Annotated in this window: 55 protein-coding genes and 3 tRNA genes (1 of these 58 cut by a window edge); 31 read left to right on the top strand and 27 right to left on the bottom strand. The window is 67.8% G+C overall.

Annotated features, from left to right (window positions below):
* Positions 1–195: 195 nt before the first annotated feature.
* From AC1DDU_RS07310 to AC1DDU_RS07300, 3 genes are read left to right on the top strand one after another with little or no spacing between them, the layout of a single operon-like run.
* A complete protein-coding gene (locus tag AC1DDU_RS07310; RefSeq protein ID WP_477432546.1) occupies positions 196–1,185 on the top strand; it encodes a peptidoglycan-binding domain-containing protein in 990 nt (329 codons plus the stop codon).
* 1 nt (position 1,186) lies between these two features.
* On the top strand, positions 1,187–1,822 hold the full coding sequence (locus tag AC1DDU_RS07305; RefSeq protein ID WP_477432544.1) for an ABC transporter ATP-binding protein: 636 nt from the start codon (positions 1,187–1,189) through the stop codon (positions 1,820–1,822).
* Positions 1,819–2,922, top strand: coding sequence for an ABC transporter permease (locus tag AC1DDU_RS07300; protein ID WP_477432542.1), 1,104 nt, complete (start codon positions 1,819–1,821; stop codon positions 2,920–2,922). Before AC1DDU_RS07305 ends, AC1DDU_RS07300 begins: the two co-directional genes overlap by 4 nt.
* A gap of 54 nt (positions 2,923–2,976) precedes the next feature.
* Here AC1DDU_RS07300 and AC1DDU_RS07295 read toward each other — a convergent pair whose 3' ends face one another.
* Entirely contained in the window at positions 2,977–3,471 is a 495-nt protein-coding gene (locus AC1DDU_RS07295) for a hypothetical protein (RefSeq protein ID WP_477432540.1), read from the bottom strand.
* A gap of 68 nt (positions 3,472–3,539) precedes the next feature.
* On the bottom strand, positions 3,540–3,842 hold the full coding sequence (locus AC1DDU_RS07290) for a hypothetical protein (RefSeq protein ID WP_477432538.1): 303 nt from the start codon (positions 3,840–3,842) through the stop codon (positions 3,540–3,542).
* Positions 3,843–4,305: 463 nt separating this feature from the next.
* Between AC1DDU_RS07290 and AC1DDU_RS07285 the strand changes: the two genes are divergently transcribed.
* From AC1DDU_RS07285 to AC1DDU_RS07270, 4 genes are all read left to right on the top strand, one after another.
* The gene (locus AC1DDU_RS07285) at positions 4,306–5,601 is read left to right on the top strand and encodes a sensor histidine kinase (protein WP_477432536.1); all 1,296 of its coding nucleotides are present in this window, start codon (positions 4,306–4,308) and stop codon (positions 5,599–5,601) included.
* Between the two features lie 9 nt (positions 5,602–5,610).
* Entirely contained in the window at positions 5,611–6,294 is a 684-nt protein-coding gene (locus tag AC1DDU_RS07280) for a response regulator transcription factor (RefSeq protein WP_477432534.1), read from the top strand.
* A 188-nt stretch (positions 6,295–6,482) separates the two neighbouring features.
* Positions 6,483–9,125, top strand: a complete 2,643-nt coding sequence (gene lanKC, locus AC1DDU_RS07275; protein ID WP_477432532.1) for a class III lanthionine synthetase LanKC — start codon at positions 6,483–6,485, stop codon at positions 9,123–9,125.
* A 173-nt stretch (positions 9,126–9,298) separates the two neighbouring features.
* Complete coding sequence (locus AC1DDU_RS07270; protein WP_477432531.1) at positions 9,299–9,580, top strand: DUF3892 domain-containing protein; 282 nt, start codon at positions 9,299–9,301, stop codon at positions 9,578–9,580.
* Positions 9,581–9,719: 139 nt separating this feature from the next.
* On the opposite strand, the gene AC1DDU_RS07265 is transcribed toward AC1DDU_RS07270, so the two are convergent.
* The gene (locus AC1DDU_RS07265; protein WP_477432529.1) at positions 9,720–10,784 is read right to left on the bottom strand and encodes a DUF2510 domain-containing protein; all 1,065 of its coding nucleotides are present in this window, start codon (positions 10,782–10,784) and stop codon (positions 9,720–9,722) included.
* 145 nt (positions 10,785–10,929) lie between these two features.
* Positions 10,930–11,439 (bottom strand): sce7725 family protein, encoded by a 510-nt coding sequence (locus AC1DDU_RS07260; protein WP_477432527.1) that lies wholly within the window; start codon positions 11,437–11,439, stop codon positions 10,930–10,932.
* Between the two features lie 48 nt (positions 11,440–11,487).
* Between AC1DDU_RS07260 and AC1DDU_RS07255 the strand changes: the two genes are divergently transcribed.
* Complete coding sequence (locus tag AC1DDU_RS07255; RefSeq protein WP_477432525.1) at positions 11,488–13,125, top strand: hypothetical protein; 1,638 nt, start codon at positions 11,488–11,490, stop codon at positions 13,123–13,125.
* Positions 13,126–13,338: 213 nt separating this feature from the next.
* On the opposite strand, the gene AC1DDU_RS07250 is transcribed toward AC1DDU_RS07255, so the two are convergent.
* A tRNA-Leu gene (locus AC1DDU_RS07250) sits at positions 13,339–13,422 on the bottom strand.
* 157 nt (positions 13,423–13,579) lie between these two features.
* Between AC1DDU_RS07250 and AC1DDU_RS07245 the strand changes: the two genes are divergently transcribed.
* The 7 genes from AC1DDU_RS07245 to pknB all read left to right on the top strand — a co-directional run bounded on the left by AC1DDU_RS07245 (position 13,580) and on the right by pknB (position 22,476).
* Entirely contained in the window at positions 13,580–14,341 is a 762-nt protein-coding gene (locus tag AC1DDU_RS07245) for an FhaA domain-containing protein (protein WP_477432523.1), read from the top strand.
* On the top strand, positions 14,338–14,874 hold the full coding sequence (locus tag AC1DDU_RS07240; protein ID WP_477432521.1) for an FHA domain-containing protein FhaB/FipA: 537 nt from the start codon (positions 14,338–14,340) through the stop codon (positions 14,872–14,874). The genes AC1DDU_RS07245 and AC1DDU_RS07240 overlap by 4 nt, the downstream gene beginning before the upstream one ends.
* Before the next feature lie 18 nt (positions 14,875–14,892).
* Positions 14,893–16,131 (top strand): PP2C family protein-serine/threonine phosphatase, encoded by a 1,239-nt coding sequence (locus AC1DDU_RS07235; RefSeq protein WP_477432519.1) that lies wholly within the window; start codon positions 14,893–14,895, stop codon positions 16,129–16,131.
* Positions 16,128–17,522 (top strand): FtsW/RodA/SpoVE family cell cycle protein, encoded by a 1,395-nt coding sequence (locus AC1DDU_RS07230; RefSeq protein WP_477432517.1) that lies wholly within the window; start codon positions 16,128–16,130, stop codon positions 17,520–17,522. The genes AC1DDU_RS07235 and AC1DDU_RS07230 overlap by 4 nt, the downstream gene beginning before the upstream one ends.
* Position 17,523: 1 nt before the next feature.
* Complete coding sequence (locus AC1DDU_RS07225) at positions 17,524–18,984, top strand: peptidoglycan D,D-transpeptidase FtsI family protein (RefSeq protein WP_477432515.1); 1,461 nt, start codon at positions 17,524–17,526, stop codon at positions 18,982–18,984.
* Positions 18,981–20,687 (top strand): serine/threonine protein kinase, encoded by a 1,707-nt coding sequence (locus tag AC1DDU_RS07220; RefSeq protein ID WP_477432513.1) that lies wholly within the window; start codon positions 18,981–18,983, stop codon positions 20,685–20,687. The genes AC1DDU_RS07225 and AC1DDU_RS07220 overlap by 4 nt, the downstream gene beginning before the upstream one ends.
* Before the next feature lie 94 nt (positions 20,688–20,781).
* Positions 20,782–22,476, top strand: coding sequence for a Stk1 family PASTA domain-containing Ser/Thr kinase (gene pknB / locus AC1DDU_RS07215; protein WP_477432512.1), 1,695 nt, complete (start codon positions 20,782–20,784; stop codon positions 22,474–22,476).
* Here the strand turns inward: pknB and AC1DDU_RS07210 are convergent.
* The 3 genes from AC1DDU_RS07210 to AC1DDU_RS07200 are packed head-to-tail and all read right to left on the bottom strand — an operon-like array spanning position 22,473 to position 24,090.
* Positions 22,473–23,117 carry an anthranilate synthase component II gene (locus tag AC1DDU_RS07210; RefSeq protein ID WP_477432510.1) on the bottom strand — a complete coding sequence of 215 codons (645 nt, stop codon included), beginning with the start codon at positions 23,115–23,117 and terminating at the stop codon, positions 22,473–22,475. The genes pknB and AC1DDU_RS07210 overlap by 4 nt on opposite strands.
* Entirely contained in the window at positions 23,114–23,302 is a 189-nt protein-coding gene (locus AC1DDU_RS07205) for a hypothetical protein (RefSeq protein WP_477432508.1), read from the bottom strand. The genes AC1DDU_RS07210 and AC1DDU_RS07205 overlap by 4 nt, the downstream gene beginning before the upstream one ends.
* Positions 23,302–24,090, bottom strand: a complete 789-nt coding sequence (locus AC1DDU_RS07200; protein ID WP_477432506.1) for a class E sortase — start codon at positions 24,088–24,090, stop codon at positions 23,302–23,304. Before AC1DDU_RS07200 ends, AC1DDU_RS07205 begins: the two co-directional genes overlap by 1 nt.
* Before the next feature lie 55 nt (positions 24,091–24,145).
* Between AC1DDU_RS07200 and AC1DDU_RS07195 the strand changes: the two genes are divergently transcribed.
* The gene (locus AC1DDU_RS07195; RefSeq protein WP_477432504.1) at positions 24,146–24,385 is read left to right on the top strand and encodes a cell division protein CrgA; all 240 of its coding nucleotides are present in this window, start codon (positions 24,146–24,148) and stop codon (positions 24,383–24,385) included.
* 165 nt (positions 24,386–24,550) lie between these two features.
* On the opposite strand, the gene AC1DDU_RS07190 is transcribed toward AC1DDU_RS07195, so the two are convergent.
* Positions 24,551–25,444: a rhomboid family intramembrane serine protease gene (locus AC1DDU_RS07190; protein WP_477432502.1), complete on the bottom strand. Its 894-nt coding sequence runs from the start codon at positions 25,442–25,444 to the stop codon at positions 24,551–24,553.
* Positions 25,445–25,486: 42 nt separating this feature from the next.
* On the bottom strand, positions 25,487–26,059 hold the full coding sequence (locus tag AC1DDU_RS07185; protein ID WP_477432500.1) for a peptidylprolyl isomerase: 573 nt from the start codon (positions 26,057–26,059) through the stop codon (positions 25,487–25,489).
* Positions 26,060–26,155: 96 nt separating this feature from the next.
* Between AC1DDU_RS07185 and AC1DDU_RS07180 the strand changes: the two genes are divergently transcribed.
* Positions 26,156–26,677, top strand: a complete 522-nt coding sequence (locus AC1DDU_RS07180) for a DNA helicase (protein ID WP_477432498.1) — start codon at positions 26,156–26,158, stop codon at positions 26,675–26,677.
* Positions 26,670–27,155, top strand: a complete 486-nt coding sequence (locus tag AC1DDU_RS07175; protein WP_477432496.1) for an aminoacyl-tRNA deacylase — start codon at positions 26,670–26,672, stop codon at positions 27,153–27,155. Before AC1DDU_RS07180 ends, AC1DDU_RS07175 begins: the two co-directional genes overlap by 8 nt.
* A gap of 32 nt (positions 27,156–27,187) precedes the next feature.
* On the opposite strand, the gene AC1DDU_RS07170 is transcribed toward AC1DDU_RS07175, so the two are convergent.
* Positions 27,188–27,628 carry an NUDIX hydrolase gene (locus AC1DDU_RS07170; RefSeq protein WP_477432495.1) on the bottom strand — a complete coding sequence of 147 codons (441 nt, stop codon included), beginning with the start codon at positions 27,626–27,628 and terminating at the stop codon, positions 27,188–27,190.
* Between the two features lie 126 nt (positions 27,629–27,754).
* Here AC1DDU_RS07170 and AC1DDU_RS07165 point away from each other — a divergent pair, with 126 nt between their 5' ends.
* The gene (locus tag AC1DDU_RS07165; protein ID WP_477432493.1) at positions 27,755–29,248 is read left to right on the top strand and encodes a glycosyltransferase family 39 protein; all 1,494 of its coding nucleotides are present in this window, start codon (positions 27,755–27,757) and stop codon (positions 29,246–29,248) included.
* Positions 29,249–29,307: 59 nt separating this feature from the next.
* On the opposite strand, the gene AC1DDU_RS07160 is transcribed toward AC1DDU_RS07165, so the two are convergent.
* Both AC1DDU_RS07160 and AC1DDU_RS07155 read right to left on the bottom strand, forming a co-directional pair.
* A tRNA-Ala gene (locus AC1DDU_RS07160) sits at positions 29,308–29,380 on the bottom strand.
* 11 nt (positions 29,381–29,391) lie between these two features.
* Positions 29,392–29,465 (bottom strand) — tRNA-Ile (locus tag AC1DDU_RS07155).
* A gap of 74 nt (positions 29,466–29,539) precedes the next feature.
* Here AC1DDU_RS07155 and AC1DDU_RS07150 point away from each other — a divergent pair.
* Positions 29,540–30,265, top strand: coding sequence for a VIT1/CCC1 transporter family protein (locus AC1DDU_RS07150; RefSeq protein ID WP_477432491.1), 726 nt, complete (start codon positions 29,540–29,542; stop codon positions 30,263–30,265).
* Positions 30,266–30,327: 62 nt separating this feature from the next.
* Here the strand turns inward: AC1DDU_RS07150 and AC1DDU_RS07145 are convergent, their stop codons facing one another.
* The 7 genes from AC1DDU_RS07145 to dnaA all read right to left on the bottom strand — a co-directional run bounded on the left by AC1DDU_RS07145 (position 30,328) and on the right by dnaA (position 40,421).
* Positions 30,328–30,732, bottom strand: coding sequence for a DUF3566 domain-containing protein (locus AC1DDU_RS07145; RefSeq protein WP_477432489.1), 405 nt, complete (start codon positions 30,730–30,732; stop codon positions 30,328–30,330).
* Entirely contained in the window at positions 30,729–33,359 is a 2,631-nt protein-coding gene (gene gyrA, locus AC1DDU_RS07140) for a DNA gyrase subunit A (protein ID WP_477432487.1), read from the bottom strand. The genes AC1DDU_RS07145 and gyrA overlap by 4 nt, the downstream gene beginning before the upstream one ends.
* 49 nt (positions 33,360–33,408) lie before the next feature.
* On the bottom strand, positions 33,409–35,442 hold the full coding sequence (gene gyrB, locus AC1DDU_RS07135) for a DNA topoisomerase (ATP-hydrolyzing) subunit B (protein ID WP_477432485.1): 2,034 nt from the start codon (positions 35,440–35,442) through the stop codon (positions 33,409–33,411).
* Between the two features lie 122 nt (positions 35,443–35,564).
* A complete protein-coding gene (locus AC1DDU_RS07130; RefSeq protein WP_477432483.1) occupies positions 35,565–36,113 on the bottom strand; it encodes a DciA family protein in 549 nt (182 codons plus the stop codon).
* Entirely contained in the window at positions 36,106–37,308 is a 1,203-nt protein-coding gene (gene recF, locus AC1DDU_RS07125; protein WP_477432481.1) for a DNA replication/repair protein RecF, read from the bottom strand. Before recF ends, AC1DDU_RS07130 begins: the two co-directional genes overlap by 8 nt.
* A gap of 37 nt (positions 37,309–37,345) precedes the next feature.
* Complete coding sequence (gene dnaN, locus AC1DDU_RS07120; protein WP_477432479.1) at positions 37,346–38,503, bottom strand: DNA polymerase III subunit beta; 1,158 nt, start codon at positions 38,501–38,503, stop codon at positions 37,346–37,348.
* Between the two features lie 481 nt (positions 38,504–38,984).
* Positions 38,985–40,421, bottom strand: coding sequence for a chromosomal replication initiator protein DnaA (gene dnaA, locus AC1DDU_RS07115; protein WP_477432477.1), 1,437 nt, complete (start codon positions 40,419–40,421; stop codon positions 38,985–38,987).
* Between the two features lie 310 nt (positions 40,422–40,731).
* Here dnaA and rpmH point away from each other — a divergent pair, with 310 nt between their 5' ends.
* Genes rpmH through rsmG form a run of 6 tightly spaced genes read left to right on the top strand, consistent with a single transcriptional unit; the run spans position 40,732 to position 43,930 of the window.
* Positions 40,732–40,869 carry a 50S ribosomal protein L34 gene (gene rpmH, locus AC1DDU_RS07110; RefSeq protein ID WP_022879826.1) on the top strand — a complete coding sequence of 46 codons (138 nt, stop codon included), beginning with the start codon at positions 40,732–40,734 and terminating at the stop codon, positions 40,867–40,869.
* A gap of 8 nt (positions 40,870–40,877) precedes the next feature.
* On the top strand, positions 40,878–41,213 hold the full coding sequence (gene rnpA / locus AC1DDU_RS07105; RefSeq protein WP_477432474.1) for a ribonuclease P protein component: 336 nt from the start codon (positions 40,878–40,880) through the stop codon (positions 41,211–41,213).
* Positions 41,210–41,566, top strand: coding sequence for a membrane protein insertion efficiency factor YidD (gene yidD, locus AC1DDU_RS07100; protein WP_477432473.1), 357 nt, complete (start codon positions 41,210–41,212; stop codon positions 41,564–41,566). Before rnpA ends, yidD begins: the two co-directional genes overlap by 4 nt.
* 8 nt (positions 41,567–41,574) lie before the next feature.
* Positions 41,575–42,705 carry a membrane protein insertase YidC gene (gene yidC / locus AC1DDU_RS07095; protein ID WP_477432471.1) on the top strand — a complete coding sequence of 377 codons (1,131 nt, stop codon included), beginning with the start codon at positions 41,575–41,577 and terminating at the stop codon, positions 42,703–42,705.
* A 37-nt stretch (positions 42,706–42,742) separates the two neighbouring features.
* Positions 42,743–43,261: a Jag family protein gene (locus AC1DDU_RS07090; protein ID WP_477432470.1), complete on the top strand. Its 519-nt coding sequence runs from the start codon at positions 42,743–42,745 to the stop codon at positions 43,259–43,261.
* A 45-nt stretch (positions 43,262–43,306) separates the two neighbouring features.
* Positions 43,307–43,930: a 16S rRNA (guanine(527)-N(7))-methyltransferase RsmG gene (gene rsmG / locus AC1DDU_RS07085; RefSeq protein WP_477433459.1), complete on the top strand. Its 624-nt coding sequence runs from the start codon at positions 43,307–43,309 to the stop codon at positions 43,928–43,930.
* A 358-nt stretch (positions 43,931–44,288) separates the two neighbouring features.
* Here rsmG and AC1DDU_RS07080 read toward each other — a convergent pair whose 3' ends face one another.
* Entirely contained in the window at positions 44,289–44,699 is a 411-nt protein-coding gene (locus AC1DDU_RS07080) for a hypothetical protein (RefSeq protein WP_477432468.1), read from the bottom strand.
* A 2,414-nt stretch (positions 44,700–47,113) separates the two neighbouring features.
* On the opposite strand from AC1DDU_RS07080, the gene AC1DDU_RS07075 reads away from it, so the two are divergent.
* The 4 genes from AC1DDU_RS07075 (at position 47,114) to AC1DDU_RS07060 (ending at position 50,769) form a co-directional block, all read left to right on the top strand.
* Positions 47,114–47,554 carry an NUDIX hydrolase gene (locus tag AC1DDU_RS07075; RefSeq protein ID WP_477432466.1) on the top strand — a complete coding sequence of 147 codons (441 nt, stop codon included), beginning with the start codon at positions 47,114–47,116 and terminating at the stop codon, positions 47,552–47,554.
* Between the two features lie 267 nt (positions 47,555–47,821).
* Positions 47,822–48,661 carry a hypothetical protein gene (locus AC1DDU_RS07070; RefSeq protein WP_477432465.1) on the top strand — a complete coding sequence of 280 codons (840 nt, stop codon included), beginning with the start codon at positions 47,822–47,824 and terminating at the stop codon, positions 48,659–48,661.
* 231 nt (positions 48,662–48,892) lie between these two features.
* On the top strand, positions 48,893–49,822 hold the full coding sequence (locus AC1DDU_RS07065) for a ParA family protein (RefSeq protein WP_477432463.1): 930 nt from the start codon (positions 48,893–48,895) through the stop codon (positions 49,820–49,822).
* Positions 49,822–50,769: a ParB/RepB/Spo0J family partition protein gene (locus AC1DDU_RS07060; protein WP_477432461.1), complete on the top strand. Its 948-nt coding sequence runs from the start codon at positions 49,822–49,824 to the stop codon at positions 50,767–50,769. The genes AC1DDU_RS07065 and AC1DDU_RS07060 overlap by 1 nt, the downstream gene beginning before the upstream one ends.
* Positions 50,770–50,796: 27 nt before the next feature.
* Here the strand turns inward: AC1DDU_RS07060 and AC1DDU_RS07055 are convergent, their stop codons facing one another.
* On the bottom strand, positions 50,797–52,092 hold the full coding sequence (locus AC1DDU_RS07055) for an RNA polymerase sigma factor (protein ID WP_477432459.1): 1,296 nt from the start codon (positions 52,090–52,092) through the stop codon (positions 50,797–50,799).
* Between the two features lie 59 nt (positions 52,093–52,151).
* Between AC1DDU_RS07055 and AC1DDU_RS07050 the strand changes: the two genes are divergently transcribed.
* Entirely contained in the window at positions 52,152–52,499 is a 348-nt protein-coding gene (locus AC1DDU_RS07050; RefSeq protein WP_477432457.1) for a tryptophan synthase subunit alpha, read from the top strand.
* A gap of 10 nt (positions 52,500–52,509) precedes the next feature.
* On the opposite strand, the gene AC1DDU_RS07045 is transcribed toward AC1DDU_RS07050, so the two are convergent.
* From AC1DDU_RS07045 to AC1DDU_RS07025, 5 genes are all read right to left on the bottom strand, one after another.
* On the bottom strand, positions 52,510–52,926 hold the full coding sequence (locus AC1DDU_RS07045) for a YciI family protein (protein WP_477432456.1): 417 nt from the start codon (positions 52,924–52,926) through the stop codon (positions 52,510–52,512).
* A gap of 219 nt (positions 52,927–53,145) precedes the next feature.
* Positions 53,146–53,469 (bottom strand): thioredoxin, encoded by a 324-nt coding sequence (gene trxA / locus AC1DDU_RS07040; RefSeq protein WP_116195123.1) that lies wholly within the window; start codon positions 53,467–53,469, stop codon positions 53,146–53,148.
* Positions 53,470–53,563: 94 nt separating this feature from the next.
* Entirely contained in the window at positions 53,564–54,550 is a 987-nt protein-coding gene (gene trxB / locus AC1DDU_RS07035; protein WP_477432454.1) for a thioredoxin-disulfide reductase, read from the bottom strand.
* Positions 54,551–54,666: 116 nt separating this feature from the next.
* Positions 54,667–56,280 (bottom strand): murein biosynthesis integral membrane protein MurJ, encoded by a 1,614-nt coding sequence (gene murJ / locus AC1DDU_RS07030; RefSeq protein ID WP_477432452.1) that lies wholly within the window; start codon positions 56,278–56,280, stop codon positions 54,667–54,669.
* Positions 56,277–56,365 carry the 3' portion of a DUF6049 family protein gene (locus tag AC1DDU_RS07025; RefSeq protein WP_477432450.1) on the bottom strand. Its footprint extends 2,221 nt past the window's final position, so 89 of the gene's 2,310 nt are visible here — the last part of the coding sequence; its start codon lies off the right edge, out of view; its stop codon occupies positions 56,277–56,279. Before AC1DDU_RS07025 ends, murJ begins: the two co-directional genes overlap by 4 nt.

The raw sequence follows: 56,365 nt of genomic DNA, 5'->3' as shown, positions 1-56,365 counted from the left end.
CCGTTCTCAGCGACAAAGAGGACGGTGGCCCGAGGCATTCGCGGCACCCGCTTCCGCGATGAAACCTTCGTTTCACATACCCTGGGTCCGATGACTGGTACGCAGGCAGGTCCGACGGCCGGGCGCAGGCGGTGGATTCCATGGTTGACCGGCGGGATTTTGCTGCTGTCGGCCGGCTTTGGTGTGGGGTGGGCCGTGACTACCGTGCTCACTCCAGCAGAGGATGCCCTCGACTCAACGCCCTACACGTATGTGGCGGTGGAGCAAGGGGACGTAGGTGCGAGCCTCCAACTCGACTCGGTGGCTGAGTGGGCGCCAGCGCCGGTGGGAGCCAACCGCGCTGCTGGTGTGGTCACCGGCGTCTCTGTGACAGCAGGTGAAGAAGTATCCCAAGGAAGCACACTCTATTCCGTCGATTTGCGACCTGTCGTGGTCGCGGAAGGGGACGTGCCTGCGTTCCGCGCAATGGGAGCTGGCGTGGAGGGGCCAGACGTCGCACAGTTGCAGAAGATGCTCACCGCTGGTGGGTTCTATTCAGGTCCGGCGGATGGCAGATCTGGGACGGGCACGGTTCGTGCGATCAGATCGTGGCAGAAGAGCATCGGGGTGCCGGAGACCGGAACCGTCGGCGCCGGCGACGTGATCTTTGTACCGAGTCTCCCTGCCCGCGTAGTGCTCGATAGCAAGGTCATCTTCCGCGGTGCGACGCTCGCTGGCGGGGAAGATGCGGTGCAAGGGCTCCCGGCCGCACCGTCATTCGGCGTACCAGTCACAGAGGGCCAAGCGGCGATGATGCCGGCGGGCACGCGGGTGCTCATTACGTCTCCGGAAGGTGCGCAGTGGGCTGGATACGCTGCGGGACGGACGACCGATGCTGACACCGGTGTCATCACGATTGCGCTCGAGGGTGAGGGCGGTGAGGCGCTCTGCGGCGACCAGTGCGGCCAGGTGCCTGTGACTGGGCAGTCGATGCTCCGATCGGAGGTCGTGACCGTGGAGACAGTCTCAGGCCTTGTCGTGCCGTCCGCTGCCCTGGTGACGCAGGCTGATGGACAAACGGCGGTCATCGAGCAGGGCGGCGAGCGGATCCCGGTAACCGTTGTCGCAGCAGCACGAGGAATGAGCGTCGTCGAGGGCGTGAGCGCGGGCACTCGTGTGCGTGTACCCGCCGCCAAGGGTTCCTGACGTGTTGAATGCTCGCGAGCTGTCGTTCTCCTACGCGGCGGGTGGGATGCCCATCATCCAGGATTGGTCGGCCGAGTTTCCTGCTGCCACAACTACAGCGCTGACTGGGCCCTCGGGGCGCGGCAAGTCAACCTTGCTCTACCTCCTAGGTCTCATGCTGCGCCCCGGCGCGGGCGAGGTGTTCCTCGATGGAGCACCGGTCACGCGTCTGCCGGATGCGGCCCGAGCTCGCATCCGCGCCGACAGATTCGGGTTCGTTTTCCAGGATGCGGCGTTGGACCAGACCCGCGCAGTGATCGACAACGTCACAGAAACCGCTCTCTACAGAGGGGTACGACGGGACACTGCGATACGGCGAGGAATGGAGTTGCTCGAGAAATTTGGCGTTGAAGTGCCGCCGGGCAGGAAACCAGGGCAGGTATCTGGCGGCCAAGCACAACGCATCGCGTTGTGCAGAGCGCTTCTCAGCGAACCTCGAGTACTGCTCGCTGACGAACCAACCGGCAACCTCGACCCAGCGACAACAGACATCGTGGTGGCTGCGCTTCAGCAGCATGCAGCTACCGGCGCTGCCGTCATCATCGTTACTCACTCACCGGACGTGGCAAACGCGTGTGATCGGAGGATCGAGCTGTGAGCGTTCGACCATCCGCGTTGGTGCGCGAAGCAGCAGCGTCAGCGATTTCACAACCGGTGGCATCCGTTGTCACCGTCCTGGTGATCGTTGGCATGGTACTCACGGTGATGCTGACCACTGGACGCACAGTTGGTGCGGAGCAGCGAGTTCTGAGCTCGATCGATGACGCTGGGACGCGCACGATCCAAGTGCGTGCCGAGAATGGCGCGGGTCTGACAAGCGACGTATTGGACCGCATCCGGAGCATCGAAGGGATCGAATGGGCGGCTGCCTTCTCCTCCGCCATCGACGCAACCAATACCGTCGTTCCTGACGGTGCGCGCGTGCCGGTTCGCCTGGCCTATGGCTCGCACCTGGAACGGCTCGGCATCCCCGCCACCTCGCCACTCCCGGGCAAGGTGGCGTATGGTTCCCGGACGGCGCTTGACCAGTTGGGACTACCGGACGTCGCTGGTTCGATCACGACTACTACCGGCACCGATTACGCGGTAGCAGGCATGATTTCGACGCCCGATTTCTTGGCCGGCTTCGAACCGCTGGTGCTTGTCGATCAGCCCCGGCCAACCGGCGACGAGACCGTGAACGTTCTCATCGTTATCGCGGAGCGACCCGACCTCGTAACGCCGGTGGCGGACGCGGTGGTTTCCGTGCTCGGAATCGACGACCGAACGAAAGTCCAGATTGAGACCTCGGAAGCGTTGGCGCAGCTCCGTTCAATCGTGCAGGCACAACTGGGGAGCTTCTCGCGAGGGCTTGTTCTGATCACGCTGGCCGTGTCCGGCCTGCTCGTCGCCATCGTTCTCTACGCACTTGTCATGATGCGACGAAAGGATTTCGGCCGCCGTCGCGCGCTGGGCGCAACACGAGGATTGATCATCGCCCTCCTCCTCACCCAGACCTGCATGTTGTCCATCGTTGGGGTTGCTCTCGGGCTAATAGCTTCCGTCGCGGTGCTCTTTGTGACCGGTGATCCTGCGCCGGGGGTGGGGTTTGCGGGTGCGCTTGCGATCCTCGCTGTCGGTACAGCAGCGGTTGCCGCCGTTGTTCCTGCCGTCCTGGCAAGCACGAGGGAGCCGATTAGAGAACTCCGAGTGCCATAGACCCTCTGTCGCAGCGCAGCTAGCGGCGGGGAACTGGTGTGGCCGAGGGAACGATCACCGAGGCTGAGGACACACTCGCTGGAGCTTGTCCCACGCATCGCCGACAACGGTGGTTGGAACCTGCTCATACGGAACGAACTCGGTGCCATCAATGAAGGCCTGCTTCGACGGCACGTCGGTAATCGGGTACCCCTGTTCTTCGAGGCAGTCCACGAGTGCCATCGTCTGGTCGTAGAGATCCGCCCGTTGATCAGTCGTCAGATTCGGCATCTTGTCGTAGCCGAACTTGACGCTGCACTCGTGCGTGGCGTCGTCGTAGGCCGGCATCTGAGAATCAGGGAGCTTGATGCCGATACTCCCATCGTCGTACACGGTGACGTCGTACCCAGCCTCGCTCAGGCAAGACCGCATGTTGTTGGCGAAATCGCCCGGCGTGACTTGTGGGCGCGGAGTCGTCGCTTCGTCGGAAGTACCTGCGCATCCAACGACCGTCGAGGCGAGCAGTATCACCGCACCCAGGATCATCGTCGATCGCGTGCGTCGCATCATGGTGTGAGTCTCCCCCCGGGTCAGGCTGGACGACCAGGCCACGCCGTCCAACCTGCCTCCTGGTCCGGCTAGACGTTAGTCCAGCCGATGTTGAACGGGTATCCGATGTCGCAGGCGATGAACTGATACGTGACCGGGCTGGATGAGTACGGCAGCGTCCGGGAGCTCAGGATCGTCGGCGCAAGGCTGCACCGCCACTGCACCTTCACCGACCCCGAACAGGTGATCTTGATGTAGCCCGGTGTACCGCCGATGACTTGCCCCGATCCACATGACCCGGCCGCGTTCGCCGGGACTGCACCCCCAAATAGCCCAGCCATCACCAGCGCTGCGCTTACCGCCGCCGTGCCTACGATCTTCTTCAGCTTCATCGCTCTTCCAATCTGTGTGATGCATAGCAAATGCTGTGCGTTCTCCCAGGAGGCTTGCATGCATGGGATTTGCTGTCGATGGCGGAACGCAGCCTCCAACCCCCAGGTCAACAGCCCTTTCTGACGCCCGCCGTCACAGGCTCAACCGGTTTTGGGACGCACTCAGATTGCTGATGAAGAAGCCTTGCGCATCCGTGGCGTTGTCCAGATTTCCAAGCGCTCAGCCCGGAACCGGTTCACGCTGGGCGATGGCCCAGGCCGTCGGAGTGGCCTAGTCACCGCGCCTCGATGAGCATCGAACTCGGACAGCCCGCCAGCCTAACGGGGTGCCAAATTCGTCCTCGCAATTCGTCCATTCGGATGAGACGTCGCCGCAGAATAGTCCGTCGGGTTCCTCCGTGAAGGCGATGGCTGCCGCACCCAGCGGCCAAGATCGGTCCCGACCGCCAACTACTGTCGTGGGGTGACAGCACCCGTCAACGCCACCCATCTCGCGTCGCACTCTCAGCTCCTGTCGGTCGACGACGACTCAGACCGGATCCTGAGCTCCCGGCGATCTGCACTCGTCCTCGCGTGCACGGTGTTCGTGACGACGACGATCCAAGTTCTCGTCCAACCCCTCGGGATTCTGCTCGATGGGCGGGTCGAGTGGACGCTTGTGGTTCCTCCACCGCTGATGCTCACGCTGCTCGTCCTCGGGTGCGCGGTACAGGCAGGCGCGTTCCTGCTGAGCGACCGCTGGCCCGAGATCACCGTGCTCATCGTTACTGCCATCTACATCGGCCTCGCGGTGGGTCTGGCTGTGCCGACGTGGCTGATCGGCATGTACCTGGTGATCGCGCTCGCGCTGTTCCTGCTTGCCACCCGCCGGCCGATCGCTGTCTCCATCGTGTGGCTGGTGGGTGTCGTCGCGGTCACGATGGGACCACTCTTTCTGGTGACGTTGTCGCTGGGTCTGCCTCCCGGCGCTGCAGTCAGCTTCGTCGTGGGGGAAACGACTCGGCTCGCAGCACCGGCAACCGCAGGCGCCGCGCTGGGTGTGTGGTGGGGCACGCAGACACGACGGGTCAGCCTCGCCCGCAGCCAGGCTGAGGCCGCCCGGCAGGAACACGACCGACGTGTCGCCGAGGCAAAGCAGCGGGAGCGGGAGCGGATCGCACAGGAGTTGCACGACGTCGCCGGTCAGCACCTGGCGGGCCTCATCACCCTCGCAGACGCCGCCTTGACAATCGCCCCTGTGCGGCCGGAAGACGCCCTGCAGCTGGTCGAAGAGGTTCGCGACGAGGGCCGCTTCGCGGCTGCGAGCCTTGCCGGCGCCCTTACCGACCTGCGCGCGGTGGGCACAGAACCCCGGGAGATGACGCGCGACCTGCGGCAAGCCGACGAACTCGTCGAATACTGGCAGAAGCGCGGGATGCACATCCGACTCGTCACGCCTTCGCCGGTAGATGAGCTTCCGGCCGTCGTCTCGGCCACCGCGTACCGGTGCACGCAGGAAGCGATCACCAATGCCGCCAAACACGCGCCCGGGTCAGCGGTCGACGTGGAGCTTGCCGCACGCTCAGACCGCCTTGAGGTGACCGTCACAAACGGGCCTCCGCCGACGGGAACTCCCCCGATCGCGGGGCTCGGGCTGGGTTGGGGGCTCACCGGGATCCGCGAACGCATCGACCTGCTGCGGGGCACACTGGTGTTTGGTACGACGCCAGAGGGTGGGTGGATGGTCCGGTTCATCATCCCGTTCGCCCAACCGAACTGAAACGAGACGATGACTTCCCGCCCCGCGCCGATCCGCGTCCTGATCGCCGACGACAACCGCTCCGTACGCAAAGGCCTGCGCCTGCAGCTTGAAGCCGCGGGCGGCATCCACGTGCTCGGAGAGGTCTCCAACGGTCGTGACGCCATCAGTGTCGCCCGTCGCGAATGTGCGGACGTGGTGCTCATGGACCTGCAGATGCCGGGGATGACCGGAGTGGAGGCGACGCGGGAGCTCACTCGGTCCACCACGGAGCGGCCAGTCGCGGTCATTGTGATGACCAGCTACGCGATCGACACGTACGTGACAGACGCGCTGGACGCCGGCGCGATCGGGTATCTGCTGAAGAACCACGACTCCGACCAGCTGCTGCCAGCGATCCACGCTGCGATGCGCGGGGAGGCCCACCTCTCCGAGCGCGTCACCACCCCGATCCAGCGCGAGTTCATGCGTCGGGGCGCTGCCGACCCAGACATGGCCGCCCGGTTGTCCTCTGCCGAGCGCCGCGTGGTCGCCGTGCTCTCGAGCGGCACAACGAGCAACGAGCAGATCGCGGGGCGCCTCGGCGTGTCGGTGCACACTGTTCGCTCGCAGTTGCAGTCCGCGTTGAAGAAGGTCGGCGTGGAAGATCGCACGCAGCTGGCACTGTGGGGCGCGCGCAACCATCTGGACCGCGACGTCGATTCACTCATTTGAGTGAATTTCTAGGTACGTAATTCGCGCCACCGAACCGCCTCGCGCGGAGACTTTCCGGCTCCGACCGCGGGAATCAGCGGCTGAGTCGTCCCACCCCTGAACCCGGCCCCTCGAGGCGCGGTCATCGGTTGCACTCCCCACCTACGGACAATGTCCTGCACCTTCCGCGCCGACATTGATGGGGACATGTGGACGCAACCTACCCGCAGTTCGCGACGACCGACCCGTTGTTCTACGACAAACCACACCGCGACGCCACGAACGTAGAACAGTTCACTCCCGCCGCCGAAGCATGGGAGACCTGGTCGCAAAGTTGCGATGAGATCTGGTCGTTCTGGATGCCGCCCGAGGTGACCCTCCCAGAGCAGGGGTGGAAGATCCACGTGAGCGCGACCTCCGCCACCGCCGACACCGCGTTGGAGTCAGTGTCGCGGTTCTGCCATCGTCACGCGCTTCCGTTCAAGTTCCTCCGGGACCGCCGGATTCTTGCGGCGACGTTGGGCAAGGACGGCGACCGCCGCGTATCCGGAAAGTTCATCACCGTCTACCCGACTTCACCCGCCGACCTCCACGCGCATCTGACGGAACTGGATGCGGCTCTCACGGGTCTGCCCGGCCCATATGTCCTGACTGACCTCCGCTGGAACCAGGGTCCGGTGTTCGTCCGGTATGGCGCCTTCACCCGGCAGCACGTGACCGACAACGGTGCCGACGTGCCGGCTGTGCGCGACCTGGACAGCGGCCTTCTCGTTCCCGATGTCCGAACAACCGGGTTCCATGTCCCGCCGTGGGCACGGATCCCCGCCTTTCTTCAAGCAGCGCTCGATCGGCTAGAAACGGCCGCCCCTCCCAACTTCCCCGAGGTCCGCAGCGCACTGCACTTCTCCAATGCCGGCGGCGTGTACGAAGCAGAGCTGGATGGCCAGGCAGTGATTCTGAAGGAGGCGCGGCCGCACGTCGGTTGGACGCCCGATGGCCGAGATGCTGTGCAGCGGCTAAGCAACGAATCGGCAGCCCTTCGGACCCTGCAGGGCCGGGTGCCGGTGCCAGCGGCGGCTGCCACGTTCACCGCGCATGATCATGCGTACCTCGTGATGGAACGGGTGAACGCCCCGTCGTTGAGCGCCGCTGTGGTCGCCCGCCATCCGCTGATCCGCTCCGACCACTCGTCCCTTGTGCGCCGCGCGTACCGCGACTGGGCAGGCGCAGTCTCAGCTTCGCTGCGTAGCGCCATAGCGGCGCTGCACACCGCCGGCCGCACGCACGGCGACCTTCACCCGGGCAACGTTCTGGTGCGAGAGGACGACACAGTTGTCCTCATCGACCTCGAGATGGCGCGGCCGATCGAGGACGATAGCGCTGCGGTCATCGGTGCCCCGGGGTTCGTCGCGACAGACGGGCGGAGCGCTACCGAGCAGGACCTCTACGCACTCGCATGCATCGAGCTGTTCATGTTCGTGCCGTTGATCCCGATACTGCGGCTGAGCCGGGCGAAGGCCGCCACGTTGCTGCAAGAGGCCGCCGCGCAGTTCGAGCTTGACCAGTCGTGGGTAGACGACCATCTCGAGATTCTGACGCACCGGCTGCGCTCCCCGCTCACCACCGCGGTCCGTCAAACCACAACCGCGCCATCAGCAGCCGAAGCGGCTGAGGCCATCACCCGGACGCTGCTCGCCGACGCGACCCCGGATCGGCATGACCGGCTATGGCCCGGAGATCCAGCTCAGTTCACCGAACCACCGATCAGCCTCGCCCACGGCGCCCTCGGCGTGCTCACCGCGTTGCACCACGCGGGCGTTGACCCATCACCGGTGCACCTGGGTTGGGTGGAGAAGGCCTCGACCTCCTCTGCCCCATCAGCACGATTCGGGTTGTTCGACGGGGTGGCTGGCACCGTGTGGGCCTACCGTCGCCTCGAGCTCCACGATGCCGCCGACCGTCACCTTGCACGGCTTCGCCAGGTCACCCCTGACAGACTCGGCTACGACCTGTACTCGGGCCTGCCCGGGGTCGGCCTGACACTCCTCGCAGAGAGCGGCGATCACCCGCAGCTCGGAGGCACAGCACTCGACATCGCACACCTCCTCCGCGCCCGTTGGCGAGGTGCGGACGCCCCGTTGAAGGTCGCCACGGGCGCTGGCGGACTGCTGCACGGTGCGACCGGGAGTGCACTGTTCGCACTGCGGCTGTTCGAGGCGACCGGCGATTCGGAGCACCTTCGGATCGCGACCGAGGCGATCGACTACGACATCCAGTCACTGCGTGCAGCGCCGGACGGAGCCCTTCACGTCGACGAGGGATGGCGCTTGCTTCCCTACCTCGCTAACGGGTCTGCCGGCGTTGGGATCGTTCTCACCCAATTGCTTGCGCATCTGCCCGGCCACAGCCGATACCTCGAGATCCTCGACGGCATCGCGCGAGCGGCGACCGCGCCGTTCACGGTTCAAAGCGGTCTGTTCCAGGGGCGCGCCGGCATGATCCAGTTCCTGCTCGCACTCGAGCTGGCTGGGCATGCCACGGACACAACCTCCGCCGCTCTTCATCATCACGTCGGCGCATTGGAGTTGCATTCGCTGCACCACGGTAACGAAATCCGCTTCGTCGGGAACGGGTTGCTACGCGCGTCCTGCGACTTCGCGACCGGGTCGGCGGGTGTGCTGACCACGCTGATCGACTACGACGCGGCAGTGCGCGGTTCGCGGCGCCACTCTGCCTTCTTCCCCTTCTTGACCCCGGGCCACGGGATCGAGGAACACTCACCGAATCCCACGACCCACAACTTTGAAGGAGGTGAGATGAATGGGGTTTCTCTTGTCACTGCAGGCACTTGACCGCGCCGAGGATCGCCTCCCGGACATGCAGTTCCTGAGCACTGTTAGCGCCGGCTGCGTAAGCACCGTCTCCGCAGTCTGCTGACTCCCGCGTGTGCGGGGCGAGGGTGGTGCACTCCGCCCCGCACACGATCAACCCAACGCACCAGCCTTCGCCTAACAGGAGAACAACCATGGCAATCGAGATCACACACGTGCGCTTCGGCAGTACCCGGAGGACCGAAGACGAGATCGTCTACTACCGCTGGAAGAACATCAGCACCGGCACGACCGGCGACAACGACAAACCGACGATGGTCGTGTGGGTTGGCAAGAAGGAGAACGCTGCATACGTCGGCAGTGGAATCGATCGCGTCCGTGTCGGCGTGGTTCACCCGACCACTGGTGAGCCCTACCTCCGCACCTACGCGGACGGAGAGTGGACAGACAACCTCGTCAATCTGCCGACGTTCTAGCATCTCCCTCTCTGACAGCCCGCCCGCCTGCCAAATGGGCCTGCCGGCGAACTCACCGTAGGCCGCCGCACGACGCGGCCCTCTCTTGAAGCGAGGCTTCGTACTCACCAACGATGGTCGGTGATGGTGGTGCCGCCGCTCAGTACTCCTGGGCTGGCAGCAGCTCAGCCTGCCAGACCTGGAACGCCGGCACTGTCGTGTTGCCGCCGATCTGTGTGTCGTAGCTGAAGCTGCCGAGCACGGTGACCCACATCTTCACGTGGTCGCCTTCTACGAGTGGGTCGAACACCGGGCACACGGCGTCACCATCACCGGAGGTGGCGAAGGTGTTCTGCTCGTAGTCGAAGGAGTTCTCCTGCTGCGCTTCCGCCGCGGACAGCAGCATGTTGCACGGTCCGGTGGCCGAATCCAGCTGGGCGACGTCGCCGAACACGATGAGGTTGGTGCCGATGTGCGCATCGGGTTCCTTGGCGATGAGTGCAAAGGTGCGCTCGTCCACGGTGCCGAACGTCGCAAGATCGGGCACAACGAGCTCCGGTTCAACCTCTGGCTCGGCGACCTCCGCCGTCGGCTGCGGCTCGGGGTTCTCCGGGGTCGTCGTCACTTGCGGCACGGGTCGCCCATCGGACTGGGAGGACGAGCCGATGAAGGCGGTGAAGCTGATCGTGACCACCAATGCCACCAGCAGGGCCAGCCCGCCCAGGATCAGGCCCGTCAACGACAGCCCGAGGGGCTGCTTGCGCACCAACGCGACAATCCCAACAGCAACGGCTGCCACCGCGAGCAGTACGCCGAGCCATGGCACCCAGCTCAGCAACAAGGCGCCGATCCCGAGGCCTAGGGCCACAATCGACAGCGCCCTGGCGCGGGGCGGGCCGGCAACGCGCGGGCCCTCAACCCCAGCGGTTGCAGCGCCCGGATACGACGCGGCCGCCACGTCCGAGGCCGGCGTGCTCCCGCCCGCTGCCTGAGCGTCCGCAGCCTGCTGGGGCGTCCAGTCCAGCCACCCGGCACCGTCCCAATACCGCAGTTCGTTGTTCGCATGCGGCGCCGGATACCAACCTGCAGGCGTGCTCGAATCACCCAAAGCTCTTCCCCCCAAATAGACCGTGCCCAACCCGAGCACAGATCTCACCAGAGCGTATCCAACTTGCGCATCCGCGTTGGCCGCGGCGATATCGTCACGCCTGTTGATCAGCCGCACTAAGCACGCCGGTTTGCAGTTGATGCTCCCCCGACCAGTGAATGGCGAGCAGGCTCACAAAAACCGCACCTGAAATTCACTCATTCGGGTGAATACCCGCACCTCAACAGTGCGCATTGAGTGCGCGCGGCGTGACTTCCTCCGGTTAGCGAATGGCCGCGAGCGTCGTGTAGATGTGATGAGAGATTTGTTGCCGCTTGTTCGTGCCCAGGGCGGTCTTTCGGCTGGTTGCATACTGAACGTCGTAGGACCTCATCCCCGGACTCGTGAGGAACATCGAACGGTCGGCCTGCAACTTCGTCATCGCTTCGAGCAGCTTCTCACCCGCGGAGAGCTCGCCCTGGATGACGGAGTCGGAGAGGAAGTGACGCACCCACAGAGCGCCAACCGGGTCGATGTACGTGGCGTGGATGACGACGGCACCGGGCGCCCCGCCTCTCGTATCCCGCACCGATGGATCCAGCACCGTGTAGTCGCCGAACCCCGGGCGACCAGAGCTGCGATAGGTGGTGCTCGACGCGGAGAACCAGTCATCAGCCCCATAGTCCGCGTTGCGCGGCTGGGGGGTGAAACTGTTCGTCAGCCCGATAACGCGACCGACGCCGAATGCAGCGTCGTAGTCAGAGTACCGACGTATCTTCCGCTCGGAGGACAACGCCTGAACCCGAAGCAGGAAGCCGCAGCGGACCTGTTCGACAGCCGCATGCGCGAAGCCACCGGCTACACCCTCGAACGGTACGAACGCGTACGAGCGGTGGGTCCCACCTCGCTCGCCCACGTCCAGCTCTACGGCCGCCTCGTCGACGAGTCCGGGGCAGTCGATGCACTGGAGCGTTGGGCGGCTGAAGACCGCAAGTCGAACGCGGGACGCAAGCCACACATCTCGTTCCGTGCGCTGCTGATCCTGCACCTCATGCACACCGATGCCGGCAGCAACCGCTACCACGACGTCGCGAAGACCCTGTTCGCCCGCCTCACCCCCGAGACCTTCGCGTACCTCGGCATCACCGTCACCGACGGCACGCAGCAGGAGTGGTACATCCGTTACTGGCGGTCCCTCAACCGCATCCTCGCACTCACCAGCCCGTGGGACGTCCCCCGGAACACGTTCCTCAGCGCCGAGGCGTATCGACGAGTCCTCCAGACGTACAGTCAGAAACGGCGCGACCGGATGGACGAGCTCATGAATCGGCTCATCCACGCCTCGGTCCGGCGGCTCCCCGCCGACATCCGAGCGACGTACCGGGGCAACATCGCCATCGACGCGACGCTGATTCGCATCGCCGGACGGCCCAATCGCCGCGTTTCCGACCTCGACAATGACCGCATCAACCTCGACGCGATGAGCGGCCCCTACACGCGCGACGGAAACCACCAGGGCAAGGGAAAGCGCAAGGACCTGGCCGGCTGGGAGGCAGAGACCGTCGTCACCGTCCCCAACGCCCCAGGACAGGCAGACAGCTTCCCGATCCTCACCACCGGGCTCACCATGCATCCGCCGGGCAAAATCAAGCACGGACCGCTGATCGCCGTGAAGTTCCATACACAGCTGTTCGACGAGCGTGGCTACCTGATGGTCGACCGCGCCTACAACGGCCTCAAGGCGCACCGGTTCCAGCACCCGACACGCACCATGGGATTCCGCAACCTCTACAACTTCCAGTACCGGAAGGACGCAAAGAGCGGCAAGCAGGGCGCCATCGCGGACGCGATCCTCGTCGACGGCAGCCTCTACGTGAAATGGATGCCCGAAGCCCTCATCAACGCCACCATCGACTACAAGGCCCGCCGCATCGACGAAGACACGTACTGGGCACGACTGGGGTCGCGGACCCCGTACCTCCTGAAAGAGCACGGTCGTCCAGACGACGAGGGACGTCAGCGCTTCACCTACCCCGACGTCAACAAGCTCATGTGTTTCGACCCCGCCACCGGGAAGCGGGTACGACCGAAGCTCATCGCCAACAGCATCACTCTTCACCCGGACAGCCGCGAGTCCATGGCGATCATCAAGCACCTGCAGGCCCACGAGTTCCGCAGCAAGAAGTGGACCGAGTGGTACGGGCTGCGCAGCCACGTCGAAGGCAACAACCAGTACATGAAGGACGACGCGCACGCCAACCTAGGCGCCGCCGAGAAGCGACGCCCTCGCGGTTACGCCTTCCAGGCTCTTGCCGTCGGCGCCGCAGCCGCAGTCACCAATATGCGCCGAATCGTCACGTTCGTCACAGCCGCCGCGAAGCAGGTGCTCTCACCTAAGCAGCTCCGCGCTCGACGACGTCGAGACGAACACGGAAACCGCCTCGAGCACCCCGCAACCGCCACGCAACTGAACCTCTAGCGAGGGAACCCGCACCCGAACCGAACACGCCGAACGAGCAGCCCCGACAGGGGCTACTCGTGTTGGGCCGGTGCGCGGCCTGCGCTGATGCCGGAAACTGAGCACCCGAACCAGGGCTGAAACGAAGAAGCCGGTCGGAGATTTTCACCTCCGACCGGCTTCTTTCTTCAATTTGCTGAGAGCTCTGCTCGTATTCACGAACAGGGCCTTCTGTGCGCGAGGGGGGAGTTGAACCCCCACGCCCTTTCGGGCACTGGCACCTGAAGCCAGCGCGTCTGCCTATTCCGCCACTCGCGCGAGTCACGGCATCCGGGGATCCCGTGAAACTCAACTTCCCGAGGATATCACGCGATCCGCACGACACCGAACTCGCCTGATCCGAACAGCGATCCATGACGGGCACAGGCTGTGCAATTAGCATGTAGCAACCGGCATCCCCCTCAAGAGGAGCTCCGTGGGACTACTTGACAGCTTCGAGAAAGGTCTCGAACGCGCTGTGAACAGCGCGTTCGCGAAGACCTTCCGCAGCGGCATCCAGCCTGTCGAGATCGCATCGGCCCTGCGCAGCGAACTCGACAAGAAGGCCGCGGTGGTCAGTCGCGACCGCATCCTCGCGCCGAACACGTTCACGGTGCGGCTCTCGCCCGCCGACGACGATCGGATGTCGGGCCTCGGCGACGCGCTCATCCATGAGCTCGACACCCTCGTGCACGCGCACGCCAAGGCGCAGGGCTACTCGTTCGCCGGCCCGGTCACCGTGGCGCTCCGCCGCGACGAGGCCGTCGCCACCGGAACGCTTCACGTCGATTCGACGACGGCCCAGGGCGGCCGTGTCGCATGGCGCGGCGTGGTCGACGTGGAGGGCCGCCGCATCCCGCTGACCAAGTCGCGCACCGTCATCGGGCGGGGCAGCGACGCCGACATCACCGTCGCCGACTCCGGCACCAGCCGCAAGCACGTCGAGATCCTGTGGGACGGCGAGCGCGCGATGGTCCGCGACATGAACTCCACGAACGGAACCATGCTCGACGGCCGCAAGGTGACCGAGGCGGCCCTGCCGCCGGACTCGACCGTGCGCATCGGCCGCACCGACATCGTGTTCCGCGTCGTCGCACAGGCCGCCGCCCCGCGTCCTGCGGCTCCCGTCGACGACGCCACCCGCGTCTTCGACGCACGGGCGGGCTACGACCCGCAGGAGAGAGGCCCGCTGGCATGAGCGAGCTCACCCTTCTGCTGCTGCGCATCGGGTTCCTGGTGCTGCTGTGGGCCTTCGTCTTCGCGGTCGTCTACTCGCTGCGCGCCGATCTGTTCGGCGTGAAGGTGCGACGGATGCCGGATGCCGCGGCCGCCGTCGCGACAGGGACGCCCGTCGCGGCATCCGCCTCCGGCGCCACTGCTTCCGTCGCGCCCGCGCCCTCGGCACCCTCACCGACGCCGGGCGGCCCCGCGACCACCGCCGCAGTCTCGCGCATCGTCATCACGAGCGGACCGAAGACGGGCCTCGAGCTCCCGCTGGGCAACGAGCCGCTCACGATCGGCCGCTCCAGCGAGTCCGGGCTCGTGATCCGCGACGACTACACTTCCAGCCATCACGCCCGCCTGGTGCTGTGGGGCGACCAGTGGATGATCCAGGACCTCGACTCGACGAACGGCACCTGGCACGACGGCGCCCGCGTGACCGCGCCCGTCCCCGTGAACGTCGGCGCCCCGATCAAGGTCGGCGCGACGACGTTCGAGCTGCGGAAGTAGCGGGCGGACCCCTCGCACATGGTCTTCGAAGGCTCGAGCGCCGCGATCTCGCACACCGGCAAGGTCCGCTCCAACAACCAGGACTCCGGATACGCCGGCTCGAATCTCTTCGTCGTCGCCGACGGCATGGGCGGCCACGCCGGCGGCGATGTCGCCTCGAGCCTGGCGATCGCGCGCTTGGAAGACCTCGACCAGCCCTACGACACCACGGCGGATGCCGAGAAGGCGCTGCGCGACGCGATCGCGGATGCCGCGGTCGACCTCGTCGACACCGTCCACGTGCGTCCCGAGCTCGCCGGCATGGGCACCACCGTCAGCGCGCTCATCATGGTCGACGACTACGCGGTCATCGCCCACATCGGCGACTCGCGCATCTACCTGTTCCGCGACGGCGCGCTCACCCAGATCACCACCGACCACACCTTCGTGCAGCGGCTGGTCGACTCCGGCCGCATCACGCCCGAGGAGGCCCGGTACCACCCGCGTCGCTCCGTGCTCATGCGCGTGCTCGGCGACATGGACACCGACCCCGAGCTCGACACGTTCATCATGCCGACGCAGCCCGGCGACCGCTGGCTGCTGTGCTCGGACGGCCTGTCGGGCGTCGTCGACGACACCCACACCGCCAAGTCGATGGGACTCGGGCTGGCACCGGGACGGACGGCCGATCACCTCTTGAAGCAGGCGCTCGACGGCGGCGCGCCCGACAACGTCACGATCGTCATCGTCGACGTCGGAGGGCAGCATCCGCTCTTCTCGGGCACGCCGACGATCGTCGGCTCCGCGTCCAACCCGGTCGGCGTCGAGGTGCCGGCAGCGGCCCCGCGCCGCTCGAGCTGGCTGCATCCGAACCGGCAGGCGGCCAACGAGCCGACGCACTTCGAACCGGCCCCGGAGTTCCTCGAGGAGCTCATCGAGGAGGATCGCCGCCGCGCGCGCCGCCGCCGCATCGGCTGGATCACCGGCGTCCTGCTCGTGCTGGCGCTCATCGCCGGAGCGGCCTGGATCGGTTACCAGTGGACGCAGACGCGCTTCTTCGTAGGCGCCGATAAGGACACCGTGGTGATCTACCAGGGCGTGCAGCAGAACATCGGGCCGATCGCGCTGTCGACGCCGTACGAGGACACCGGCATCCCGCTGGATTCGCTCTCCGACTTCGCCCGTGCGACGGTGGTGGGGACGATCTCGGCGAGCTCCCTCCAGGATGCGCGCCGTATCGTCGCCGACATCAGCGATCTGGCGGGAGGGAGCGGATGAGCGCGGCCACGAGCACGCCCACCGGCGTCGTCTCCACCGACACCGCGGTCATCCGCGCGCTGCGGCGCATCCGCGTGCCGCAGACGCAGCGCAACCGCGAACTGGCGCTGCTGGTCTTCGCGTTCGCGATCAACGGCTCGGCGGTGGCCCTCGTCCAGCTCGGCGCCCTCGGCGCGATCGACTGGACGTTCCTGGTGTACTGCGGCGGGCTCACCGCACTGGTCATCGCCCTGCACATCCTGCTGCGGCTGCGGGCGAGGGATGCCGACCCCTTCGTCGTGCCGATCGCCACGCTGCTGACGGGCCTGGGCCTGGCGATGATCTACCGGCTCGACATCGCCAAGGACCGCCACGGGTGGGAGGCGTTCTCGACGCGCCAGCTCGCGTGGGCGGCGATCGCCCTGGTCGGGGCGATCCTCGTGGTCATCTTCCTGCGCAACTACCGCGTGCTGTTCCGCTACACCTACATCTTCGGCTTCGTCGGCATCGTCCTGCTGGTGCTGCCCGTCATCCCCGGGCTGAGCGGCGGTGGCAACGCCGATGTGTGGGTCGACCTGGGATTCTTCACCTTCCAGCCGGGCGAGCTCGCGAAGATCGCGCTCGGCATCTTCTTCGCCGGTTATCTGGTGCGCACGCGCGAGAGCCTGACGTCGACGGGAACCCGGTTCCTCGGCCTGACGTGGCCGCGTGCCCGCGAGCTCGGTCCGCTCCTGGTGATCTGGCTGGTCTCGCTCGGCATCATCGTGCTGCAGCGCGACCTCGGCACCGGCGTGCTCATCTTCGGCATGTTCGTCGCGATGCTGTACGTCGCCACGGGCAAGACCAGCTGGGTGCTCATCGGCGTCGTGCTCGCGGTGTCGGGTGCGCTGCTCGCGTCGCGGATCCTCCCGTACGTGGGCGCGCGGTTCACGAACTGGCTCGACGCGTTCAACCCCGAGCTCATGGACAACTCCAGCTATCAGCTGGTCAACGGCCTGTTCGGCATGGCCAACGGCGGCCTGCTCGGCACCGGGCTCGGGCAGGGGCGGCCGTACCTCACGCCGGTCGCCGAGAGCGACTACATCCTCCCGGCGCTCGGCGAGGAGCTGGGCCTGATCGGCGTGTTCGCGATCCTGTGCCTGTACATGGTGTTCACCAGCCGCGGCATCCGCATCGGCCTGGCCGGCCAGGACGACTTCGGCAAGCTTCTCGCCACCGGGCTCTCGTTCACCATCGCGCTGCAGGTGTTCATCATGGTCGGCGGCGTCACGCGCCTCATCCCGCTCACCGGCCTGACCACGCCGTTCCTCGCGGCGGGCGGCTCGTCGCTGGTGGCCAACTGGATCATCGTGGCGCTCCTGCTGCGCATCTCGGATGCCGTCCGCAGCCGTCCGCGGGTGGTGATCGGCTGACATGACGAAAGAACTGCGACGCCTCAGCATCCTGATGCTGATCATGTTCCTCACGCTGTTCGCCTCGACGAGCTGGATCCAGGTGATCCAGGCCGACGAGCTGGCGGCGAACCCCGCCAACAAGCGTTCGCTGTACGACTCGTACGAGGTGCAGCGCGGGTCGATCATCGCGAGCGGTTCGGCGATCGCATCGTCGGTCCCCTCCGACGACGTGTACAGCTGGCAGCGCGTGTACACGGACGCCGACATGTGGGCACCCGTCACGGGCTACATCAACCCGGCGCTCAACTCGGCGACCGGCATGGAGCAGGCGATGAACCAGGAGCTCAGCGGCACCGCGGGCTCCCAGTTCTTCTCCCGCATCGAGCGGATCTTCACGGGCCAGCCGCCGCGCGGCTCGAACGTCGTGCTGTCGCTGGACGCCGAAGTGCAGCGCGCGGCCTACGAGGCGCTGGGGGACCTGCAGGGCGCCGTCATCGCGATCGAGCCGTCGACCGGCCGCGTCCTGGCGATGGTGACGAGCCCGAGCTTCGACACCAACACGCTCGCGTCGCATGACACGAAGACGGTCAACGAGGCGTACGACGCGCTCGTCGCCGACCCGGGCAAGCCGCTGTCAAACCGCGCGATCGCGGGCGACCTCAACCCGCCGGGTTCGACCTTCAAGCTCGTCGTGGCCTCGGCGGCCCTCGCATCCGGCAACTACACGCCGCAGTCCACGCTGCCCAACCCGGCGCAGTACCAGCTGCCGCAGTCGAGCAGCATCGTGCACAATGCCAGCGGCGGTGCGTGCGGCCCGGGCGACACCGTGACGCTCGCCGATGCGCTGCGGCTGAGCTGCAACATCCCGTTCGCCGAGCTCGCGGTCGAACTCGGCGACACCGCGATCCGCGAGGAGGCGGAGAAGTACGGCTTCAACCAGCCGTTCGACATCCCCCTGGTCTCCACGCCGTCGGGCTACCCGCGCACGATCCAGGACGACGCGCAGACCGCGCTCAGCGGCTTCGGCCAGGGGCAGGTGACCGCCACGCCGCTGCAGATGGCGATGGTGTCGGCCGGCATCGCCAACGGGGGCGTCGTCATGAATCCGCGGATGGTCGACCGCGTGATCGGTCCCGACCTGTCGGTGCAGAAGACGTTCGACGACACCGAGTTCGGCCGGGCGCTGGACACGGGGCTCGCAGACGAGCTCGTCGCGATGATGGTCGCCAATGTCAGTGACGGCGCCGCATCGGGTGCAAGAATAGACGGGGTCGACGTGGCCGGAAAGACGGGAACCGCGGAGAACTCGGGCGACGAGCCGTACACGCTCTGGTTCACCGGGTTCGCACCCGCACAGAACCCCGAGGTCGCCGTCGCCGTGGTCGTCGAAGACGGCGGCGGGCAAGGACAGTCGGGAAGCGGCAACACGATCGCCGCTCCCATCGCGAAGAAGGTCATGGAGGCGGTGCTGAGCAGATGAGACCGACGCAGGGCGTGACCTTCGGCGGCCGTTACGAACTCGACTCGCGCATAGCGATCGGCGGCATGGGCGAGGTCTGGGAGGCGACCGACCACGTCATCGGTCGTACCGTCGCCATCAAGATCCTCAAAGACGAGTACATGGGCGACCCCGGCTTCCTCGAGCGCTTCCGCGCCGAGGCCCGCCACGCAGCCCTCGTGAACCACGAGGGCATCGCGAGCGTCTTCGACTACGGCGAGGAGAACGGCAGCGCGTTCCTCGTGATGGAGCTCGTGCCCGGCGAGGCCCTGTCGACGATCCTCGAGCGCGACGGGTCGCTGTCGACCGACAAGACGCTCGACATCGTCGCGCAGACCTCACTGGCGCTGCAGGCCGCGCATGCCGCGGGCCTCGTGCACCGCGACATCAAGCCCGGAAACCTCCTCATCACGCCGGACGGGCGTGTGAAGATCACCGACTTCGGCATCGCGCGCATCGCCGACCAGGTGCCGCTGACGGCCACCGGCCAGGTGATGGGCACGGTCCAGTACCTGTCGCCCGAGCAGGCGTCGGGGCACCCGGCATCCCCTGCCACCGACATCTACTCGCTCGGCATCGTCGCGTACGAGTGCCTGGCGGGCAAGCGCCCGTTCACGGGCGAGTCGCAGGTGGCCATCGCGATGGCGCAGATCAACGAGCAGCCGCCGCCGCTTCCGGCGACGGTCGCCGTCCCTGTGCAGAACCTCGTGATGGCGATGATCGCGAAGAAGCCGGAGGATCGTCCCGGCTCCGCCGCCGTGGTCGCGCGCGCCGCCACGGCGCTGCGCCGCGGGGATGTCGCGGCTGCGGCCGCGGCCGTCCCGGCGATCGCGACGGGCGTGGTCGCCGGCGAGGCGGCGACGCAGCTGCTCACGTCGGGCTCCGACACCTCTGCGGCGACGCGCCTCATGCCCGCACCGGGCGAGGAGGGCGCCGAGGAGGCGGGCGAGAAGAAGAAGCGCAGCCCGTGGACCTGGCCGCTCATCGCGCTCATCGCGCTGCTGCTGCTCGTGCTCATCGGCACCATCTGGGCCGTCGTGGCGAACAACAACACGCCCGATCCCGGCCCCACCAAGACGACGGCCTCGGCCACCCCGACCCCGAAGCCCACCCCGACCCCGACGCCCACGACCGCCAACGTCGTCGCGGACGACTACGTCGGCATGGACTGCGCCACCGCCTCGGCGGCGCTGGACGCGCTGGGCCTGGGCGCGAAGTGCGTCGAAGGCAACGCCGCCCCCGACGAGGGGAGCGTGGGCAAGGTGTACGCCGTGGCCCCGACGGGCAACGTCCCCAAGGACACGATCGTCGAGCTGACGACGTACGCCGGCCTGACGCCGATGCCCCAGCCCGCCGCGCCGACCTTCCAGGGCGCGCCGGCGACGGTCGAGCCGGGCGACGAGCTCACGGTCATGTGGCAGGGATACACCTGCCCGTCCGGCGCCGGATCGGTGAGCGACTACACCTTCACCGTGCAGAACGGCACGATCGCCAACGGCCCGAGCTTCCCGCAGAACGCGCGGTCGGCGCAGGTCACGGCGGCCGACACGCCGGGCCAGACGCTCATCGTCACCTACACCGTGACGTGCAGCGGCGGCACGTCGGGCAATCGCACCTCGGCCGCCTCGGGCGAGGCGACGGTCCTCATCCAGGCCGCCCAGCCGCAGCCGACGCAGACCCCGTGAGGCGATCCGTCTGAGTCCGCCGAGCGGATCCCACCGGACGTGGGACCCGCTCGGGCTCGGATAGTCTGGCTGGTGTTCCAGACAGGGAGTGACCGTGACAGCTGAGCCGCGCGTGCTATCGGGGCGCTATCGCGTCGATGAGCCGATCGGCCGCGGCGGCATGGCGAGCGTCTACAAGGGCTACGACCTCACGCTCGGCCGCGACGTGGCGATCAAGATCCTCGATCGCGAACTCGCCGACGACAACGCGTTCCGCACGCGGTTCCGCCTCGAGGCACAGGCCGCCTCGCGCATGGCACACCCGACGATCGTCCGCGTTTACGACGCCGGCGAGGACTCGCTCACGTCGCCCGACGGCACGGTGCGGCCGGTGCCGTTCATCGTCATGGAGCTCGTCAAGGGCCGGCTCCTCAAGGACATCATCGCCGAGGGCCCGGTGCCGGTGAAGGATGCCGTGCGCTACGTCGACGGCATCCTCGAAGCTCTCGAGTACTCGCACCGCGCCGGCGTGGTGCACCGCGACATCAAGCCCGGAAACGTCATGGTGACCGAGGCCGGTCAGGTGAAGGTCATGGACTTCGGCATCGCGCGTGCGGTGTCCGACAGTTCGTCGACGGTCGCCGAGACGACGCAGATCCTCGGGACGGCGGCGTACTTCTCGCCGGAGCAGGCCAAGGGGGAGCCGGTCGACGCACGCGCCGACGTCTACTCCACCGGCGTGGTGCTGTACGAGCTCCTCAGCGGCCGTCAGCCGTTCCGCGGCGAGTCGCCTGTGGCCGTGGCGTATCAGCACGTCAGCGAAGCGCCGGTGCCGCCGTCCGAGGTGAACGACACCGTGCCTCGCGCGCTGGACACCGTGGCGCTGCGCGCGCTCGCGAAGGACCCGTTCCAGCGCTATCAGGATGCCGCGAGCTTCCGCGAGGCGCTCGACGCGACCATCGACGGGCGGCAGCCGTCCAAGCGACAGGTCGGCGCCCTCACCAGCGAGCTCTACGGGCCCAACCCCCGGCAGGCTGCCGAGACCGCCCGGTCGCTGCGCCAGCTGAGCACCGACACCACGATGAAGCGCACGCAGGCGGGCCCGCCGGTGGCGTGGATCTGGGCGGGCGTGGCCCTCCTGGCGGTGCTGCTGATCTCGCTGCTGTTCTGGGTGCTCACGATCCAGCCGCGCAACGACGTGCCCGCCAACGTGCGCACCGTTCCCGACGTCGTGGGCATGACGTACGAGCGCGCCAACGACGAGCTCGCCAAGCACGACCTGCTCGCCTTCCGCGTCGACGAGGAGAACTCCGACGTCGCGGAGGGCAACGTGATCCGCACCGACCCCGCGGAGGGCACCTCGCTCGCGCCCGACCAGCAGGTCAAGGTCTACGTGTCGACCGGCCAGCAGCTGTCGACGGTGCCGACCCTCAAGGGACTCGGCCAGGATGCCGCGACCACGGCGATCACCGACGCCGGGCTGCAACTGGGGACGATCACCCCCCAGAACGACAAGGACCTCGCAGCCGGCACCGTCATCTCCAGCGACCCCGCAGACGGGACGAGTGTGCCCGCGGGCACCACGGTGAACCTCGTCGTCGCGTCCGGTCGTGTCACGATCGACGACGTCCGCGGCTACACGGTGGATGCCGCCACGCGGGAGCTCGAGGGACTCGGGCTCACCGTGATCCCGCAGGAGGACCCGAACTGCGTCGGGGCGAACCCACGGACGGTGTCCGCGCAGTCGCTTCCGCCCGGCGACGTCCCGGTGCACTCCGAGATCACCCTGACCGCCTGCACGGGCTCCTAGCGGGGCTGCGCCCGGCGAGGGCTCAACACCTGGCCGCGGGCAGCGGCATCCGTCACTCCGACGGTGACCAGCCAGTTGCCCAGCAGACGGTAGCCACCCTCGGTGAGCACGCTCTCGGGATGGAACTGCACGCCGTGGATGGGCGCGGTGCTGTGCGATACGCCCATGATCACGCCGCTGTCGGTGCGACTGGTCACCACCAGCTCGGCGGGAAGCGTGGCGGGGACGACGGCCAGCGAGTGGTACCGCGTCGCGGTGAACGGGTCGGGGAGTCCCTCGTACAGCGCCGATCCGTCGTGGTGCACGAGGGAGGTCATGCCGTGCATGAGCTCGGGGGCGTGGTCGACGGTCGCTCCGAAGGCCTCGGCGATCGCCTGGTGGCCGAGGCAGACACCGAGCAGCGGGATGCCGGAGCCCGCCGCCGCGCGCACCACCTCGATCGAGGCCCCCGCGTCGGCGGGGGTTCCCGGGCCGGGTGAGACCAGTACCGCCGGGCGTCCGGCGATCGCACGGGAGGCGTCGTCGATGGCGTCGGCCTCGACGAGCTCTGTGCGCGCGCCGAGCTCGTGCAGGTACCCGATCAGGGTGTGGACGAAGCTGTCGTGGTTGTCGACGACGAGGATGGGCGCCGTGGCGTTCACGACGTCGGCGGATCGGCCGGACCGAGGGGGAGGCCGACGGTGACATCCTGCGGGTTGACGAACTGGCTCACCCACGGGAACACGTAGAAGAGCAGCCCGTAGAGCACCGCCGCCACCAGGACGACGAGGATGAGCACCCGCACCCATGCGGGTCCGGGCAGCACCCGCCACAGCGCCGCGTACATCAGGCGACCGCCGCGAGGGATGCCGGCTCCCCGGCCGAGCGCGGGGTGAACGACTCGAACACGCTGTAGGCGACGATCCGCTCGGTCATCGCGTACATCGGACTGCAGCTGGTCATGGTCAGGTAGGCGGTGCCGGCGGGCACGTTCATGGCCTGCGGGACGGGCAGCAGCACCTCCACCTCATTGGGCCGCACGTACTCGAGCGTGCGGAAGCGGTAGGTGTACCAGCCGTCGGCCGTCTCGATCACGATCGCGTCTCCCACGTGCAGCTCGGCGATGCGGTTGAACGGCTTGCCCCACGTGGTGCGGTGCGCCGCGACGGCGAAGTTGCCGGCCTCGCCGGGCATCGGGGTCCCCGGGTAGTGCCCGATGCCGATCGGGTCGAGTGTGCGCGCGCGGGTCACGCCACCGGCCATCGGCACCGCGTAGTCGGATCCGAACCTCGGGATGCGCATCACGGCGAACTTCTCGCCGTCGGCCGGCTCGGGGATCACCGGCGGCGGCGCGGTGACAGGATCTGCCGCTTCGGTCGCCGTCGGCGACGGCGTCGGAGCGGTGGCGGCATGCGCGTCGTACTGCTGCTGCCACTCCTGTGAGAGCTCGGTGCCGGTCGCATTGCGCTCGGCGCCGTAGATGAGATCGCCGACCCACAGCTGCCACACGACATACAGGAGCACGACGACGCCGGCGGTGATGAGGATCTCGCCGATGACGCCGACGACCGAGACGCGTCGCCGCGGGCGCGTCGCCCGGGCGGATGCCCCACTGTCGGCGACCGCTTCCTCCACAGGGGGATTCTAGTCAGCACAGGCTGTGGCGCTGCTGGCAGTTAGACTCTTGTGCATGGCACGACCCGGCAAAGACGACGACTCGCTCGTCGAGCGCGCAGAAGGCGAGGCCGCACCCAATCCGGTGTGGTTCAAGCCGATCATGATCGGACTGATGCTCATCGGTCTGGTCTGGATCCTCGTCTTCTACCTGAGCGGCATGGCGTTCCCGATCCCCGGCATCGGGGCCTGGAACCTCGTCATCGGCTTCGGCATCGCCTTCATCGGCTTCCTGATGACGACGCGCTGGCGGTAGCGACTCCTTCACGGAAGAGCCCCGGTCTATGACGACCGGGGCTTTTCCATTTCCGGATGCCGCGCGAAGCGGCATCCGCCAGTTGTTAACAAGTCTGTTAACAGGTGTGAATTACACCGGTGTGATTCTCCCCAGGCTGTGGATGGGCCTGTGGATAACTTCGGCTCAGGCGATCACGAGCGCCGGGAAGAGCAGCGGAACGAACAGCAGCGCGACCAGCCCGGCGCCGACGGCGACCAGCAGACCGACCTGCAGCCCGCGCTGGCGCACGGCCTTCGTGCGCGTGAAGATGAACGCGACGAGCAGCCCGACCAGCAGGCCGCCGACATGCGCCTGCCACGAGATGTTCGCGCCGGGGAGGAACCCGATCAGCAGGTTGATGCCGAGCACGACGGCGATGCCCGCGATGTTCGCACCGATGTGCCTGCCGATCACGATCAGCGCGCCGAACAGTCCGAAGATGGCGCCGGATGCCCCCACCACCGGGGTGCCGAACGACAGCAGTGTGACCGCCACCGATCCGCCGAGCGCACTCAGCACGTAGAGCGTGAGGAACCGCCACCGACCGAGGAGCGGCTCGAGGCTGCGGCCGATCATCCACAGCGCCAGCATGTTCAGACCGACATGCCAGATGCTCGAGTGCACCAGCGCCGCCGTCAGCAGACGCCAGGGCTCGAAGTGGCCGGTGAGACCGGGGTACAGATACGGCGCCCAGTAGAGCAGCGCCTGCTCCACCACCTTGCCGAAGCCGCCGGGGATGAGCGCCAGCAGATACGCGAACGCCGTGACGCCGATGATCGCGTAGGTCACCACCGGCTGACCCGACGACGCCGACACCGCGCGCGGGCGCGACCACCGACGTTCCGCCTTCCGCTGCGCAGGGGACTGCGCCCTCTGCTGATCGCGCAGGCACTCGGGGCAGATCACGCCGACGGCGGCGGGGATCTGGCACTCCGGGCAGATCGTGCGCAGGCATCGTTGGCACAGCACGAAGCTCTGCCGGTCGGGATGCCGGTAGCAGAAGTTGTCGCGGTTGCGCTGGAAGTCGTCGGTGGTCACGCGGCGCTGTTCACCTGCGGAAGGGTCCTGGGCGCGGGGCGCTCAGACAGTGACGATGTCGATCGACTGGATGACGACGGGCTCGACCGGACGGTCGCCCGCGGCGGTCGGAACCTCGCTGATGGTGTCGACGACGGCCTTGGAGGCGTCATCGGCGACCTCGCCGAAGATCGTGTGCTTGCCCTGCAGCCACTCCGGGCCGCGGCCGCCCTGACCGGGGACCGTGATGAAGAACTGCGAGCCGTTGGTGCCCTCGGCCTGACCGGTGATGGCGTTGCGGCGAAGACCGGCGTTGGCCATCGCGAGCTTGTACGGGTCGGTGAAGGTCAGCTCGCCGTTGATCTCGTCGTTGAAGTTGTAGCCGGGGCCGCCGACGCCCTGACCGAGCGGGTCGCCGCCCTGGATCATGAAGCCGGAGATGATGCGGTGGAAGATCACGTCCTGGTACAGCGGGCCCTCGCCGGGCTTGCCCGTCGCCGGGTGCGTCCAGGCCTGCGAACCGTCCGAGAGGCCGATGAAGTTCTGAACGGTGCGGGGGGCGTGGTCGCCGAACAGGTTGACGACGATGTCGCCGTAGTTGGTGTGGATCGTTGCGACAGCGGTGTGAAGCGGCATGCGCTCATTGTCTCAGAGTTCCCTGCGACTCCTCCCGTGCGTGCAGGGGTCTGGCAAGATGGGGAGACCGACATCCCCACGAACGGGAGGGCAACCGTGAGCCTCAGCCGCAAGCGCAAGAAGGAACTCGAGAAGCTGCAGAAGCAGGCCGGCAACCTCTGGGAGGCCCAGCAGGTACTGGTCGGCGAGGCGGCGACGGTCGCCCGAGAGGCCAGTCGCCAGCTCGGACACTACGGACGCGAGCAGGTCAAGCCGCAGGTTCAGGCCGGCTACGACAAGTACGCGGCGCCATACGTCGACAAGGGCAAGCGCGTCGTCAACGGCACCCTGATCCCCGCCGCGGGCGCGGTCGTGGGTTCGGCCCTGTCGGTCTGGGATGCCGCCAACGAGCAGCGCGACCGGCTCGCCGGTACGCGCGGCGTGAGCCTTCCGGCCGCGTGGACGCGTTCGGCTCCGGCTCCGGCGCCGGCGAAGAAGGGCATGGGCGCCGGTGGCGTCATCGCCCTCATCCTCGGTGTCGCCGCGGCGGTGGGCGTGCTCTACGCCGCGTGGCAGACACTGCGCGCCGACGACGAGCTGTGGGTGGCGGACGACCCGCTGCGCGCACCGGATGCCTGAGCCCACGCTCGAGGGCGTCGACCGCGTCCGCGCGGCCGCCGCCGAGCGTGGTCTGTCGATCGAGATCAAGGAACGCCCCGCCGCGAACAGCCTTGCGGAGGCGGCGAAGATCCTGGGCATCGACCCGTCCGGGATCGTCAAGACCTTGGTGGTCAAGCGCAGCGACGACACGTTCCTGTTCGCGCTGATCCCGGGTGATCGCGCCATCTCCTGGCCGAAGCTGCGCGCCGTGGTGGGAGTGAACAAGCTCCAGCTTCCCGACCAGGAGCGCGCCCTCGCAGCGACCGGGTACGAGCGCGGCACGATCGTGCCGCTGGGCAGCACCCACGACTGGCCGATCTACGCCGACGGCGACATCGTCGGGCGACGCATCGCGATGGGGGCGGGAGCCCACGGCTACAGCATGTTCGTGGAGGCCGACGACCTGATCGCGGCGTACGGCGCGACCGTCGCCGACATCTCACAGCCGATGGACTGACAGCCGGGCCCACGCACCCGGGACCGTGGCCGTCACTGTCCGCGCGGGAGCTGCACCCCCGCCATGTCGAGGGCGATGTCGACGAGCTTCACACGCTGAAGCCCCGGCACGTCGGCGAGGGCGAACCATTCCGCGCGATCGGTGGAGCCGTCCACCTCGTTGCGCAGATGCCCGCCGACGACGCGGGCGCGATAGACGATCCGCAGGGTGTGCAGTGGCACGGTGGCATCCAGCGACAGCCGCCGGTTCGGCGGGACGACCCGCGAGTGGATGCCGAGAAGCTCCTGGATCGCGACGCGGTACCCGGTCTCCTCGAGCACCTCGCGGCGCGCCGCGATCTCGGGCTCCTCGCCGGGCTCGAGTCCGCCGCCGGGCATCGTCCAGGCGGCCCGGCGTCCTTCGTTCCAGTGGGCGAGCAGAATGCGGTCGTCTTCATCGACGACCACCGCGTACGCCGCGACGCGCAGGTCCATGCTTCACCCTACCCGCGACGGACGTTTCGCAGAACGACGGATCGCGCGTATCCGCGCCGGCGGTCATCGTCGCACCCGGCGAGCGAGGAGTCGATATCCTCGCAGGGGATCTGAGGGAGGAGCCCTGTGCGCACAGCGTCGATCGCGCCGGAGACGTCGCTGGGCCGGGGGACCCCTCGTCCGGTGCTGCGGAACCGGGGTGCGGCCGCTGTCGGCGTCGTCGCGTTCGCCGTCTCCCTCGCCGGATCGTGGGTTCCCTCGTACTGGTTCGACGAGGTCGCCACGGTGATGGCCGCCCGGCTCAGCTGGCGGGAGCTGTTCGCCTTCACCGAGCACATCGACGTCGTCCACGTCAGCTACTACGCACTCATGAAGGTCTGGATGGGCCTCTTCGGCGAGTCGGAGCCGGCCACCCGCTCGCTCTCGGCGCTGGCCGTCGGCGCGGCGGCCGCCGGCCTGGTCGTCCTGGTGTCGATGTTCACGAGCCTGCACGTCGCGGTCATCGCCGGTGCGGTCTTCGCGGTGCTGCCGCACGTCACGTTCATCGGCGCCGAGGCACGCTCCTACGCCATGAGTGCGGCGGTCGCGGTGTGGACCACGGTCGTCCTGCTGGTCGCGGTGCGCAGTGGACGTCGTCGCTGGTGGGTGGTCTACACGGCCCTGCTGATCGTCGGGGCTGCGATCTTCCTGTACTCCCTGCTGCTGATCCTGGTCCACGGGTTCCACCTCTGGCGCCACCACCGCCGACGCCGCGTCATCCTCTCGTGGCTGACGGCCGGCCTGCTCGCCGGTCTGGCCTCGCTTCCGCTGGTCCAGGCGGGCATGCGTCAGAAGGATCAGATCTCCTGGATCGCCTACCAGCCCCGCCGAGACCTGTGGGGGCTGCTGACGGAGCCCGCCTTCCAGCTGTCCCGTGACGTCGCGACGGGCGCGTGCGTGGTCGCGCTCGTGCTGATCCTGTGCTTCGCGCGCCGGCTCTCGGCCACACGACGGCGCCTGCTCGGTCTGGCACTGGCCTGGTTCTTCATCCCCTGGCTGATCCTGCTGATGGCGGATGCCGCGGTCGGCTCGGTGTTCACGCCCCGCTACCTGTCCTTCGCGGTGCCGGCGGTCGCGGTGCTGCTCGCTCTGGCCTTAACGATCACGCCGCTGAAACCGGTGGCATGGCTGCTGGTGGCTGCTCTCGCACTGGCGTGCGCACCCGGCTACGTCGCCCAGCGCACGCCACTGGCCAAGAACGACGGAAGCGATCTCGCCCAGATCGCCGACTACATCCAGCGGCATGCCGAGCCGGGCGACGGGGTGTTCCTGGAGGATCCCAACTTCGGCAACACGCAGCCTCGGCTGGCGCTCTCCGCCTACCCCGCCGCGTTCGCGGACACGACGGACGTCGCGTTCGTCCGCTCCTTCAAGACGACGGGCGGCTTCTCCGACATCACGCTCGGTTTCGACCGGCTCGGGTCGCGGCTGGACGGGATCGACCGGCTCTGGCTCGTCACGGCACGGCGTCCCGCGTCCGGAGAGCTCCAGGTGGCGCCGTATGCCCTGGGATCGCGCGGCTTCACCGCGGTGACCGAGTTCGAGACGAACCGGTCGACGATCGTGATGTACGAGCGCTGAGAACGGGGCCAGGAAGACGACGAAGCCGGTCCCGCTGCGGGAACCGGTTTCTGATTCTGTGGAGCCTAGGAGATTCGAACTCCTGACATCCTGCTTGCAAAGCAGGCGCTCTACCAACTGAGCTAAGGCCCCGGGGCTTGATGTGGGGCTACCAGGACTTGAACCTGGGACCTCTTCATTATCAGTGAAGCGCTCTAACCGCCTGAGCTATAGCCCCGTCTGTCACCGGAACTGCGTCCGGCAACCTCCAAGACTTTACCCGACGCGACCCGATTTCACGAATCGGGCTGATTGACTGGAGCCGTGGCGGAGACGACCCATCCTGATGAACCTCACGGCGCGCGTCTCGGACAGCGCCTCAACTGGCTGCGAGCAGGCGTCCTCGGCGCGAACGACGGTATCGTGTCGGTCGCGGCGCTCGTGGTCGGCGTGGCCGGCGCGACCACCGATACCGGGGCGCTGTTCACCGCCGGCATCGCCGGACTCGTCGGCGGCGCGATCTCGATGGCGTTGGGCGAGTACGTGTCGGTGAGCAGTCAACGCGACTCGGAGCGCGCGCTCATCGCCAAGGAGCGCGGCGAGCTGCGCGACATGCCCGACGAGGAGCTCGAAGAGCTCACACAGCTCTATCGCGATCGCGGACTGACCGACGCCACCGCACGCCAGGTCGCCGCCGAGCTCACCGCACACGATGCCCTCGCCGCACACCTCGAGGTCGAGCTGCACATCGACCAGGACGACCTCGTCAACCCATGGCACGCGGCGCTCTCGTCGGCCGTCTCCTTCACGATCGGCGCGCTGCTGCCGCTGCTGGCGATCCTGCTCCCGCCGCCGGAGTGGCGCGTGCCGGTGACGTTCGTCGCGGTGCTGATCGCCCTCGCCGCGACAGGCACCATCTCAGCGACGCTCGGCGGCGCACCACGCGCACGCGCTGCGACCCGCCTCGTCATCGGCGGGGCGCTGGCGCTGGTGGTGACGTGGCTGATCGGCACCCTGCTGGGCACCACGGTCGTCTAGGCGACCGCAACGCAGAAGCGCCGGCATCCGAATCTCGGATGCCGGCGCTCTCGCGTTGCGCGTCAGTTCGAGGTGAAGCCGACCAGCAGGCCGCCGGTCACCTTGACGGCGAGGTTGTAGATGCCCGCGATCACGGCGCCGAGCACCGTGACGACCACGAGGTTCAGGATGGCGACGACCGCCGAGAACGCCAGCACCTGCGGGAAGCTCACGAACGTCGACAACAGGATGCTGCCGTCGGAGAAGCTCGCGAAGAACTCGTCGGCCTTGGCGATCAGGCCCGTGGTCTGGACGACCAGGTACACCATCACGAAGGCGACGACGGTCACCACGGCGATCGCGATCGCTGCGAGGAAGGACAGCTTCACTGCGGACCAGAAGTCCACGTACACCAGGCGCAGGCGAACCTGCTTGGCGCTGGTCTTGTGACTCGACTTCTTGGCGAGCTTGTCGGCTACTGTGCTCATGCGTCAGTGCTCTCTTCGGGGGTCTCGGCCGAGGCATCCGTGCCGATGGGGGTCTCGGACGACGGCGCCGTCTCGGCGTCGTCGGCGGATGCGTCCTCGGATTCTTCAGCGAGGCCCCGTTCGCCGTTGCGCGCGATCGCAAGGATGCGATCGTCGTCGCTGGAGCGGGCGAACACGACACCCATCGTGTCTCTGCCCTTGGCGGGGACCTCGGCCACGGCAGAGCGTACCACCTTGCCGCTGGCAAGAACCACCAAGACCTCATCGTCCTCGGAGACGATCAGACCGCCCGCGAGATCGCCCCGATCCTCGCTCAGCTTGGCCACCTTGATGCCCAGTCCGCCGCGGTTCTGCACGCGGTACTGGTCGACGGCGGTGCGCTTCGCATAGCCGCCTTCGGTCACGACGAAGACGTAACCGTCGTCGGCGGCGACGGATGCCGAGAGCAGGCTGTCGCCGGCACGGAAGTCCATGCCCTTCACGCCCGAGGTCGAACGGCCCATCGGGCGCAGCGCCGAATCGGTGGCCGAGAAGCGCAGCGACATGCCGTGGCGGCTGATGAGGAGGATGTCGTCACCCTCGTCGACCAGCAGCGCGCTGACGACCTCGTCGTCGGGGCCGGCCTCGACCTCGTCGCCCTCCTCAGGCACCTGCCCGCGGAGCTTGATCGCGATGATGCCGCCCTGGCGGTTGGTGTCGTACTCGGTGAGGCGCGTCTTCTTCACCAGCCCGCTGCGGGTGGCGAGCACGAGGTAGGTCGCTACCGAGTAGTCGCGGATGTCGAGGATCTGCGCGATCTCCTCGTCGGGCTGCAGCGCGAGCAGGTTCGCGACGTGCTGGCCCTTGGCGTCGCGCCCGGCCTCAGGCACTTCATACGCCTTCGAGCGGTACACGCGGCCCTTGTTCGTGAAGAACAGCAGCCAGTGGTGCGTCGTCGTGACGAAGAAGTGCTCGACCACGTCGTCGGCGCGCAGCTGCGCGCCCTTGACGCCCTTGCCGCCGCGGTGCTGCTGGCGGTAGTTGTCGCTGCGCGTGCGCTTGATGTAGCCGTCGCGCGTGACGGAGATGACCATCTCCTCTTCGGGGATCAGGTCCTCCATCGACATGTCGCCGTCGAAGCCGTGCAGGATGTGCGTGCGGCGCTCGTCGCCGAACTTGTCGACGATGCCGGTGAGCTCCTCGCGCACGATGTCGCGCTGACGCTGCGGGGTGGCGAGGATGTCCTGGTAGTCGGCGATCTGACGCTCGAGCTCGGCGGCCTCGTCGATGATCTTCTGGCGCTCGAGGGCTGCCAGGCGACGCAGCTGCATCTGGAGGATCGCGTCGGCCTGGATCTCGTCGATCTCGAGGAGCTTCTGCAGTCCTTCGTTCGCCTCCTGCACGGTGGGCGATCGGCGGATCAGCGCGATGACCTCGTCCAGCGCGTCCAGCGCCTTGAGGTAGCCGCGCAGGATGTGCATGCGCTCTTCGGCCTTGCGGAGGCGATACGCGGTGCGGCGGACGATGACGTCGATCTGGTGCTCGAGCCACAGCGAGATGAACCCGTCGAGCGACAGCGTGCGCGGCACGTTGTCGACGATCGCGAGCATGTTCGCGCCGAAGTTCTCCTGCAGCTGGGTGTGCTTGTACAGGTTGTTCAGCACGACCTTGGCGACGGCGTCGCGCTTGAGCACGACTACGAGGCGCTGGCCGGTGCGGTCGGAGGTCTCGTCGCGGATGTCGGCGATGCCGGTGATCTTGCCGTCGCGGGCGAGATCGCCGATCTTCACCGCGAGATTGTCGGGGTTGACCTGGTACGGCAGCTCGGTGATCACCAGGCACGTGCGGCCCTGGATCTCTTCGATCGCGACGACCGCGCGCATCGTGATCGAGCCGCGGCCCGTACGGTACGCCTCACGGATGCCCTTGGTGCCGAGGATCTGCGCGCCGGTCGGGAAGTCGGGGCCGGGGATGCGCTCCATGAGGGCGTCGAGCAGCTCCTCGCGCGTGGCTTCGGGGTGCTCGAGCGCCCACAGCGCGCCGGCGGCCACCTCGCGGAGGTTGTGCGGCGGGATGTTGGTCGCCATGCCGACCGCGATGCCGACCGAGCCGTTGACGAGCAGGTTCGGGAAGCGCGCCGGCAGCACCGAAGGCTCCTGCGTCTGGCCGTCGTAGTTGTCGTGGAAGTCGACGGTCTCTTCTTCGATGTCGCGCACCATCTCGAGCGCGAGCTGAGCCATCTTCGTCTCGGTGTACCGGGGGGCGGCGGCGCCCATGTTGCCGGGCGAGCCGAAGTTGCCCTGGCCCTGCGCCAGCGGGTAGCGCAGCGACCACGGCTGCACGAGGCGGACGAGCGCGTCATAGATCGCGGTGTCGCCGTGCGGGTGGTACTGCCCCATGACCTCGCCGACGACGCGCGCGCACTTGGAGAACGACTTGTCGGGGCGGAAGCCGCCGTCGTACATGCCGTAGATCACGCGGCGGTGCACCGGCTTCAGGCCGTCGCGCACGTCGGGGAGCGCGCGGCCGATGATGACGGCCATCGCGTAGTCGAGGTAGCTGCGCTGCATCTCCAGCTGCAGGTCGACCTGATCGATGCGGCCGTGCTCGTGCCCGGCGTTCGCGTCGGGACGCTCGTCTTCTGCCATGTCTGTCTCTCGTGTTCTCTGTAGACCGGTCCCTGAACCTGACGGAACGTCAGATGTCGAGGAAGCGGACGTCCTTGGCGTTGCGCTGGATGAACGTGCGTCGGGACTCGACGTCCTCGCCCATCAGGACCGAGAAGATCTCATCCGCCGCGGCGGCGTCGTCGATGGTCACCTGGCGGAGCGTCCGCGTGCGGTGGTCCATCGTGGTCTCCCACAGCTCCTTGGCGTTCATCTCGCCCAGACCCTTGTAGCGCTGGATGCCGGAGTCCTTCGGGATCCGCTTGCCGTTCGCGAGCCCATCCGCAAGGAGCGCGTCGCGCTCTTTGTCGGAGTAGACGTACTCGTGCGGCGCGTTGGTCCACTTCAGGCGGTACAGCGGCGGCATCGCGAGGTACACGAAGCCCGCCTCGATGAGGCCGCGCATGTAGCGGAACAGCATGGTCAGCAGCAGCGTGGTGATGTGCTGGCCGTCGACGTCGGCATCCGCCATCAGCACGATCTTGTGGTAGCGGGCCTTGTCGATGTCGAAGTCCTCGCCGATGCCCGTGCCGAAGGCCTGGATCATCGCCTGGACTTCCTTGTTGGCCAGGGCCTTGTCCAGTCGTGCGCGTTCGACGTTGAGGATCTTGCCGCGGAGGGCGAGGATCGCCTGCGTGTGCGGGTCACGGCCCGACACCGCCGAGCCGCCGGCTGAGTCTCCCTCGACGAGGAAGATCTCGCTGATCGACGGGTCCTTGCTGGTGCAGTCCTTGAGCTTGTCGGGCATGGCCGCCGACTCGAAGACGCTCTTGCGGCGGGCGGTCTCGCGCGCCTTGCGCGCCGCCATGCGGGCGGTCGCGGCGTCGATGGCCTTCGTGATGACGCGCTTGGCCTGCAGCGGGTTGCGGTCGAGCCAGTCGGCGAGCTGGTCGCCGACGACCTTCTGCACGAACGCCTTCGCCTCGGTGTTGCCGAGCTTGGTCTTGGTCTGACCCTCGAACTGCGGCTCGGAGAGCTTGACCGAGATGACGGCGGTGAGGCCCTCGCGGATGTCGTCGCCGGTGAGGTTGTCGTCCTTCTCCTTGAGGAGGTTCTTCTCGCGCGCGTACGCGTTGATGCGCGTGGTCATCGCCGCACGGAAGCCCTCTTCGTGCGTGCCGCCCTCGTGCGTGTTGATCGTGTTCGCGAAGGTGAAGACGTTCTCGGTGTAGCTCGTCGTCCACTGCATCGCGAGCTCGAGCGAGATGTGCCGGACGGTGTCCTCGGACTCGATCTCGATGATCTCGTCGTTCACGACGTCCGCGTGGCGCACCTTGTTCAGGTACTCGACGTAGTCGACGAGGCCGCGCTCGTAGTAGAAGTCGTCGAACGGCTGACGCTCCTCGGAGCCGCCGCCCTCCGCATCGGCCACATAGGTGGACTGGGGGCGCTCGTCGGACAGCGTGATGCGCAGGCCCTTGTTGAGGAAGGCGGTCTGCTGGAAGCGGGTGCGCAGCGTGTCGTAGTCGAAGTTCACCGACTCGAAGATCGTGTCGTCGGGCCAGAACTCGATGATGGTGCCGGTCTCTTCGGTCGGCTCGCCCTTCGCGAGCGGCGCCTGCGGCTGACCGCCGTCGCGATACGACTGGCGCCACACGTGACCCTGGCGCTTGACCTCGACCTCGAGGCGCGTCGACAGCGCGTTCACGACCGACGAGCCCACGCCGTGCAGACCGCCCGAGACCGCGTACCCGCCGCCGCCGAACTTGCCGCCGGCGTGCAGCACCGTGAGCACGACCTCCACGGTCGACTTGCCCTCGGTGCGGTGGATGTCGACGGGGATGCCGCGACCGTTGTCGACGCAGCGGATGCCGCCGTCGGGCAGGATCGTGACGTTGATGGTGTCGCAGAACCCGGCGAGGGCCTCGTCCACGGAGTTGTCGACGATCTCGTACACCAGGTGGTGCAGGCCCCGCTCACCGGTCGAACCGATGTACATGCCCGGGCGCTTGCGGACCGCTTCGAGCCCTTCGAGCACCTGGATGGCGTCTGCCCCGTAGTCGCTGGGAGCCTTATCAGGCGTTTCGGGTTCCTCGAAGGCGTTATCGGGGTTGTCAGACGTCATCTTCGCGAGGGCTCCAGATCCTTCGACAGGGTGCCCCGACAGTCTATCGGGTAACGACCCGATCACAGCGCTCTACGCCCGTGTAAGGCCATGAAATGCGATCGGACGGCTCCTGAGGTGACTTATCCGTAGGTATCGCGCGGGCCGCGCCCTGGAATCGTTCTGGGACCCCATTTCCAGGAGGGGACGTCAGGCCCGATGAAGCGGACGGCGTCGACTCCCGCTTCAGGGAATCGCCGGACGATCTCCGAGAGGATCTGCGCACGCATCAGCTGGAGCTGCTTCGCCCATGCGGTGGAGTCGGCCTGCACCGTCAACGTGCCCTCCGAGAAGGCCACCGGACGCGTGTGCCGCGCGGTGTCCGCACCGGCGACCTCGTCCCAGGCCCGCACCACGTCTTCGCGGGCGAGCTGGGCGTCCCATCCGGCCTCGCGGGTGAGGTCGGAGAGCACATCGCCCACGCCGCGCGGATCCCGCCCGGGCGCGAACGGCATGTTCACGTCGTCGACGGTGCGCCGGCGGCGCTTGCGGTAGGACCGTGCCGACGGCTCGAGTCCGCGCAGCCTCAGGTACGTCGCGATCGTCTCGGGGACGGCCGTGCGGTCGAACGAGCCGTCCTTCGCGGGTGTTCCGGATGCCGCGTCCCGCGGCGCGTCTGCCGATTCAGGCACCGCTCGCCCCCGCGTCCACGTACTCCAGGATGCGGCCGGCTTCGACACGGACCATGCGCGCGCGCAGCCCCTCGGGGACGTCTCCCTCGACCGCGGCGGTCACCACGACCTGCTCGTAGTCGGCGGCGAGGTGCGCGAGGCGGGCACGGCGATCGGTGTCGAGCTCGGCGAAGACGTCGTCGAGGATGAGCACCGGATCGCCCAGACGCGAGTCGGCGCGCAGGAGCTCGGCCGAGGCCAGCCGCAGCGACAGCGCGACCGACCACGATTCGCCGTGCGAGGCGTACCCCTTCACCGGAAGGCCGCGGATCCGCAGCAGCAGATCGTCGCGGTGGGGCCCCACCAGCGTCAGCCCGCGCTCCAGCTCCGAGGTGCGCTTGGCCGCGAGAGCCTGACGGAAGAGTTCGGCGATGCGTGCGGTGGAGGCATCCGTCGCGCCGGAAGACGTGGGAGCGGCAGTGGCCGGCGCCGCGTCGTCATCGTCGTCGGTCTCGGCACCGGCGACGGAGAGCGCCCATTCGATCTCTGGGTTGTGGTCGGCGCCGGCGATCGCGGTGTACGCGGCCGCGAGCGGCGTGGCGAGGTCGGCGGCCAGCGCGACCCGCGCCGCGATGAGCTGCGTACCGAGGGCGACGAGCTTGTCGTCCCACACATCGAGCGTCGACAGCGCGTCGCCGCGGACACCCCGCGCCTTCGCGGACTTCAGCAGCGCAGTGCGCTGCTTGAGTACGCGCTCGTAGTCGGCGATGACGCCGGCCATGCGTGGGGCGCGCTGCACCAGGAGCTGATCGGCGAAGCGGCGTCGCGACGACGGGTCGCCGCGGACGATCTGGAGGTCTTCGGGGGCGAAGAGCACGACCTGCGCATAGCGCGGGAGCTCGGCGGGCTTCACGGGAGCGCCGTTGACGCGCGCCTTGTTCGAGCCCTGCCGATTGACCTGCGCCTCCAGCTGCACCCGGCGGTCGCCGTGGGCCAGCCGCGCGCGGATGATGGCGGCATCCGCACCGTCGCGCACCATCGGGGCGTCATTGGACACGCGATGCGAGCCGAGGGTGGCGAAGAAGCCGATGGCTTCGGCCAGGTTCGTCTTGCCCTGGCCGTTGCGGCCGACGAACACGTTGGGACCGGGGCCGAGCTCGACGTCGGCGACCGCATAGTTGCGGAAGTCGACCAGACTCAGGTGCTCCACGATCACCGGTCAAGCCTAATGATCGCGTCCGACGCTCGCGGGGTCAGCGCAGCAGCAGGTTGGGCTGCAGCAGGTAGCGGAACGAGTCCGAACCCGCGCGATCGACCGACGTCTGCGGCGTGATGAGCACCGGGCTGAGCTTGTTGGCGTTGTCGCTCGAGGTGAACGTGATGCGCACGAACTCGCTCTTGACGGCGCCGAGCGACTCCAGGAGGTACTGCGGGTTCAGGCCGAGGGTCACCTCGTCGCCGCCCAGGAGGGTGGCGTCGACCGACTCGGTGGCGCGCGCCTGCTCGGTGCCCGAGGCATCCATCGACACGCTGTCGGCCGTGAAGGTGAACCGCAGCGGCGCGGAACGGTCGAGCACCAGCGACACACGGCGCACGGCCTCGGCGAGCTCTGCGGTGTTCACGACCGCGTGGTGCTCGGTCTGCTCGGGGAACAGACGCCGCACCGGCGGGAAGTTGCCCTTGATCAGCAGCGACGTGACGGTCTTGTTGCCGGCGGTGAAGGCGATGATCTCGCGGTCGCCCGAACCGGAGAACGCGATCGAGATGTCGCCGCCGTGCGCGAAGGTCTTGCCGACCTCGGTCAGCGTGCGCGCCGGGACGAGTGCCGTGGTCGACTCCTCGTCGGATGCCGTGCCGCCGCCGTCCCAGGGGATCTCGCGCAGCGCGACGCGGTAGCGGTCGGTGGCGACGAGGCTGAGGCTCGTTCCCGAGACCTCCAGCTGCACGCCGGTGAGAACCGGGGTGACATCATCGCGCGATGCGGCGAACGCGACCTGCGCGATCGCGGTCGCGAAGTCTTCGGCGGGTACGAGTCCCGAGTCACCGGTGACCTCGGGGATCGCCGGGTACTCCTGCACCGGCATGGACGCCAGCGTGAAGCGCGCGGAACCGCATGTGAGCAGGATGCCGCCGTCGTCGTCGACCTCGATCTGGATCGGTGCGTTCGGCAGGCGGCTGGCGATGTCGGAGAGCAGCCGGCCGTGGACGAGGATCGTGCCCGGCTCGTCGACGGTGGCCTCGATGGTGGTGCGCGCGGAGGCCTCGTAGTCGAAGGCCGCCAGCGACAGGCCTTGATCGGATGCCTCGATCAGCACGCCCGCGAGGATCGGCTGGGGATTGCGCTGCGGCAGGAGTTTGACGACGAACGATACGGCTTCGCTGAACACATCGCGATTGACGTGGAACTTCACGAACGCTCCCTCTGCAGCGGTCCCGACAAAACTTCGGGCTCGGGGTTCTCATGGTAGCGCCAGGCTCGAGGATCGCCAGTCCGGTGTGCGGTGAGACCGGGTCGCGGTCCCGAAGGTGATCGGACAGGTTTCATCACAGAGATTTCTTGTCATGGTGTTAACGGCTGTGGAAACTGTGGACAACCTCCGCGACACCAGTCGAGAGATGGGAATCACAACTTTGTGAGTTGTGGACGGGGTGCGGACGGGGTTCGGGACGACGGATGCCGCGACCGCCGGCATCCGGATTCCATCCACAGGCTTGCCACAGCCATTCACAGCGGTTTCCGCAGTCTCGGGGAGTTATCCACAGGTTTTCCACACTGTGAAGAACCGGAATGATGGCCCTGCTCGGAGTCGGTGTCAAGAACTTCTTCCGGCATATGCACGAATGGGCCCGCGCGTCGTGACGCGCGGGCCCATCGAAGGGTGTACGGAGCTGTCAGCGGCCGTTTCGACCGAGCTGTGCGGTGATCTCGGTGACCTGGTTGTAGATCGACCGGCGCTCCTTCATGAGCTCGCTGATCTTCTTGTACGCGTACATGACGGTGGTGTGGTCGCGGTTACCGAAGAGCTGCCCGATCTTGGGCAGCGACAGGCTCGTGCGCTCCCGGCACAGGTACATCGCGATCTGACGTGCCGTGGCGACCGACTGCGACCGGCTGGACCCGTACAGGTCGTCGACGGTGAGCTTGAAGTACTGCGCGGTGGCCGTGATGATGTCGGTCGGCGAGATGACGTTGGCGTCGTCCTGATCGACGATGTCGCGCAGCACCGTCTGCGCGAGCGACATGTCGAGGGTCGAACGGTTCAGGCTCGCGAAAGCGGAGACGCGGATGAGTGCGCCCTCCAACTCGCGGATGTTGCTCGAGACGACGGTGGCGATGTACTCCAGCACCTCGTCGGGGATGTGCAGCCGCTCGGACTGCGCCTTCTTGCGGAGGATCGCGATACGGGTTTCGAGGTCGGGTGCCTGCACGTCGGTGATCAGGCCCCACTCGAACCGGCTGCGCATGCGGTCTTCGAAGCCGGTCAGGTGCTTCGGCGGCACGTCGCTGGTGATCACGACCTGCTTGTCGTGGTCGTGCAGCTGGTTGAACGTGTGGAAGAAGGCTTCCTGGGTCTCGGCGCGGCCCTGCAGGAACTGGATGTCGTCGATCAGGAGGACGTCGACGTCGCGGTAGCGCGCCTGGAACGCCGAGCCGCGGTTGTTCGCGATCGAGTTGATGAAGTCGTTCGTGAACTCCTCGCTCGAGACGTACCTCACCTTGATGCCGGCGTAGAGGCTGATCGCGTACTCGCCGATGGCGTGGAGGAGGTGCGTCTTGCCCAGTCCCGAGTCGCCGTAGATGAACAGCGGGTTGTACGCCTTGGCCGGAGCCTCGGCCACTGCGACCGCGGCGGCATGCGCGAAGCGGTTGGACTGGCCGATGACGAAATTGTCGAAGGTGTACTTCGGGTTCAGGCGGGTGTCGCTGCGCGAGATGGATGCCGGCTCCCCCGGTTCCTCCAGCGGCGGGCGGCCCATCGGCGGCGCGGTCTGGGTGCCCGGCGAGGCTGTGGTCGTGATCGGGATCGGCGCGGTCGCGTGGGCGTCGGCGAGATCCGGGTTCACCACGACGCGGAACGTCGACGCCGGGTTCTGACCGTCCTGGACGACGCGCGTGAGCGCCTCGAGGATCGGCGCGCGCATGCGCTTGGTGAACTGCGCGGCGGTGAGGTCGTTCGGGACGTCGAGGTAGAGAGTCCCGCCCATCACGCCCTGCGGAACGGCGAGACTGATGAAGCCGTGCAGCTGCGGAGTGATGCGGTCATCCCGCACGAGTTCGTCCAGAACGGCCGTCCAGACCGGTACATCTGGAACTTCGTGCGGTGTCATGGCCCCCCCGGGTTGTTGATGATTCCACCGGAGGCCGCGGAAACGTCGGTCCAGGCCTGTGGATAACTGCCGGAGCCACGCTAAGTCAGGATGCGTCGCGTGAGCAAACTCCACTGTAGAACCGGCCTGCGTGTCGGTGCCAGGGCCCGACGCACCACCGGTGGATAATGACACGTTCCGCGCTCGGTTTGAGTTCTCGGGCGTCTCGACGTAGCCTTAATCGGTTGACTTATGCCCTCGTGGCAGTCGCCCCTGTACACACGTCCCCGGTCTCGAGCGTCCCGGTGACACCTGATCGGAAGTAGTCCCCATGAGCAAGCGCACCTTCCAGCCCAACAACCGTCGCCGCGCCAAGAAGCACGGCTTCCGCGCCCGCATGCGCACGCGCGCCGGCCGCGCCATCCTCTCGGCTCGTCGCGCCAAGGGGCGCACCGAGCTCTCGGCCTGAGCCGAGCGGTGCTCGCGAGGCCGAACCGACTGACCCGCGGAGCGGAGTACAAGGCCGTTGTCCGTCGGGGTCGTCGTTGTGCCGGAGCGCATACCGTGACCTATGTCAACCGCGCCGTGACCGATGGTCCGGCGCGGTTCGGCTTCATCGTGAGCCGCCAGGTGGGCGGCGCCGTCGTGCGCAACACCGTGCGTCGCCGCCTCAAGGCGCTGTGCTACGAGTCGATCGACTCCGTCGCGGCCGGCAGTGACGTCGTGATCCGCGCGCTGCCCAGTGCCGCCTCCGCCTCCTACGCGGAGCTGCGCACCGACGTCGCGAAGTGCCTCGCACGGAGGGCCGCATGAGCGTCCTCCCCGCCTACGCCCTCGGAACCGCCGAGTTCGAGGCATCCGGTCTGCTTCGCAGCATCCCCCTCCTCCCCCGCAACGCGGTTCTCGCGTTCCTCCACGGGTACCGGGCGACGATCTCGCACACCTACGGCGACGTCTGCAAGTACTACCCCTCATGCTCGGCGTACGCCGTCGGCGCGGTGCAGCAGCACGGCGCCGTCGTCGGATCGGCGTTGACCGCCGCGCGCATCGCGCGGTGCCACCCCTGGGCGGTCGGCGGCGTCGATGACGTGCCGCCCCGCAAGAACTTCCGGCATGCGCTGACCCGCCACGGGTTCGTCGTGCCCGCCCCCACCGGAAAGGACTGATCCACCGCATGGATCTCTTGTCAGCCCTGGCCTCCACCCCCTCGCCCACTCCAGGCGCGACCGGCGGAGGGTTCGATCTCTTCGGGATCATCCTGTGGCCGCTGAAGTGGGCGGTCGAGGCGGTACTCGTCTTCTGGCACTGGCTGTTCACTGCTATCGGGATGCCGCCTGCCGACGGCATGACCTGGGTGCTGTCGATCGTCGGCCTCGTGGTCGTCGTGCGTTCTGCTCTGATCCCGCTGTTCGTGCGGCAGATCAAGAGCCAGCGCAAGATGATGGAAATCGCTCCTGAACTGCGAAAAGTTCAGGAGAAGTACAAGGGCAAGCGCGACCAGCTCTCTCGTGAGGCGATGAGCCGCGAGACGATGGCGCTGTACAAGAAGCACGGCACGACGCCGGTCTCCAGCTGCCTTCCGCTGCTCGTGCAGATGCCGGTGTTCTTCGCGCTGTACAGCGTGCTCAACGACGTCAGCAAGCACGCGCAGGCCGGCATCGGTGGCGTGGGCCTGTTGAACGCGGAGCTCACGCAGGAGTTCTACAACGCGAAGCTGTTCGGCGTCGCGTCGCTGCACGAGACGCTGATCCAGGCCTTCCAGACAGGCAACACCCCGGCCATCGCCATCCTCATCACGCTCGTGGTGCTGATGATCGCGTCGCAGTTCTTCACGCAGCTGCAGATCATCTCGAAGAACCTCTCCCCCGAGGCCAAGACCGGCCAGGCCTACCAGATGCAGCGCATCATGCTCTACATCCTGCCGCTGGGCTTCATCTTCTCGGGCGTGTTCTTCCCGCTCGGCGTCGTCATCTACTGGTTCGTGTCGAACCTGTGGACGATGGGTCAGCAGTTCCTCGTCATCCGCGAGATGCCCACTCCCGGCTCGGATGCCGCCAAGGCACGCGAAGAGCGTCTGGCCCGCAAGGGCAAGGCGATCGACGCCTCAGGCAAGGTCGTTCCGATGGAGAAGTACGTCGCCGAGCAGCAGCGCCTGTACGAAGAGGCCGAGCGTGCGAAGGCCACCGCGCCCAAGCGTCAGCAGCCGGTGAGCAAGCAGCGCGCCAAGAAGCAGGCGCAGAAGCAACCGGGCCAGAAGCCGGGCGAGACCGAACCGGGATCCGCCGGCTCGGGCTCGGCATCCTGACTCCGCATCAGACACGACTCCACACGAGGACCACGCCATGACCACGTCCCCTGAGTTCGCCCCCGTCGACACGCGCGACGAGCGGGTTCCCGCCACCGTCGCACAGCTCGAGGAAGAAGGCGACGTCGCCGCCGACTTCATCGAAGGTCTGCTCGACATCGCCGACATCGACGGTGATCTCGACCTCGACGTGCGCGCCGGACGCGCCTACGTCTCGGTCGAGGCTCCCGTCGGCGGATCGGTCGCCCTCATTGCGGCGCCCGACACGGTGCAGGCGCTGCAGGAGCTCACCCGCATCGCGGTGCAGAACCGCACCGGGCGCTTCTCGCGACTGATCCTCGACATCGGCGGGTCGCGCGACGTGCGCCAGCACGAGCTGACCGCACTGGTCGATCGCGCCATCGCGCGACTGGAGGACGGCGCGTCGCAGGCTTCGCTGCCCGCGATGTCGAGCTATGAGCGCAAGGTCGTCCACGACATCGTGGCCGAGCGGGGCTTCGTCTCGGAGTCCTATGGCGAGGGCGCTGACCGCCACACCGTCATCCGTCGCGGCTGAGCCGCACGTTTCACGTGAAACATGAGTGAGTCTGGCGACGCAGCGATGATCGAGATCGAGCCGGAACCCGCGGCCGCCGCCGAGATCTTCGGCGCGCGGATCGATGTCGCGCGCCGATTCGCGGACGCCCTCGGCAGGCACGGCGAGGAGCGCGGACTCATCGGTCCGCTGGAGCCGCCGCGACTGTGGTCGCGGCACATCCTGAACAGCGCCGTCATCGCCCCGCTGTTCTCGGGACGTGTCGGTGACGTGGGATCGGGCGCCGGACTCCCGGGTCTCGTGCTCGCGATCGCGCGTCCCGACGTGGAGTGGATCCTCATCGAGCCGATGGAGCGCCGCGTCGCCTGGCTGTCGGAGCAGGTCGAGGAGCTCGGACTCGACAACGTCGAAGTCCTGCGTGCGCGCGCGGAGGACTGGAAACGCGGCCCGGTTCTGGATGCCGTCACCGCCCGTGCCGTGAGCGCATTGCGGACGCTGGTTCCCCTGACCGCTCCCCTGGTTCGTGACGGCGGCGAGCTGATCCTGCTCAAGGGCACCAGTGCTGCCAACGAGATCGAAGCGGCCGAGAAGCAGCTCCGCAAGTTCAAGGTCACCGACGCTCGTGTCGAAGTCGTGGGTGACGGGGTGCTCGCAGAGCCCTCCCGTGTGATCCGAGCCACCGTCCGCTGAGGGCGTCGTCGGAGCGTTTCACGTGAAACGGCCGCGACGGCGCGCACCTGAAGGGCTGGGCCCGGTCGGTGGGTGTCGACCGCACACGGCACGCGAGCAGGGCTGAACGCGACTTGACCGGCGGGTTCGACTTCGCGTCGGCTGTCTGGGACTCGCGTAGGCGACCGCTCCCCCACCATGTCGGGTGTTGCGTGGGGGAAGCGCCGGCGCTGCGGTGGTCTCGCCCAAGACGTGACGGGGCTGACGGCGAGTCGACGTGCGTTGTTCTCACAGGCGCTGACGTGGATGCCGACGGTCGCCTGTGGCGCTCAGCCTGACACCCACCGGTACCGGTGGCGCAACCTGCGGTGGGGTGGCATCAGCTGTTCAGTTCCACGGCGGTCACCGCACCATCGAGCACCTCGGCAAGCACGTACACACCGTCATCCCGCGTGCCATAGGCGAGCGTGATGACAGGGTGCGGTGCTTCCGTCGCCCAGAATGCACTGAGCGAGACGACCTCGCACTTCGCGAATTCCCCCAGGTCGGCGTCAGCAGGCAGCTGCGCGGCGACGACGGAGTGAAGCAGAAGAGGTTCCATGCCGATGATATGACCGAATGCAGCACGTACTGTCGGCAACCTTCTCTCGAGCACGTCGTCGCTCCACGCGGCATCTGTGACGAGGCCCGACGAGAATCTGCTGCCCCACAAGGTCAGATGGCACCGAAAGAACGTCGGCAGATCACGCCGGAATGAGAGCTGATCTGCATCGGTCGGAAACGGCGCCATGCGACGAGCCTACGGTGGGCGTGGGCGTGGGCGTGGGCGTGGGCGTCGGAACGATGCCGCCTTTGAGTAACGCGTCCCGGCAGTGTGTGCTGCAGCCTGGACGCGCTCACCCGTCGACTCGGAGGACATGCTACGCCGTCGAGACCGGCCGCGGTCGAGTCGAGCGTTGGCGACAGCGGTCCGGTCCAGGCGTGTGCGAGGTGTGACGGAGCTGTTGTTTCACGTGAAACGTCTCCTCCGCGATGGTCCCGTCGCATGAGTGCGAGTCGTGGTGCGTGATGCCGCATGGGGCTGCGCACCTGAATCTCGGCTCGGACGGCGAGTGGTTTGCCATGACGGGTGACGCGAGGGTGTCCGTGGCTGACCTGCGAGCGCATCCGGCCGTCGACTCTGGCCGTGGTCGATTCGAGCGTTGGCGACAGCGGCCCGGTCCACGCGTGCGCGATGCGTGACGGAGCTGTTGTTTCACGTGAAACGTCACTTCCGCGATGGTCCCGTCGAATGAGTGTGAGTCGTGGTGCGTCATGTCGCATGGGGCTGCGCGCGTCCATGAAGGTTCGGGCCGCGGAGTGCCTCGATATGCCGCGGGACTGGAGGGTGAGCGGGTTTGATGCGTTCTCAGTGCGTCATTGAGGCGTCGAGTCGACGCGTCATCGGGCGAGCGTCGGATCTTGTGCAACACCGGCCGCCGAAACAGCGGCTTTGGCCGACTGAGGGTGGAGGGATGGCAACGCCGCCGCTGGGTGCGGCGGGTTGATGCGTCGCCGATGTTTCACGTGAAACGTTGCCTCCCTGACCGGGCTCTGGAAGAGTGCGTCGACGGATCCTCAGCTCCCGCCCGTAAGCGCACCCGCAAGCAATCAGCCGGCGCAGTGCGTCCCCTTACGGGAGTGGAGGGTTGGCTGTCTCGCCGGACGTGCCGCTGTCCGCGTGCTCCCCTCCCCTTGTGTGCCGCCTCTGGCATGAGCTCTTACCGCACGAGCCGAGGGCTCCACGGAGCGGTCATCCTGCGGCTGCCGCCTCCGTTCGCGGATCGACAGCTTCGCGGAGCGGAAGCACCGATGTCGGGTCCGGTCCGTGCGCGCCGCGCCGCGAGCACGCCGCATCCCATGCGGTGGTCCGATCTGCGTGGGCCGGCCCGAGCTCTGCTGTACCGCCTCACCTGCGTCCACGCGCACGGAACACCGCGAGCTGAAAGCGCCGATGGCGGATCCTGCCGATATGCGTCGGTGCCGGGCTTGGGCACCCCAATGTCCCCGGTCGCCCGATCTGCGTGGGCCCGTGCGCTCTACCGGGGCGCCTCACCCACGTTCCCGGCGGGGAAGAGGGCGAGGCTGGTGTGCCGATGTCCTGTCCGTGCGCGTCGTCCCGCGAGCGCGGCGCACCCCGTTGTCTCGTCGCCCGATCTGTCTGGGCCCGCGCGCTGCCGCGCCGCCTCATTCACGTTCGCGAACAGGGAACATCGCGAGGGCGGAAGCGCCGATGGCGGGTCCCCTCCCTGTGCGTCGACACCTGAGGGTGCGACGCACCCGATGTCCGGTCGCCACATCGGCGTGGGGTGCCTGACTCCCTGCTGTCACCCCTGATCCCCTGGTCGCGTGTGAGAGCACGGGCCATGCCAACGCGCGGGCGTGGCGTCCGATCTCTGCGGGTGTAGGCCGGAGCGGGCCGCGGTCAAAGGGCGCTGCGCAGATCGGTTGCCCTGGACGCCACTCCGCTCAACGCGTGTCACCGGGGCCGTTACGGGCCGCGGCGCGGTGCGATTGAACGACTCCTCGGCGGCGCAGCGATTGAAGCACGCAGGCGTTGAAGGCCGCGGGTGCGAGAAGTGTTTCACGTGAAACAGTGCACCGCGGTCCTCCACTCCCCTGCGCTTCCGCAGCCCTTTCGATGGACGGGTGCCGGTCCGAGCGCGTCGAGTGGTCGACGCAGCGGACGATCACGCGGCCATGCACGGGCGTGCCACTCGTCCGTTCTCACGCTCAGGGTCTGCGGTCTGACGCACCATCACGTCTGCGCCGAGCTCATGCTGCGCGGTGGGCGGGGAAGACGGTGTGCTTCTCATGGCGGAACCGAGGCAGCGCCCACAACCCGTCGACAACACACGCGACCCATCTCGAAGGGCGCCGTGGCGTACACCTGCGAGGCCTCCCGCCGGCGCCGGAACGCTGCTCGCGATTGCGCTCAGGTGCCCGCCCTTGCGGCGCGGGGTTGTGTGACGCAGCGCGATCCGCCGCCGGCCGGGTGCGGCTGCCACGTACGTTGGCCACATGGTCGGGGAACGAGAGCCGCGGTGGGAGACGGTCGGGAGCGCGGAGGTCTACCGCGGTCGCGTCAGGATCGTCGAACACACGGTCGTGATCGATGACGGGATCCGCGCGCGGTACGAGGTGGACGAGAGCGTTCCGTTCGCCGTGGCGACGCTCGTCGTCGACGGCCAGGACGTGATCCTCACACGCCAGTACCGGTATCCACTCGACCGATGGATCCACGACCTACCGGGTGGCGCGGGCGAAAGCGGCGAGACACCAGAGTCCGCCGCGCGCCGAGAGCTCGAGGAGGAGCTCGGGCTCATCCCCCAGGAGCTGATACCGCTGCACACGTTCGCCATGAACCCGGGACGCGCGGCGTGGCCGGTCCACCTCTTCTTGTGCACGGACGGTGCGCGCGAAGCAGAGGTGGACCTGTCGGATCCTGCTGAGCAGGTGCGGCGAGCCCGCATGACCATCGGGGCGCTGGATGCCGCGATCGCGAGCGGAGAGATCGTCGACCCCTCGCTCATCATCGCGCGGGCGTGCGCTGCCGCCAAAGGTCTTCTGCCGCCACTCTCCTTCGGGAGTGCCGCGAGTGGCTGAGGTCGCTTCGCCGCGAGCGGTCTCGGGCGGCGGCGATGTTTCACGTGAAACGCCCTGCGTTCCTGCGATGTCGAGAGCGAAAGCGACACCGCGGGCGGGAGGAGGCGGCTGGTGCATCATGGGGCGCTGAGGAATCGTGGTGCGCGTGCCTGTCCGGCATCCGGCTGGAGTGTGCCGCGCGATCCATCTGCACGAGTCCGCCCTCTTCCTTGGTCGCTCGACAGAGGAACCGTCGGCCGCCTCGCGCATCGTCCGCCGCGGCGAAGGATGGGTCAGAAGTCCGTGCACGCTCGGAACCACCCCGACTCGAAGCAGGGCGCCGGCAATGGACGGGAGCCGCACGTCGATATCACCCGTGGCGTGCCGGTCGCGAAGCGCCGCGTTGACCTGCCGTCCGCGGTGATCACCCTGGCGGGTCCGAGAGCGTCGCCGATGACAGCCTCCTTCAACCCGTCCCGCAGTGATCAGGTCCGCTGCCCGCCCGGTACCCTCAACACTGTGACGCTCGGACCCGCGGTGCCGCCCATGACGGGCCCCGGCCGGCCCGCCCGCGACTTCGTCCCTGAGTCTCACCGCCGCCTGCCGATGCTGCGGGTCCTCCTCCCCCTGATCGACCGCGACGACCGGCTCGTGCGGTGGTCGGACTATGTGTCGCTGGATGCGGAGCTGGCTTCTCTGAGCTGGTGGACCGTCATCGATCGAACCGCCCAGGACCGGCCGGAGGTGGGCGATCTCGTCTCGTGTCGGGGGGCGTTGGATGCTGCGACCCTGGCCGGTCTCGACGATGTCATCGGAGCCAGCGCGCTGACGGCGCTGCGGTGGGCGGGCTATGCCGAGCACCCGGTCACCGACCCGTCTGTTCGGGTATTCGGGAACGAGTTCAGCGCCGCGCCCCTGCGTCGCGGGGAGCTTCGCGTCGGGGAGCGAGTTCCTGAGTTCGCGTGGGACGAGGATGGCGCGATCGCGTGGGGAACCCACCTGTACCCTGACTCGCTGATCCTTGCAGGTGAGATCACCCGCATTCGGCGGGCGCATGCCGATCCGCGCCTGGACACGATCATCGTGCGCCCCGATGCAGACGTACTGCCCGCGAGCTGGGGGGACTGACCTCCCCGAAGCGCGCCCTTGCTGGGATCGACGGGGAGGATGCGGCATCCCGATGGCGACGTGGGCACAGAGTCGGCGGTCGCCCGCTCACACGCGCGGGCGCACGGTGATGTTTCACGTGAAACAGCGAGAAGACGGCCCCGGATCCGACGATCCACGGAGGGTCTGGGGGTGGGGCGGGATAGAGTGGAAGACGTTGTTCACCGGCTCGCGAAAGGGAGAGTGTTTCACGTGAAACAGCCCGACGAGACCGAAGCTCCGGCATCCTTCTCGTTCGATGACTCGCCGATCGCCCGGGAACTCGCGGATCTCTCCGCTCGCCGCAAAGCCCTCGACGAAGCCGACGTCAAGCTCTCCGGACGCACGCGCGTTCTGACGGTATCGAACCAGAAGGGCGGAGTCGGGAAGACGACGACCACCGTCAACCTCGCTGCGGCCCTCGCCGACCGCGGGGCTCGTGTGCTCGTGATCGACCTCGATCCGCAGGGCAACGCGTCGACGGCACTGAGCGTGCCGCACACCGCCGAAACCCCGAGCGTGTACGACGTGCTGATCGACGAATTCCCGCTCGCCGACATCGTGCAGGTGAGCCCGGAGTCCCCCAACCTGCTGTGCGCGCCGAGCACCATCCACCTCGCCGGCGCCGAGATCGAGCTGGTCTCGCAGGTCGCCCGCGAGCACCGGCTGCGCACCGCGGTCGAGGACTACCTCGCGAACCTCGAAGAGCGCATCGACTTCATCCTGATCGACTGCCCGCCCTCGCTGGGACTGCTGACCATCAACGCCTTCACGGCGGCACATGAGCTGCTCATCCCGATCCAGTGCGAGTACTACGCGCTCGAGGGCCTCAGCCAGCTGCTCGGCACGGTGCGGATGATCCAGAAGCACCTCAACCCGCAGCTGCACCTCTCGACGATCCTCCTCACCATGTACGACGGCCGAACCCGACTCGCGCAGCAGGTCGCCGACGAGGTGCGCGAGCACTTCCCCCACGAGGTGCTCGAGACCGTCATTCCGCGGTCGGTCCGCGTCTCGGAGGCGCCGAGCTTCGGACAGACGGTGATCGCATACGATGGGCAGTCCGCCGGCGCCATCGCATATCGCGAAGCGGCCGTCGAGATGATCCGGCGCGACAGCGCCTCGAACGAAAAGGACGCCTGATGGCAGCGAAGCGCACCGGACTCGGACGCGGAATCGGCGCACTCATCCCGACCACCGAGCAGACGGACGAGCGCCCCACGGACGTCTTCTTCCCGCGTCCGGTCGCCGTGGAAGAGATCCAGGACGACCTCATCGAGGTTCCCGGCGCTCACCTCGCCCACATCGACCCGCACGACATCGTGCCCAACCCGCGCCAGCCGCGGACGAACTTCGACCCCGAGCACTTCGCCGAGCTCGTGCACAGCGTCCGCGAGTTCGGCGTGCTGCAGCCAGTGGTCGTCCGCAAGAACGACAAGGGCGAGTACGAGCTCATCATGGGCGAGCGCCGCACCCGCGCCGCGCGGGAGGCCGGGCTCACCTCCATCCCCGCCGTCGTGCGTGACACCGCCGACGAGCACCTCCTCCGTGACGCCCTCCTCGAGAACCTGCACCGCTCCGAACTGAACCCGCTCGAAGAGGCATCGGCCTACCAGCAGCTGCTCGAGGACTTCGGCATCACGCAGGAAGAGCTCGCGACGCGCATCGGACGCTCGCGCCCGCAGATCAGCAACACGATCCGTCTGCTGAAGCTCCCGGTTCCGGTGCAGCAGCGCGTCGCCGCCGGGGTGCTCACGGCCGGCCACGCGCGCGCCATCCTGTCGCTCGAAGACCCCGCCGCGATGCAGCGCTTCGCCGACAAGATCGTCAACGAAGACCTCTCGGTGCGTGCCGCCGAGGCTGCCGCGAAGCTCCCGGATGCCTCCCCCACCCGCGCCGCCAAGCCTCAGGCCGGTTCGCGACGCGCGCACCTGGACGAAGTCGCCGACCGCCTCGGAGACCGCCTCAACACTCGCGTGAAGATCTCGTTGACGGCCAAGAAAGGCCAGATCAACATTGATTTCGCGAGCATCCAGGACCTGAATCGCATTCTCGAGGAGATCGGCGAGACGGGCTACGGCTCGGTCTGAGCGCCCGACCCTCCGGGACTTCTCGGGCTAGCCCGCCGATACCGACGACGCCTCGTCGGCCACGTCTGTGACGAGCGCCGCCGCGCGCCGGCGCAGCAGGGCCGTCTCGGCGTCGTTGCCCGGCAGCGCCGCGGCCTCGAGGAAGGCCGCGGCGGCAGCATCCTTCTTCCCCATGCGCTCCAGCAGCTCCGCACGCACCGCGGGAAGGGGACGGAAGCCGGTGAGCTCGGGCGCGAGCGCGTCGACAAGTGCGAGCGCAGGCTCGGGGCCCTGCACCATGGAGAGCGCGACCGCACGGTTCAGACGCACGACCGCCGAGGGGGCGAGCGACTCGAGCGCGTCGTACAGGCGGAGGATGCGGCGCCAGTCGGTGTCGGCGAACGTCGGCGCGGCAGAGTGGCACTGCGCGATCGCGGCCTGCAGGCCGTAGTAGCCCAGGCCGCGACCGGCGGCATCCGCTCGGCGCATCGCCTCGTCGCCCCGTGCGATCGCGGACCGATCCCAGCGGTGGCGGTCCTGATCCTCCAGCACGACCGGGAGGCCATCAGGTCCGACACGGGCAGCGAAGCGCGACGACTGGAACTCCATGAGCGCGATGAGCGACACGATCTCGGGCTCGTGCGGCATGAGTGCGGAGAGCTGCCGACCCAACCGGACGGCTTCGCGGGCGACGTCCGGGCGCAGGACCCCCTCCCCCTCTGCGGCCGAGTACCCCTCGGTGAAGAGGAGGTAGATGACCTGGAGCACGCTCGCGAGGCGCGCAGGGCGCTCCGCGCGATCGGGGACTTCGAAGCGGACGCCCTCCGCGGCCAAAGACCGCTTCGCGCGCACGATCCGCTGCTGCACCGTGGGCACGGTCATGAGCAGCGCACGGGCGATCTGCTCGGTGGTCAGGCCCGCGACCGTGCGCAGGGTCAAGGCGAGACGCGCCTGCGCCGGCAGCACAGGATGACAGGCGACGAAGACCAGCCGCAGCACGTCGTCATCGATTCGGTCGGGGTCTGCCTCGTCGGGTACCGGGTCCGACGTCTCCACCGCCAGCGCCTCGGAGACGAACAGCGGCTCGCGCTGCGCCATCCGCTCGCGCCGGCGCCAGCCGTCGACCGCGCGCCGCTGGGCGACCGACATGAGCCAGGCTCCGGGGTTGTTCGGGATGCCGGACTCCGGCCACGTCGCGAGGGCTTCGACGAGCGCCTCCTGGGCGAGGTCCTCGGCCCAGGCGAAGTCTCCCGTGCGTCGGGTCAGCGCGGCGACGATGCGCGCGGACTGCTCGCGCCACACCGCTTCGACCGCGCGCCGCGCGTGGTCGTCGTCGGTGGTCATGCTCTCAGCGTAGGCGTGCGAAGACCGGCGACGTCGGAATCGCGACGTACCCTTGACTGGTGGCAAAAGACGAGCAGACCCCGCGCCGGCGCGCGAGCCTGGAGCTGCTGCGCGCCGAGGCCGCAGACGAGTTGTCGGTCCTGATCACCGAGCGCCTGCGAGCCGGCGAGGATCCGTGGGAGTTCATGGACGACCTGCCGACGGTCGACGAGCTGGTCGTCTTCCTGCTGCGCGCGGAGAACATCGCCGAGAACGGCGGATCCCGGCCCAGCGCCAGCCGTCACTACCGCGTGCTGCGACAGATCGCCCTCGACTACCCGCCGTTGACGCGCGCCGTCTGGCGTCTGCTCGGAGATGCCGACACGCACCGCCGCTGGGATGCGACGGTGCGCGCGGACGCGAGCTGACGCGCGTGCGTCAGGAGTTGGCCGCACGCCACTCCTGCGCGTTGCTGACCCACTCGTCGTTCTGGTCGAAGTCGCTGAGCTCGTTCACGCGACGCACCTCGAGCGCCGTCCCGGGGCCCAGCGGGCACTTCCGCGCCCAGTGCTCGGCCTCTTCGCGGGAGGCGACCTCGAGGATCCAGAAGCCGGTGAACACCTCACGGGCCTCGGCGTACGGCCCGTCGGTCACGGCGGGCGGCACGGCGGAGAAGTCGACGCGGAAGCCCTCGGCCGCGTCCGAGAGGCCCTCGGCGGTGAGGAACACGCCCGCCTTCTGCAGCTCCTGGTTGTAGGCGCCCATAGCGGCGTAGGCCTCCGACATGTCGGTGGTCGCCGGGTCGAACGCCGCAGCCGCTTCGGCATCGACCTGCATGATGAGCATGTAACGCATGGGATTTCCTTTCGGTCTGGGCGTCCGCCCCGGTTCAGGCCCTCGTTCGGGGTCCTTCACCCGGTACGTCGAACAAGCCTGGTCCAGATCGACACCGTTCGGCGAGAAATCTTCAGCCGACTCGGATGCCGCAAACGGAATGTAGTGGAAATCCCTGGTAGAAAGGGAAAACCCCGCCGATGTCGATCGGCGGGGTTCTCTTCAGGTGTGTGAGCGGTGTCAGCCGATGTAGGCCGCGAGGTCCTGCTCGAGCGCGAACTTCGGCTTCGCGCCGATGATCGTCGTCTCGACCGCGCCCTTGTTGAACACCTTCATCGCGGGGATGGAGGTGATCTGGTACTTCATCGCGAGGTCGGGGTTCTCGTCGACGTTGAGCTTCAGGATCGTGATCTTGTCGGGGTGCTCCGACTGGATCTGGTCGAGGACGGGCGAGACCATGCGGCACGGCCCGCACCACTCGGCCCAGAAGTCGACGAGCACCGGGCCATCGGCCTGGAGCACGTCCTGCTCGAACGTCGCGGACGTCGTCGCCTTGGCGGTCATCTGTGTTGTCTCCTTCGATGGGAAAAGCCTGTCGCTGATGAGAACAGCGCGGATCGCGGGAACATTCCCGGGCGTGTCGCGGTGCGCCCGGGCGTCAGACCGTGGTGACCTCGGGCAGGCCCGCGATCTGGTCGCCCGAGGCATCCGGGGCGCCCGCCTCGCCGAGACCGGCGAGGAAGTGCTCGACGTCGAGGGCGGCGACGGTTCCGCTGCCTGCCGCGGTGACGGCCTGACGGTAGGTCGGGTCGATGACATCGCCGGCGGCGAACACGCCGGGAACCGACGTGCGCGAAGAGCGTCCGTCGACCCACACGGTGCCCTCGGAGGTGAGCTCGAGCTTGTCGTGCACGAGGTGCGTGCGCGGGTCGTTGCCGATCGCCACGAACACGCCGTCGAGCGGGAGCTCGCGGCGGGTGCCGTCCACGGTGTCCTCGAGCACGACGCCGGTCACCGCGTCGTCACCGAGGATGTCGACGACCTCGCTGTTCCAGACGAACTCGATCTTCTCGTTCTTGAAAGCGCGCTCCTGCATGATCTTCGAGGCACGCAGCTCGTCGCGGCGGTGGATGATGTACACCTTCGAGGCGAACTTGGTGAGGAAGGTCGCCTCCTCCATCGCGGAGTCGCCGCCGCCGACCACCGCGATCACCCGCTCGCGGAAGAAGAAGCCGTCGCAGGTCGCGCAGTACGACACGCCGCGGCCGGACAGACGCGACTCGCCCTCGATGCCGATCTTGCGGGGCGCGGAACCGGTGGCGAACACCAGGGCGTCGGCCTCGTGCGTCGCACCGCTGCCGAGGGTGATCTTCTTGACGGGCCCGTCGATGTCGAGCGACACGACGTCGTCGTAGAGCACCTCGGCGCCGAAGCGCTCCGCCTGCTCCTGCATCTTGGCCATCAGGTCGGGGCCCATGATCGCCTCGGGGAAGCCCGGGAAGTTCTCGACCTCGGTGGTGTTCATGAGCTCACCGCCGGCCTCGACCGAACTCGCCACGACGAGCGGGCTGAGGTTGGCCCGTGCGGCGTAGATCGCCGCCGTGTAGCCCGCGGGGCCGGACCCGATGATGATGACCTGACGCACGTGCGCACCTTTCCTCGTGAAGCCCGCGACGCGCCCGTGACGGACGCGATGGCTCCGGATGCCTCAACACATGGTAACCGCGCGGCATTCCACCGCCCGGCTCGGCGTCGGCGTGCTCAGCGACGGCCGGGGAGGAACCGCTGCACCAGGCCCTTCGCGACGGCGAGCTCGGGTGCGCGGAAGAGAGCGAGGATGCCGATGTACACGGCGATCACGACGACACCGATGACCGCTGCGCCCAGGGCGCCGAGGATCTTGTCGGACGCCATCCAGCCGTCCACGCCGCCCATGAGCCGGAACGCCAGCCAGCCGACGATCCCGGCGGGGATGGCGGCGAGGGCGAACCGACCGAGCGCGGACAGCCATGAACCGACGTGGATCCCGCCCAGGCGGCGGTGCAACAGCCACGTGGCGACGATCACCTGGACGACGCTCGCCACCGACTGCCCGAGCGCCACGGTGGCCACGAGCTGCGAAACGGGCAGGATGCCGGCTTCGAAGGCCCACAGTGCCCCCCACGCCGACGCGACGACGAGCGCGCACTGCAGGACGGTGAAGAAGAAGGGTGTACGGGTGTCGTCGTAGGCGTAGAAGGTGCGCTGCACGACGAACAGCACAGCGAGCGGGATGAGCCCGACGAGGTAGCACAGCAGCACGCCCGCTGCGCCGACGGCCTCGTCCGGGCTTCCGGTGAAGATGCGGGATGCCGGCACCGCCGCCGCCGCCATCGCCGCCGTGGCGACGACCACGAAGAAGCCGAGGGTGCGGATGCTGCGACCGATGTCGCCGCGCACCTCCTCATCGCGGCCGGCCTTCGCGTGCTCGCTGAGCTGGGTGAAGTAGGGGGTGCCGATGGACAGCACGATGATCGAGTACGGGAGCATGAACAGCAGCCACGCGTTCGCGGCGACGAACATGCCGGGGTCGCCGTCGGGGACGTTCGACATGACCTGCGACTGCACGAGGCCGGCGAGCTGGCCGGCGACGACCATGAGGAACGTCCAGCCGGCGAGCCGGCCGATCTGGCCGAGGCCCACGCCGCGCCACCGGAAATCGGGGCGGATGTGCAGGCCGGTGCGCCGCCAGAAGACGAAGAGGATCGCGGTCTGGGTCACGATGCCGAGTGTCGCCGTGCCGCCGAGGACGGCGACCATCTCGGGCGTCCAGACCGTCCCCTTGCCGGCAGGGCCGAACAGCCAGATGAAGGCGATGAAGCCCGCGATCGAGACGATGTTGTTGACGATCGGCGCCCACGTGTACGGCCCGTACACACGCCGCGCATTGAGGGACTCGCCGACCATGGCGAACAGCCCGTAGAAGAGGATCTGCGGCAGGCACCAGTAGGCGAACGCGGTGGCCAGCGCCTGCTGCGACTCGCTGAACTTCGGCGCGTACAGCTCGACCAGCAGCGGCGCGGCGAGAGTGGCGAGGAGCGTGGTGCCCAGCAGCACGACCGTGCCGAGGGTGAACAGCTTCGACACGAACGCCCGGCCGCCGTCGTCGTGGGCGGCGGCCTTGACGATCTGCGGTACCACGACGGCGCTCAGCAGGCCCGTCGAGATGATCGTGTAGATGTTGTTCGGCAGCTGATTGGCGACAGTGAATGCGTTGCCGCCGGCGCTCGTGGCCGCCACGGCCGAGACGAGCACGACCGACCGCAGGAAGCCGGTCAGGCGCGAGACGATCGTCCCGGCGCCGATCATGACGCTCGCGCGACCGATGCCGCTCATTTCCCGGTCTCCTCAGGCTCGCTGCCGTGTTCGTCGGTCTCCGCGGCAACCGCGTCGCCACTCGGTTCCTCGGGCTCGGCCTCCG

It is taken from the genome of Microbacterium sp. 05T445 (assembly GCF_056395865.1).
This window is presented reverse-complemented; position numbering and strand designations above follow the sequence as displayed.

What these genes read in the sequence shown, in the direction of transcription:
- AC1DDU_RS07240 (WP_477432521.1), top strand. Translation starts at nt 14,338, where the DNA reads ATGAGCGAGCTCACCCTTCTGCTGCTGCGCATCGGGTTCCTGGTGCTG.
- AC1DDU_RS07090 (WP_477432470.1), top strand. Translation starts at nt 42,743, where the DNA reads ATGACCACGTCCCCTGAGTTCGCCCCCGTCGACACGCGCGACGAGCGG.
- rpmH (WP_022879826.1), top strand. Translation starts at nt 40,732, where the DNA reads ATGAGCAAGCGCACCTTCCAGCCCAACAACCGTCGCCGCGCCAAGAAG.
- murJ (WP_477432452.1), bottom strand. Translation starts at nt 56,280, where the DNA reads ATGAGCGGCATCGGTCGCGCGAGCGTCATGATCGGCGCCGGGACGATC.
- AC1DDU_RS07175 (WP_477432496.1), top strand. Translation starts at nt 26,670, where the DNA reads ATGCCTGAGCCCACGCTCGAGGGCGTCGACCGCGTCCGCGCGGCCGCC.
- AC1DDU_RS07145 (WP_477432489.1), bottom strand. Translation starts at nt 30,732, where the DNA reads ATGAGCACAGTAGCCGACAAGCTCGCCAAGAAGTCGAGTCACAAGACC.
- AC1DDU_RS07170 (WP_477432495.1), bottom strand. Translation starts at nt 27,628, where the DNA reads ATGGACCTGCGCGTCGCGGCGTACGCGGTGGTCGTCGATGAAGACGAC.
- AC1DDU_RS07270 (WP_477432531.1), top strand. Translation starts at nt 9,299, where the DNA reads ATGGCAATCGAGATCACACACGTGCGCTTCGGCAGTACCCGGAGGACC.
- AC1DDU_RS07220 (WP_477432513.1), top strand. Translation starts at nt 18,981, where the DNA reads ATGAGACCGACGCAGGGCGTGACCTTCGGCGGCCGTTACGAACTCGAC.
- rsmG (WP_477433459.1), top strand. Translation starts at nt 43,307, where the DNA reads ATGATCGAGATCGAGCCGGAACCCGCGGCCGCCGCCGAGATCTTCGGC.
- AC1DDU_RS07055 (WP_477432459.1), bottom strand. Translation starts at nt 52,092, where the DNA reads ATGACCACCGACGACGACCACGCGCGGCGCGCGGTCGAAGCGGTGTGG.
- AC1DDU_RS07205 (WP_477432508.1), bottom strand. Translation starts at nt 23,302, where the DNA reads ATGTACGCGGCGCTGTGGCGGGTGCTGCCCGGACCCGCATGGGTGCGG.
- AC1DDU_RS07280 (WP_477432534.1), top strand. Translation starts at nt 5,611, where the DNA reads ATGACTTCCCGCCCCGCGCCGATCCGCGTCCTGATCGCCGACGACAAC.
- dnaA (WP_477432477.1), bottom strand. Translation starts at nt 40,421, where the DNA reads ATGACACCGCACGAAGTTCCAGATGTACCGGTCTGGACGGCCGTTCTG.
- yidD (WP_477432473.1), top strand. Translation starts at nt 41,210, where the DNA reads ATGAGCGTCCTCCCCGCCTACGCCCTCGGAACCGCCGAGTTCGAGGCA.
- AC1DDU_RS07230 (WP_477432517.1), top strand. Translation starts at nt 16,128, where the DNA reads ATGAGCGCGGCCACGAGCACGCCCACCGGCGTCGTCTCCACCGACACC.
- gyrA (WP_477432487.1), bottom strand. Translation starts at nt 33,359, where the DNA reads ATGGCAGAAGACGAGCGTCCCGACGCGAACGCCGGGCACGAGCACGGC.
- AC1DDU_RS07185 (WP_477432500.1), bottom strand. Translation starts at nt 26,059, where the DNA reads ATGCCGCTTCACACCGCTGTCGCAACGATCCACACCAACTACGGCGAC.
- AC1DDU_RS07290 (WP_477432538.1), bottom strand. Translation starts at nt 3,842, where the DNA reads ATGAAGCTGAAGAAGATCGTAGGCACGGCGGCGGTAAGCGCAGCGCTG.
- AC1DDU_RS07295 (WP_477432540.1), bottom strand. Translation starts at nt 3,471, where the DNA reads ATGATGCGACGCACGCGATCGACGATGATCCTGGGTGCGGTGATACTG.
- trxA (WP_116195123.1), bottom strand. Translation starts at nt 53,469, where the DNA reads ATGACCGCCAAGGCGACGACGTCCGCGACGTTCGAGCAGGACGTGCTC.
- AC1DDU_RS07195 (WP_477432504.1), top strand. Translation starts at nt 24,146, where the DNA reads ATGGCACGACCCGGCAAAGACGACGACTCGCTCGTCGAGCGCGCAGAA.
- AC1DDU_RS07045 (WP_477432456.1), bottom strand. Translation starts at nt 52,926, where the DNA reads ATGCGTTACATGCTCATCATGCAGGTCGATGCCGAAGCGGCTGCGGCG.
- AC1DDU_RS07060 (WP_477432461.1), top strand. Translation starts at nt 49,822, where the DNA reads ATGGCAGCGAAGCGCACCGGACTCGGACGCGGAATCGGCGCACTCATC.
- AC1DDU_RS07080 (WP_477432468.1), bottom strand. Translation starts at nt 44,699, where the DNA reads ATGGCGCCGTTTCCGACCGATGCAGATCAGCTCTCATTCCGGCGTGAT.
- AC1DDU_RS07255 (WP_477432525.1), top strand. Translation starts at nt 11,488, where the DNA reads ATGCGCGAAGCCACCGGCTACACCCTCGAACGGTACGAACGCGTACGA.
- AC1DDU_RS07070 (WP_477432465.1), top strand. Translation starts at nt 47,822, where the DNA reads ATGGGTCAGAAGTCCGTGCACGCTCGGAACCACCCCGACTCGAAGCAG.
- AC1DDU_RS07225 (WP_477432515.1), top strand. Translation starts at nt 17,524, where the DNA reads ATGACGAAAGAACTGCGACGCCTCAGCATCCTGATGCTGATCATGTTC.
- yidC (WP_477432471.1), top strand. Translation starts at nt 41,575, where the DNA reads ATGGATCTCTTGTCAGCCCTGGCCTCCACCCCCTCGCCCACTCCAGGC.
- gyrB (WP_477432485.1), bottom strand. Translation starts at nt 35,442, where the DNA reads ATGACGTCTGACAACCCCGATAACGCCTTCGAGGAACCCGAAACGCCT.
- AC1DDU_RS07235 (WP_477432519.1), top strand. Translation starts at nt 14,893, where the DNA reads ATGGTCTTCGAAGGCTCGAGCGCCGCGATCTCGCACACCGGCAAGGTC.